At 67.9% G+C, this 55,395-nt stretch carries 57 protein-coding genes (2 of these 57 cut by a window edge); 18 read left to right on the top strand and 39 right to left on the bottom strand.

Features of this window, described 5'->3' with window-relative positions; genetic code table 11:
* Window positions 1-803, top strand: partial view of an iron-sulfur binding domain-containing protein gene (locus tag RMCB_RS08790; RefSeq protein ID WP_062828557.1) — the 3' portion only. The gene continues 73 nt to the left of window position 1, outside the view; the window shows 803 of its 876 coding nt (coding positions 74-876); its start codon lies off the left edge, out of view; its stop codon occupies window positions 801-803.
* 61 nt (window positions 804-864) lie between these two features.
* Entirely contained in the window at window positions 865-1,158 is a 294-nt protein-coding gene (locus tag RMCB_RS08785; RefSeq protein WP_062828461.1) for a hypothetical protein, read from the top strand.
* Here the strand turns inward: RMCB_RS08785 and RMCB_RS08780 are convergent.
* Window positions 1,155-2,147 (bottom strand): GlxA family transcriptional regulator, encoded by a 993-nt coding sequence (locus tag RMCB_RS08780; RefSeq protein WP_062828460.1) that lies wholly within the window; start codon window positions 2,145-2,147, stop codon window positions 1,155-1,157. The two genes, RMCB_RS08785 and RMCB_RS08780, sit on opposite strands and share 4 nt — an antisense overlap.
* Before the next feature lie 72 nt (window positions 2,148-2,219).
* Here RMCB_RS08780 and RMCB_RS08775 point away from each other — a divergent pair, with 72 nt between their 5' ends.
* Window positions 2,220-2,468: a hypothetical protein gene (locus RMCB_RS08775; protein ID WP_029369368.1), complete on the top strand. Its 249-nt coding sequence runs from the start codon at window positions 2,220-2,222 to the stop codon at window positions 2,466-2,468.
* Here the strand turns inward: RMCB_RS08775 and RMCB_RS08770 are convergent.
* On the bottom strand, window positions 2,451-3,212 hold the full coding sequence (locus RMCB_RS08770) for an alpha/beta fold hydrolase (protein WP_062828459.1): 762 nt from the start codon (window positions 3,210-3,212) through the stop codon (window positions 2,451-2,453). The genes RMCB_RS08775 and RMCB_RS08770 overlap by 18 nt on opposite strands.
* 39 nt (window positions 3,213-3,251) lie before the next feature.
* Here RMCB_RS08770 and mhuD point away from each other — a divergent pair, with 39 nt between their 5' ends.
* Both mhuD and RMCB_RS08760 read left to right on the top strand, forming a co-directional pair.
* Complete coding sequence (mhuD, locus tag RMCB_RS08765) at window positions 3,252-3,569, top strand: mycobilin-forming heme oxygenase MhuD (protein ID WP_029369366.1); 318 nt, start codon at window positions 3,252-3,254, stop codon at window positions 3,567-3,569.
* The gene (locus tag RMCB_RS08760; protein ID WP_029369365.1) at window positions 3,544-4,908 is read left to right on the top strand and encodes a serine hydrolase; all 1,365 of its coding nucleotides are present in this window, start codon (window positions 3,544-3,546) and stop codon (window positions 4,906-4,908) included. Before mhuD ends, RMCB_RS08760 begins: the two co-directional genes overlap by 26 nt.
* Window position 4,909: 1 nt before the next feature.
* On the opposite strand, the gene RMCB_RS08755 is transcribed toward RMCB_RS08760, so the two are convergent.
* The 4 genes from RMCB_RS08755 to RMCB_RS08740 all read right to left on the bottom strand — a co-directional run bounded on the left by RMCB_RS08755 (window position 4,910) and on the right by RMCB_RS08740 (window position 6,978).
* Window positions 4,910-5,458 carry a histidine phosphatase family protein gene (locus tag RMCB_RS08755; RefSeq protein WP_062828458.1) on the bottom strand — a complete coding sequence of 183 codons (549 nt, stop codon included), beginning with the start codon at window positions 5,456-5,458 and terminating at the stop codon, window positions 4,910-4,912.
* Entirely contained in the window at window positions 5,455-6,225 is a 771-nt protein-coding gene (locus tag RMCB_RS08750; protein WP_062828457.1) for a CbtA family protein, read from the bottom strand. The genes RMCB_RS08755 and RMCB_RS08750 overlap by 4 nt, the downstream gene beginning before the upstream one ends.
* 22 nt (window positions 6,226-6,247) lie before the next feature.
* Window positions 6,248-6,463, bottom strand: a complete 216-nt coding sequence (locus RMCB_RS08745) for a CbtB domain-containing protein (protein WP_029369362.1) — start codon at window positions 6,461-6,463, stop codon at window positions 6,248-6,250.
* Window positions 6,464-6,612: 149 nt separating this feature from the next.
* Complete coding sequence (locus RMCB_RS08740) at window positions 6,613-6,978, bottom strand: YbjQ family protein (RefSeq protein WP_029369361.1); 366 nt, start codon at window positions 6,976-6,978, stop codon at window positions 6,613-6,615.
* Window positions 6,979-7,161: 183 nt separating this feature from the next.
* Between RMCB_RS08740 and RMCB_RS08735 the strand changes: the two genes are divergently transcribed.
* A complete protein-coding gene (locus tag RMCB_RS08735) occupies window positions 7,162-8,076 on the top strand; it encodes an alpha/beta hydrolase (protein ID WP_063979595.1) in 915 nt (304 codons plus the stop codon).
* Between the two features lie 52 nt (window positions 8,077-8,128).
* Here the strand turns inward: RMCB_RS08735 and clpC1 are convergent, their stop codons facing one another.
* The 14 genes from clpC1 to ftsH form a co-directional block, all read right to left on the bottom strand.
* On the bottom strand, window positions 8,129-10,657 hold the full coding sequence (gene clpC1, locus RMCB_RS08730) for an ATP-dependent protease ATP-binding subunit ClpC (RefSeq protein WP_029369359.1): 2,529 nt from the start codon (window positions 10,655-10,657) through the stop codon (window positions 8,129-8,131).
* Window positions 10,658-10,910: 253 nt separating this feature from the next.
* The gene (gene lsr2 / locus RMCB_RS08725; RefSeq protein ID WP_029369358.1) at window positions 10,911-11,255 is read right to left on the bottom strand and encodes a histone-like nucleoid-structuring protein Lsr2; all 345 of its coding nucleotides are present in this window, start codon (window positions 11,253-11,255) and stop codon (window positions 10,911-10,913) included.
* Window positions 11,256-11,371: 116 nt separating this feature from the next.
* A complete protein-coding gene (lysS, locus tag RMCB_RS08720; RefSeq protein ID WP_062828455.1) occupies window positions 11,372-12,895 on the bottom strand; it encodes a lysine--tRNA ligase in 1,524 nt (507 codons plus the stop codon).
* Window positions 12,896-12,910: 15 nt separating this feature from the next.
* On the bottom strand, window positions 12,911-13,726 hold the full coding sequence (locus tag RMCB_RS08715; protein WP_029369356.1) for a type III pantothenate kinase: 816 nt from the start codon (window positions 13,724-13,726) through the stop codon (window positions 12,911-12,913).
* The gene (gene panD / locus RMCB_RS08710; RefSeq protein WP_062828454.1) at window positions 13,726-14,145 is read right to left on the bottom strand and encodes an aspartate 1-decarboxylase; all 420 of its coding nucleotides are present in this window, start codon (window positions 14,143-14,145) and stop codon (window positions 13,726-13,728) included. The genes RMCB_RS08715 and panD overlap by 1 nt, the downstream gene beginning before the upstream one ends.
* A complete protein-coding gene (gene panC / locus RMCB_RS08705; RefSeq protein ID WP_062828453.1) occupies window positions 14,145-15,083 on the bottom strand; it encodes a pantoate--beta-alanine ligase in 939 nt (312 codons plus the stop codon). Before panC ends, panD begins: the two co-directional genes overlap by 1 nt.
* Window positions 15,080-16,003, bottom strand: a complete 924-nt coding sequence (locus RMCB_RS08700; protein WP_062828452.1) for a Rossmann-like and DUF2520 domain-containing protein — start codon at window positions 16,001-16,003, stop codon at window positions 15,080-15,082. The genes panC and RMCB_RS08700 overlap by 4 nt, the downstream gene beginning before the upstream one ends.
* Before the next feature lie 81 nt (window positions 16,004-16,084).
* A complete protein-coding gene (locus RMCB_RS08695; protein ID WP_062828451.1) occupies window positions 16,085-17,425 on the bottom strand; it encodes a DUF6779 domain-containing protein in 1,341 nt (446 codons plus the stop codon).
* A gap of 77 nt (window positions 17,426-17,502) precedes the next feature.
* Window positions 17,503-17,979, bottom strand: a complete 477-nt coding sequence (locus RMCB_RS08690; RefSeq protein ID WP_062828450.1) for a DUF3180 domain-containing protein — start codon at window positions 17,977-17,979, stop codon at window positions 17,503-17,505.
* 3 nt (window positions 17,980-17,982) lie between these two features.
* Window positions 17,983-18,519: a 2-amino-4-hydroxy-6-hydroxymethyldihydropteridine diphosphokinase gene (gene folK, locus RMCB_RS08685; protein ID WP_029369350.1), complete on the bottom strand. Its 537-nt coding sequence runs from the start codon at window positions 18,517-18,519 to the stop codon at window positions 17,983-17,985.
* Window positions 18,516-18,881, bottom strand: a complete 366-nt coding sequence (gene folB, locus RMCB_RS08680) for a dihydroneopterin aldolase (protein WP_062828449.1) — start codon at window positions 18,879-18,881, stop codon at window positions 18,516-18,518. The genes folK and folB overlap by 4 nt, the downstream gene beginning before the upstream one ends.
* Window positions 18,874-19,707: a dihydropteroate synthase gene (folP, locus tag RMCB_RS08675; protein WP_201028253.1), complete on the bottom strand. Its 834-nt coding sequence runs from the start codon at window positions 19,705-19,707 to the stop codon at window positions 18,874-18,876. The genes folB and folP overlap by 8 nt, the downstream gene beginning before the upstream one ends.
* Complete coding sequence (folE, locus tag RMCB_RS08670) at window positions 19,704-20,318, bottom strand: GTP cyclohydrolase I FolE (protein ID WP_029369347.1); 615 nt, start codon at window positions 20,316-20,318, stop codon at window positions 19,704-19,706. Before folE ends, folP begins: the two co-directional genes overlap by 4 nt.
* A 21-nt stretch (window positions 20,319-20,339) precedes the next feature.
* Window positions 20,340-22,646 (bottom strand): ATP-dependent zinc metalloprotease FtsH, encoded by a 2,307-nt coding sequence (gene ftsH / locus RMCB_RS08665; protein WP_029369346.1) that lies wholly within the window; start codon window positions 22,644-22,646, stop codon window positions 20,340-20,342.
* Between the two features lie 132 nt (window positions 22,647-22,778).
* On the opposite strand from ftsH, the gene RMCB_RS08660 reads away from it, so the two are divergent.
* Window positions 22,779-23,705, top strand: coding sequence for an alpha/beta fold hydrolase (locus tag RMCB_RS08660; protein ID WP_062828448.1), 927 nt, complete (start codon window positions 22,779-22,781; stop codon window positions 23,703-23,705).
* Between the two features lie 8 nt (window positions 23,706-23,713).
* Here the strand turns inward: RMCB_RS08660 and RMCB_RS08655 are convergent, their stop codons facing one another.
* From RMCB_RS08655 to RMCB_RS08640, 4 genes are read right to left on the bottom strand one after another with little or no spacing between them, the layout of a single operon-like run.
* Complete coding sequence (locus RMCB_RS08655) at window positions 23,714-24,802, bottom strand: NADH:flavin oxidoreductase/NADH oxidase (RefSeq protein WP_062828447.1); 1,089 nt, start codon at window positions 24,800-24,802, stop codon at window positions 23,714-23,716.
* A gap of 1 nt (window position 24,803) precedes the next feature.
* The gene (locus RMCB_RS08650) at window positions 24,804-25,775 is read right to left on the bottom strand and encodes an amidohydrolase family protein (protein WP_062828446.1); all 972 of its coding nucleotides are present in this window, start codon (window positions 25,773-25,775) and stop codon (window positions 24,804-24,806) included.
* Window positions 25,772-27,115 carry an MFS transporter gene (locus tag RMCB_RS08645; RefSeq protein WP_062828445.1) on the bottom strand — a complete coding sequence of 448 codons (1,344 nt, stop codon included), beginning with the start codon at window positions 27,113-27,115 and terminating at the stop codon, window positions 25,772-25,774. Before RMCB_RS08645 ends, RMCB_RS08650 begins: the two co-directional genes overlap by 4 nt.
* A 28-nt stretch (window positions 27,116-27,143) precedes the next feature.
* Window positions 27,144-28,595: an aldehyde dehydrogenase gene (locus RMCB_RS08640; RefSeq protein ID WP_072278434.1), complete on the bottom strand. Its 1,452-nt coding sequence runs from the start codon at window positions 28,593-28,595 to the stop codon at window positions 27,144-27,146.
* 109 nt (window positions 28,596-28,704) lie between these two features.
* Between RMCB_RS08640 and RMCB_RS08635 the strand changes: the two genes are divergently transcribed.
* A complete protein-coding gene (locus RMCB_RS08635) occupies window positions 28,705-29,439 on the top strand; it encodes an SIMPL domain-containing protein (RefSeq protein ID WP_062828554.1) in 735 nt (244 codons plus the stop codon).
* A gap of 1 nt (window position 29,440) precedes the next feature.
* Here the strand turns inward: RMCB_RS08635 and RMCB_RS08630 are convergent, their stop codons facing one another.
* Genes RMCB_RS08630 through dacB form a run of 5 tightly spaced genes read right to left on the bottom strand, consistent with a single transcriptional unit; the run spans window position 29,441 to window position 35,648 of the window.
* Entirely contained in the window at window positions 29,441-31,630 is a 2,190-nt protein-coding gene (locus RMCB_RS08630; protein WP_062828444.1) for a molybdopterin-dependent oxidoreductase, read from the bottom strand.
* A 46-nt stretch (window positions 31,631-31,676) separates the two neighbouring features.
* Entirely contained in the window at window positions 31,677-32,255 is a 579-nt protein-coding gene (gene hpt / locus RMCB_RS08625; protein WP_062828443.1) for a hypoxanthine phosphoribosyltransferase, read from the bottom strand.
* A gap of 14 nt (window positions 32,256-32,269) precedes the next feature.
* Entirely contained in the window at window positions 32,270-33,229 is a 960-nt protein-coding gene (gene tilS / locus RMCB_RS08620; protein ID WP_062828442.1) for a tRNA lysidine(34) synthetase TilS, read from the bottom strand.
* Window positions 33,208-34,263: an Rv3626c family coenzyme F420 biosynthesis-associated protein gene (locus RMCB_RS08615; protein WP_062828553.1), complete on the bottom strand. Its 1,056-nt coding sequence runs from the start codon at window positions 34,261-34,263 to the stop codon at window positions 33,208-33,210. The genes tilS and RMCB_RS08615 overlap by 22 nt, the downstream gene beginning before the upstream one ends.
* Window positions 34,260-35,648: a D-alanyl-D-alanine carboxypeptidase/D-alanyl-D-alanine endopeptidase gene (gene dacB, locus RMCB_RS08610; RefSeq protein WP_062828441.1), complete on the bottom strand. Its 1,389-nt coding sequence runs from the start codon at window positions 35,646-35,648 to the stop codon at window positions 34,260-34,262. The genes RMCB_RS08615 and dacB overlap by 4 nt, the downstream gene beginning before the upstream one ends.
* Before the next feature lie 128 nt (window positions 35,649-35,776).
* Between dacB and RMCB_RS08605 the strand changes: the two genes are divergently transcribed.
* Window positions 35,777-36,265, top strand: a complete 489-nt coding sequence (locus RMCB_RS08605; RefSeq protein WP_029369332.1) for an inorganic diphosphatase — start codon at window positions 35,777-35,779, stop codon at window positions 36,263-36,265.
* 146 nt (window positions 36,266-36,411) lie between these two features.
* Window positions 36,412-36,888, top strand: a complete 477-nt coding sequence (locus RMCB_RS08600; protein WP_062828440.1) for a 2-oxo-4-hydroxy-4-carboxy-5-ureidoimidazoline decarboxylase — start codon at window positions 36,412-36,414, stop codon at window positions 36,886-36,888.
* Window positions 36,889-36,907: 19 nt separating this feature from the next.
* On the opposite strand, the gene RMCB_RS08595 is transcribed toward RMCB_RS08600, so the two are convergent.
* Together RMCB_RS08595 and RMCB_RS08590 are read right to left on the bottom strand one after the other, a co-directional pair.
* Window positions 36,908-37,558 carry an HD domain-containing protein gene (locus tag RMCB_RS08595; protein ID WP_062828439.1) on the bottom strand — a complete coding sequence of 217 codons (651 nt, stop codon included), beginning with the start codon at window positions 37,556-37,558 and terminating at the stop codon, window positions 36,908-36,910.
* A 54-nt stretch (window positions 37,559-37,612) separates the two neighbouring features.
* The gene (locus RMCB_RS08590) at window positions 37,613-38,485 is read right to left on the bottom strand and encodes an SDR family NAD(P)-dependent oxidoreductase (protein WP_062828438.1); all 873 of its coding nucleotides are present in this window, start codon (window positions 38,483-38,485) and stop codon (window positions 37,613-37,615) included.
* 58 nt (window positions 38,486-38,543) lie between these two features.
* On the opposite strand from RMCB_RS08590, the gene RMCB_RS08585 reads away from it, so the two are divergent.
* Complete coding sequence (locus RMCB_RS08585; protein ID WP_062828437.1) at window positions 38,544-39,203, top strand: TetR/AcrR family transcriptional regulator; 660 nt, start codon at window positions 38,544-38,546, stop codon at window positions 39,201-39,203.
* A 2-nt stretch (window positions 39,204-39,205) separates the two neighbouring features.
* Here the strand turns inward: RMCB_RS08585 and RMCB_RS08580 are convergent, their stop codons facing one another.
* Window positions 39,206-39,595, bottom strand: a complete 390-nt coding sequence (locus RMCB_RS08580; protein ID WP_234792050.1) for a hypothetical protein — start codon at window positions 39,593-39,595, stop codon at window positions 39,206-39,208.
* A gap of 180 nt (window positions 39,596-39,775) precedes the next feature.
* On the opposite strand from RMCB_RS08580, the gene RMCB_RS08575 reads away from it, so the two are divergent.
* Both RMCB_RS08575 and RMCB_RS08570 read left to right on the top strand, forming a co-directional pair.
* Window positions 39,776-40,168 carry an STAS domain-containing protein gene (locus RMCB_RS08575; protein ID WP_029369326.1) on the top strand — a complete coding sequence of 131 codons (393 nt, stop codon included), beginning with the start codon at window positions 39,776-39,778 and terminating at the stop codon, window positions 40,166-40,168.
* A gap of 17 nt (window positions 40,169-40,185) precedes the next feature.
* Window positions 40,186-40,617 (top strand): ATP-binding protein, encoded by a 432-nt coding sequence (locus RMCB_RS08570; RefSeq protein ID WP_029369325.1) that lies wholly within the window; start codon window positions 40,186-40,188, stop codon window positions 40,615-40,617.
* A 4-nt stretch (window positions 40,618-40,621) separates the two neighbouring features.
* On the opposite strand, the gene RMCB_RS08565 is transcribed toward RMCB_RS08570, so the two are convergent.
* The 4 genes from RMCB_RS08565 to RMCB_RS08550 form a co-directional block, all read right to left on the bottom strand.
* On the bottom strand, window positions 40,622-41,068 hold the full coding sequence (locus tag RMCB_RS08565; RefSeq protein ID WP_029369324.1) for a response regulator: 447 nt from the start codon (window positions 41,066-41,068) through the stop codon (window positions 40,622-40,624).
* Window positions 41,065-42,591: a sensor histidine kinase gene (locus RMCB_RS08560; protein ID WP_062828436.1), complete on the bottom strand. Its 1,527-nt coding sequence runs from the start codon at window positions 42,589-42,591 to the stop codon at window positions 41,065-41,067. Before RMCB_RS08560 ends, RMCB_RS08565 begins: the two co-directional genes overlap by 4 nt.
* Complete coding sequence (locus tag RMCB_RS08555) at window positions 42,588-43,772, bottom strand: PP2C family protein-serine/threonine phosphatase (RefSeq protein WP_062828435.1); 1,185 nt, start codon at window positions 43,770-43,772, stop codon at window positions 42,588-42,590. The genes RMCB_RS08560 and RMCB_RS08555 overlap by 4 nt, the downstream gene beginning before the upstream one ends.
* Window positions 43,773-43,847: 75 nt before the next feature.
* Window positions 43,848-44,816 (bottom strand): TerC family protein, encoded by a 969-nt coding sequence (locus RMCB_RS08550; RefSeq protein WP_029369321.1) that lies wholly within the window; start codon window positions 44,814-44,816, stop codon window positions 43,848-43,850.
* A 197-nt stretch (window positions 44,817-45,013) separates the two neighbouring features.
* Here RMCB_RS08550 and RMCB_RS08545 point away from each other — a divergent pair, with 197 nt between their 5' ends.
* Genes RMCB_RS08545 through RMCB_RS08525 form a run of 5 tightly spaced genes read left to right on the top strand, consistent with a single transcriptional unit; the run spans window position 45,014 to window position 52,640 of the window.
* Window positions 45,014-48,949: a Pls/PosA family non-ribosomal peptide synthetase gene (locus tag RMCB_RS08545; protein ID WP_062828434.1), complete on the top strand. Its 3,936-nt coding sequence runs from the start codon at window positions 45,014-45,016 to the stop codon at window positions 48,947-48,949.
* On the top strand, window positions 48,946-50,307 hold the full coding sequence (locus RMCB_RS08540; protein ID WP_062828433.1) for a M1 family metallopeptidase: 1,362 nt from the start codon (window positions 48,946-48,948) through the stop codon (window positions 50,305-50,307). The genes RMCB_RS08545 and RMCB_RS08540 overlap by 4 nt, the downstream gene beginning before the upstream one ends.
* On the top strand, window positions 50,304-51,596 hold the full coding sequence (locus RMCB_RS08535) for an MATE family efflux transporter (protein ID WP_036423755.1): 1,293 nt from the start codon (window positions 50,304-50,306) through the stop codon (window positions 51,594-51,596). Before RMCB_RS08540 ends, RMCB_RS08535 begins: the two co-directional genes overlap by 4 nt.
* 7 nt (window positions 51,597-51,603) lie before the next feature.
* Window positions 51,604-52,302, top strand: coding sequence for a polyprenyl-phospho-N-acetylgalactosaminyl synthase PpgS (locus RMCB_RS08530; RefSeq protein ID WP_029369317.1), 699 nt, complete (start codon window positions 51,604-51,606; stop codon window positions 52,300-52,302).
* Window positions 52,299-52,640: a DUF2304 domain-containing protein gene (locus RMCB_RS08525; protein ID WP_062828432.1), complete on the top strand. Its 342-nt coding sequence runs from the start codon at window positions 52,299-52,301 to the stop codon at window positions 52,638-52,640. The genes RMCB_RS08530 and RMCB_RS08525 overlap by 4 nt, the downstream gene beginning before the upstream one ends.
* Here RMCB_RS08525 and RMCB_RS08520 read toward each other — a convergent pair.
* The 3 genes in view from RMCB_RS08520 to RMCB_RS08510 are tightly spaced (at most 29 nt apart) and all read right to left on the bottom strand, a layout consistent with a single transcriptional unit that may run on beyond the window.
* Window positions 52,627-53,211 carry a TetR/AcrR family transcriptional regulator gene (locus RMCB_RS08520; RefSeq protein ID WP_029369314.1) on the bottom strand — a complete coding sequence of 195 codons (585 nt, stop codon included), beginning with the start codon at window positions 53,209-53,211 and terminating at the stop codon, window positions 52,627-52,629. The genes RMCB_RS08525 and RMCB_RS08520 overlap by 14 nt on opposite strands.
* Before the next feature lies 1 nt (window position 53,212).
* Window positions 53,213-54,997, bottom strand: coding sequence for an N-acyl-D-amino-acid deacylase family protein (locus RMCB_RS08515; RefSeq protein WP_062828431.1), 1,785 nt, complete (start codon window positions 54,995-54,997; stop codon window positions 53,213-53,215).
* Window positions 54,998-55,026: 29 nt separating this feature from the next.
* Window positions 55,027-55,395 carry the 3' end of an NAD-dependent epimerase/dehydratase family protein gene (locus tag RMCB_RS08510; RefSeq protein ID WP_062828430.1) on the bottom strand. 591 nt of this gene lie beyond the right edge of the window, so the window shows 369 of its 960 coding nt (coding positions 592-960); its start codon lies off the right edge, out of view; its stop codon occupies window positions 55,027-55,029.

The raw sequence follows: 55,395 nt of genomic DNA, 5'->3' as shown, positions 1-55,395 counted from the left end.
GCGTCACCGCCTGGCAGATCCTGGTCAGCGAGTTCATGCTGCAGCAGACGCCGGTGGCCCGCGTCGAGCCGATCTGGCTGGACTGGATCGCGCGGTGGCCCACGCCGTCGGCGACCGCGGCGGCCGGGGTCGGCGAGGTGCTCCGCGCGTGGGGCAAGCTCGGATACCCGCGCCGGGCCAAACGCCTGCACGAGTGCGCCGTCACGATCGCCGCCGAGCACGGTGACGTGGTACCCGCCGACGTCGAGACCCTGCTGACCCTGCCGGGTGTCGGGGCATACACCGCGCGGGCCGTCGCGTGTTTCGCGTATGCGGCCAGGGTGCCTGTGGTGGACACCAACGTGCGCCGGGTGGTGGCGCGCGCGGTGCACGGCCGGGCCGATTCGCCGGCCAGCGTGCGCGATCTGGCGGACGTATCCGCACTGCTACCGGATTCCGATGCGGCACCGGTCTTTTCGGCCGCGCTGATGGAACTCGGTGCGACGGTGTGTACCGCGCGCAACCCGCGGTGTGGCATCTGCCCGCTGAGTGCGTGCCTGTGGCGCACAGCGGGTTATCCGGCGCCCACCGGCCCGGCCCGCAAGGTGCAGCGCTACGCGGGAACCGACCGCCAGGCCCGCGGCAGGCTATTGGATGTCCTGCGCACCAACAGTTTTCCCGTTACCAGGGCGCAACTCGACGTTGCCTGGCTCAGCGACACCGCTCAGCGTGACCGGGCACTGGACTCGCTACTGGTCGACGGCCTGGTGGAACAGACCCCCGACGGCCGGTTCGCACTGGCCGGCGAGGGCGAAAATACATGAGGATGGCCTGAATACCCTTCGCACGGCCCCGTGACGCCACTTCGGCACATACAACGGAGTCATGACGAAACTGACGCTACTGCTCTGTACGACAACGGCTCTGGCGTTGGGACTCGCGGCCCCTGCGGCGGCCGCGCCCAGCGGCAGCGGATCGGCCGAGGACACCGTGCGCGAATTACAGGGTCGCGGCTACCACGTCCAGATCAATTCCAATGCCAAGACCAGCCTTTCGCTGTGCAAGGTCACGGGTGTGCACGGCCTGGCCGACTCCAACATCAACGACACCGGCCACCGCATCGACCCGTCGCAGCACACCACCGTGTACGTGAATGTCTCGTGCCAGCCCGACGGTTAGGCCGTGGCGACGGCTTGGCCGTCGTCGCATACGGATACCCCTGCGCCGCAAGCGAACCGACGGCGATAGTCCGACGGCGTCACCCCGATGACGCGGCGGAAGTGGTGCCGTAGCAAGGTCGCGGTGCCGAATCCGGCCTGCCCGGCGATCCAGTCGATGTCGAGGTCGGTCTCCTCGAGCAACCGGCGCGCATACAGCACGCGCTGATCGGTGATCCACTGCATCGGCGTCGTGCCGGTCTCCTCGACGAAGCGGCGCGCGAAGGTCCGGGTCGACATCGCCGCGCGCTTGGCGAGCGTGCCGACCGTATGCGGCTTGTCCAGGTTGCTGATGATCCAATCCAGGTGCGGGGCAAAGCCATCCGAACATCGCACCGGGATGGGCTGGTCGATGAACTGGCGCTGCCCGCCGTCGCGCTGCGGCGGCACGACCATCCGGCGGGCGATCTTGTTGGTCACCTCGCTGCCGAGTTCGCGCCGCACCAGATGCAGGCAGGCGTCGATACCGGCCGCGGTGCCTGCGCTGGTGATCAGGTTGCCGTCGTCGACGAACAGCACGTTGCGGTCGACGCGTGCGGTCGGGTACATGCGGGCGAGCTCGTCGGCGTGCATCCAGTGCGTGGTGCAGGGCCGTCCGTCGAGCAACCCGGCCGCGCCGGCCAGGAAGGCTCCGGAGCACACCGTCAGGATGATCGATCCGGCATCCGCGGCGGTGCGCACCGCGGCCAGCGCCTCCGGCAGGTAGTCGCTGCCTGCGATCGCCGGGATGGCCACCAGATCCGCACCGATGAGGGCATCGAGACCGTGGTCGGGTGTCAGCGTGGCACCGATCGAGGTCCGCACCGGCTTGCCCGGCTCGGGGCCACACACCTTGAAGTCGAAGTTGGGCACTCCGTCGGCCGAGCGGTCGATCCCGAAAACCTCGCAGATCACCCCGAACTCGAAAACCGCGAGGCCGTCGAGCACCAGCGCGGAAACGCTTCTGATCATGGCAGTATCTTACCGAAAGGTGTCAGTGCTGCCACTTGTTGGCCGGATATTGGCCTAACAAGAATTACTGCCATGACATATGCACTCGCCCTCCTGATCATGGCCTCGCCGTTCCTGGTTGCTGCAGCCCTGAGCTGGGCAGCGCACCGCAGCGGCATCCTGCGGATTCATCTGGACCAGTTCCGCACCTATGCACCGCTCGCGGGCTGGCTGGCCGACTACGACGCGAACCGGGCCGAGCACGATCTCGATGCCGTGCGCACCCGTTTCGAGCAGAATCCGGCCTGGCCGACCGCCGGCGCCCTAGGTGAGCGACGCTAGAAACTTCTCGACGGCGTCGCGGTACACCTGCGGCTGCTCGTCATGAATCAGGTGGCCCGCCTCAGGAACATGCAAATACGTTGTCCGGTAACCGATCTCGGCCATCCTCCGCATCTGCCCGGGCGGGGCCACCGAAGTCCCCGCCTCGATCAGCAGCGTCGGCACCCGCACCGCGCGCCACTGCTGCCAGTACTCCCGCGTCCCCCACTCGGCGGCGATGTCCAGCCACCACTGCGGCCGGCCATGCAGTCGCCACCCGGTCGCGGTGCGGTCGAAAGCCTCCAGGAAGTAGCGACCGGCCACCGGGCCGAACTCCTGGTAGACCTCCTGCGCCGAACCGAATTCCACCGGCAACGCGTGCACCCACGGCTCCCACGGTCCGGTGGTGCGCCCGAGAAAATCCGGCGCCATGTCCTCGACCACAACCGAGGTCACCAGCTCCGGTCTTGCCGCGGCCAGACACCACGAATGCAGCCCGCCCATCGAATGCCCGACCAGTCGCGCCGGCTCCCCCAGTTCCGCGACCGCGTCGGCCAGATCCGCGACGAACCGCTCGGTGCTGATCGGGTACGGGTCGGGCACATCGCGGCCGCGGTGCCATGGCGCGTCGTAGGTGTACACCGCGCCCAACTCGGTCAGCCACGGGAGTTGACGGGTCCACGTGCTGCCGCGGCCCATCAGCCCGTGCACCAGCACGATGGGCGCACCGTGACCACCGTGGCGGGCGAGGAGTTCTGTGACCATGCCGTTATCTTGCCGCGCGGTCGCGGTAGCCTGATTCCCATGCCCGTCGTGAAAATCAACGCCATCGAGGTCCCGCCCAACGCAGGCCCGGAACTGGAGAAGCGGTTCGCGCACCGTGCACATGCCGTCGACAACCAGCCGGGGTTCCTGGGGTTCCAGCTGCTGCGCCCGGTCAAGGGCGAGAACCGCTACTTCGTCGTGACGCAGTGGGAAACCGAAGAGGCGTTCCAGGCGTGGGCACAGGGCCCGGCCGTCGAGGCCCACAAGGGTGAACACAAGAACCCCGTGGCAACCGGGGCGTCGCTGCTGGAGTTCGAGGTTGTGTTGGACGTTGCGGGGCCCGGCGCTTCGGCATAGCCGGAGCGGGGTGGCACGGCGGACGATAAGCCTGACGGCTGTCGTCGCGCTCGCCGCTGCCCTGGCTTCCGGTTGTTCGCAGGGCGCCGCACCGGCGGCCGAAATCTCCTACGGCGCCCACATCGACACCAACACCCCGCCTGGTCTGCGGGCCAAGCAGACCATGGACATGCTGAACTCCGACTGGCCCATCGGCCCGGTCGGCGTTCGGACGCTGGCCAGCCCGGAGAAGGTCGACGACGTCGGCACCAAGATGGACCGGATCTGGTGGGACCGCCCGTTCCGGGTGTCCTCGGTGGACATCGGCGCAGGCCAGGCCACGCTGCACGTGTTGACGTCCTACAACGTCGCGCAGGACATCGAGCTGCGCACCAATGACGCCGGGCTGGTCGACCGGTTCGACGTCAACCTCGTGCCGCCCGTGATCAACTCCTGGGCGGACATCGACACCGAGCTGACCAAGTCGGGCGCGCGCTACTCCTACCAGGTCGCCAAGGTGACCGACGGCAAGTGCGTCAAGGTGGCCGGGACCAACACCGACCTCTCCTTGCCGCTCGCCTCGATCTTCAAACTCTATGTGCTGCTTGCCGTTTCCGATGCGATCAAGGCCGGGACGGTGCACTGGGACGATCTGCTGACCATTACCAAAGAGGGCAAGAAACTCGGATCGGCGGGGCTGGACAAGATGCCGCCCGGCGCCCAGATCACCGTGCGGACCGCTGCCCAGCAGATGATCTCGGCGAGCGACAACATGGCCACCGACCTGTTGATCGGGCGGGTGGGGACCGGCGCGGTGGAACGCGCCCTGGTCACCGGCGGCCATCATGACCCGGCCAGCATGACGCCGTTCCCGACCATGCACGAGGTGTTCTCGGTCGGCTGGGGTGAGCCGAACCTGCGCGAGCAGTGGAAGCAGGCCTCACCCAAAGACCGCGTCCAGCTGCTGCAGCAGACCAATTCCCGCCCCTACGAACCGGATCCGATGCGTACCCACACGCCGGCGTCCAACGACGGCCTGGAGTGGTTCGCCAGCGCCGAGGACATCTGCCGCGTGCACGCGGCGTTGCAGGCCTCGGCCGTCGGCGAGGCGGCCCCCGTCAAACAGATCCTGTCCGCACTGCCCGGCATCGACCTCGACCCCGCGAAGTGGACCTACATCGGCGCCAAGGGCGGCAACCTGCCCGGGGACCTGACCTACAGCTGGTACGCCGTGGACCACACCGGGCAACCCTGGGTGGTGAGCTTCCAGTTGAACTGGCAGCAGTTCCGCAGCCAAACGGCCGCGGGCTGGCTGTGGTCGATTGCCAAGCGGGCCTTCGCGATGGCGCCCATCGGTTGACTCAGTTGCTGCGCAGCGTCCAGGCATGGCCGCGGAAGTGCAGCACCGTGCGGCTTACCGGCGCAATGTCGATGCGCCAGAACGACTTCGGCGGAGCATCCAACGCGATCAGAACGGCGGCGCGGACCACCGCCGGGTGCGTGACCGCCACGAGCCTGCCCCGCTTGTCGGTCACGGCGTCCATCCACCGCCGCACCCGCGCGATCAGCTCGACGACGCTTTCACCGCCGTGCGGCGCCTTGGTCGGATCGGTCAGCCAGATGGCCAGGTCGGCGGGGCGCACTCCGGAGAGCACGTCACCTCGCCACAGCCCGCAATCGAGATCGGCCAGCAGGGGCTCGACCTCGGCGCGCAGGCCGAGCAACTCAGCGGTCTGCCGCGCCCGCTTCTCCGGACCGCAGTAGGCCCGGTCCACCGGGCCGAGCTCGATCGCCGCATCGACCTGACGGTGGCCCACGGAGTTCAGTGGCTCGTCGATGGGGAAACGCCCGGCTGCCACCGCATCGGTCATGGCATGCGACACCAGCGACAGCCGGACGACCTCACTCACGCGGTCAGACGGTCCTGCTGCACGCGCCTTCCCTCAAGCAGCCGGGTGGCCAGCACTCCGAACACCAACCCGATCGTCGCCCAGATGACCACCTGCGTGCCCAGCGAATACAGCCGGAACTCGTAGAGGTCCTCGGGCGGGAAGCCCGACGGCGTCTCGTGGATGGCCGGCAGCACCAGCATCACCACGCCGACCGCGACGATGTAGGCCGCAGCCGCGGCCAGCGCCGCATTCCAGGCACCGAGCCGGGGTGCCAGCTGAGTACCGAGATACCCCGCGGCGACCATCAGCAGCGCCGACAATCCGACCATGAGCAGGTAAAGCAGGCCGCGCTGAGTGATGGTTTCCTCAAGGCTGGTCGCAGGCGGATTCGGCGCGTACTTCAGCGCCGGCACCACCCACAGCGCGATCAGCATCGCGCCGGCGATCAGCGCCGACAACGCGCGTACGGACAGGCCGTTGACCCGGTTGTAGGCCACGCAGAACACCACGGCGAACAGCGCGCCCATGGCGACCGCGAAGGCCAGCACCCCGAAGCCCATACCGATATTGGACTGCACGCCACGCGTGAACAGTTCGACGCTGTCACCGTGGCCGTGGCTGTGGCCCGCCGCGGCTTCCATCGCCTCATGTGCCGCCGACTGGCGTTCCTCGAACTGGATGGCCCGGCCGATGATCGGCTCAAGGAAGATCTTGGCCCAGACGAACGCGAGCACTCCAGCGAGGGCGCCGGCCAGGATGCCGCGCCCGATGATGTGTTTTTCCATGTTGGCTTGTGCCGCCGGAGAATCAGTGGCAGGGGAAGCCGAGCAGGTGCCTGGCGTCGTGGACGAACTCGTGGATGTACATGTTGTCGCCGAACACCGAGGTCGCCCCCTGGTCGACGCCGACGAAGTAGAGCACGACGAGCGCCAGGAAAGCCGTGAGGCTGAGCCACAGCACCGCTTTGGTCGCCGAGAGGTCGAGCGCGGGCGCGTGGCTCTTACGTGCCTCGGGAGAAGTCATCAGGGGGTCCTTTCTGGGAGTTCGCGTCCCAGTGGCAGTTGTGACGGGCTCAGGGTCTGACTGTGTACAGTGGCGCGACCGTTCTGGATTCTCACCAGATTCCTTTGTCCGTCTTTACAGGTGCATCGTAAACCTGTGAATCTCCCCTGTCAGCCGCCGTACCCGAGTTGCTGCGCGGTGTACTTGGCCGCGTCGGTGACGGGCACGGCCTGCACGGCGGTGCCGTAGGCGCAGATCTCGGTCCAGGTATCGCCGAGTTCGGTGGTGTCGAAGCGCATCGCGACGATCGCGTTGCCGCCCCGCGCGCGAGCCTCGTTCATCAGCCGGCCCATCGCCTCGTTGCGGCTTTCCGCCAGGTTCTTGGTCATGCCCTGCAGCTCGCCGCCGAACATGCTCTTGAACCCTGCGCCCATCTGCGAGAAGGCGTTTCGAGACCGCACTGTCAGCCCGAAGACCTCGCCGCAGACGCGTTGAATTTCCCAGCCCGGAATGTCGTTGGTGGTGACGATCAGCATGGTAGAGCCCTTCCTTCGTGGATGCCGATGTGTGATAACGCAAATACTGACCAGTGAAACCCATTGCTATGCACTGCCTGTGACTTACCTGCATCACATAATCACGCCGTGACTCAACCCTTTCGCCGTGCTCGCCTGTTTGCAGCAGCGCTGACTGTAGTGATGCCGTTCCTGTCGATTCCGATGGCAGCAGCCGACCCGCCCCAGGGCGGCGCGCACATCACCGGCATCGAGCATGTCAACGATCGCTGGGACAAGGTCTCGGTGTACTCGCCCGCCATGAACCAGGTGATCGTCAACGACGTGTACAAAGCTCCGCGGTCGGGCGCGCCGACGTTCTACCTGCTGCCCGGCATCGACGGCGGCGACAACCTCGACCCCGGTGGCAACTTCGCGCCCGGCGCCAAGAGCTGGTTCGGGATGACCGACATCCAAGGTTTCTTCGCCAACAAGAACGTCAACGTCGTGTCACCGCTCGGCGGGCAGTTCAGCTGGTGGACGGACTGGGTCAACGACGGCAGCAAGCAGTACCAGACCTACATGACCCGGGAACTGCCGCCGGTGATCAACGCGCAGTACAACACGAACGGACGCAACGCCGTCGGCGGCCTGTCGAGCACCGGCGGCACCGCCGTCGACTACGCCGTGCAGGCACCCGGCCTGTTCCGGGCCGTCGGCTCCTACAGCGGTCTGCTGAACCCCTCCGACAATGCCCAGCAGGTCTCGCTGACCTTGATGGGCGGTGGGCTCAGCGCCGACAACATGTGGGGCCCGGCCGGTGGCCCGCTGTGGGTCGCGCACGATCCCACCAAGAACGTGGCGAAGCTGAAGGGCACGGCCGTGTACGCGGCCGCCTCGACCAGCGGTGGCGAAGGCGCCGTCGACCGGCTGCCCGAAGGCTTCGGACCGAACATCACCGGAGGGTTGATCGAGCGCATCGTCTCCGACAGCACCAGGGCGTTCGCCGATGCCGCTGCGGCTGCCGGGGTCCCGGTGCACTACGTCGCCCGGCCGGAGGGCTCGCACACGTGGGGCCTTTTCGAATCGGAGATGCAGGAGTCCTGGAACACCACCATCGGACCGGCACTGGGCAGTTAGCCGACGACAAAAATGCCCCCGCCGAATGGCGGGGGCATTTTTGTTCGACCGGTTATTCCGCGGTGGCCGCGGCCTTGGCCAGATCGGGGCCATCGGGGCTGGCGCTCTTCGGCTTGCCCACGAAGGTGAACTTCGCGTCCTCGCCCGCACCTTCGCCGTCCCAGCCCTCGACGTCGACCGTGACGAGCTGCCCCGGACCGACCTCCTCGAACAGGATCTTCTCCGACAGCTGATCCTCGATCTCGCGCTGGATGGTGCGGCGCAGCGGCCGAGCACCCAACACCGGATCGAAGCCACGCTTGGCCAGCAGGGCCTTGGCCTTCGGCGTCAGCTCCATGGCCATGTCCTTGGTCTTGAGCTGGTTGCCGACCCGGCTGATCATCAGGTCGACCATCTTGATGATCTCGTCCTGCGTCAGCTGGTGGAACACGATGATGTCGTCGATACGGTTGAGGAACTCGGGCCGGAAGTGCTTCTTGAGCTCGTCGTTGACCTTCTGCTTCATCCGCTCGTAGTTGTTCTCGCCACCACCCTGGGTGAAGCCGAGGCCAACCGCCTTGCTGATGTCGGACGTACCGAGGTTCGACGTGAAGATCAGCACGGTGTTCTTGAAGTCGACCGTGCGGCCCTGACCGTCGGTGAGACGGCCGTCCTCCAGGACCTGCAGGAGGCTGTTGTAGATCTCCTGGTGGGCCTTCTCGATCTCGTCGAACAGCACGACGCTGAACGGCTTGCGGCGCACCTTCTCGGTGAGCTGACCGCCCTCTTCGTAACCGACGTATCCGGGGGGAGCACCGAACAGCCGCGACGCGGTGAAGCGGTCGTGGAACTCGCCCATGTCGATCTGGATGAGCGCGTCGTCCTCGCCGAACAGGAAGTTGGCCAGCGCCTTGGACAGCTCGGTCTTACCGACACCGGACGGGCCGGCGAAGATGAACGAGCCGGACGGCCGCTTGGGGTCCTTCAGGCCGGCACGGGTGCGGCGGATGGCCTTGGAGACGGCCTTGACGGCGTCCTCCTGGCCGATGATCCGCTTGTGCAGCTCGTCCTCCATGCGCAGCAGCCGAGTGGTCTCCTCCTCGGTCAGCTTGAACACGGGGATACCGGTCCAGTTGCCGAGCACCTCGGCGATCTGCTCGTCGTCGACCTCGGCCACGACGTCCAGATCACCCGAGCGCCACTGCTTTTCCCGCTCGGCACGCTGAGCCACCAGCTGCTTCTCGGAATCACGCAGCCGCGCGGCCTTCTCGAAGTCCTGCGCGTCGATCGCCGATTCCTTTTCCCGGCGGGCGTCGGCGATCTTCTCGTCGAACTCGCGCAGGTCTGGCGGAGCGGTCATCCGGCGGATACGCATCCGGGCACCGGCCTCGTCGATCAGGTCGATGGCCTTGTCCGGCAGGAACCGGTCGTTGATGTACCGGTCGGCCAGGGTGGCAGCGGCCACCATCGCGCTGTCGGTGATGGAGACGCGGTGGTGCGCTTCGTAGCGGTCGCGCAGACCCTTGAGGATCTCGATGGTGTGCTCGACCGTCGGCTCACCGACCTGGACGGGCTGGAAGCGACGCTCCAGGGCGGCGTCCTTCTCGATGTACTTGCGGTACTCGTCGAGGGTGGTCGCGCCGATGGTCTGCAGCTCGCCGCGGGCCAGCTTCGGCTTCAGGATCGAAGCGGCGTCGATGGCGCCCTCGGCGGCACCCGCACCGACCAGCGTGTGCAGCTCGTCGATGAACAGGATGATGTCGCCGCGGGTGTTGATTTCCTTGAGCACCTTCTTGAGGCGCTCTTCGAAGTCACCGCGATACCGCGAGCCGGCCACCAGGGAGCCGAGGTCCAGGGTGTAGAGCTGCTTGTCCTTGAGTGTCTCGGGCACCTCGCCGTGCACGATGGCCTGCGCCAGGCCCTCGACGACGGCGGTCTTGCCGACGCCGGGCTCGCCGATCAGCACCGGGTTGTTCTTGGTGCGGCGGCTCAGCACCTGCATGACCCGCTCGATTTCTTTCTCGCGGCCGATGACCGGGTCGAGCTTGCCTTCCATGGCGGCGGCGGTCAGGTTACGGCCGAACTGGTCGAGAACCAGTGAGGTGGACGGGTTGCCCGACTCGCCTCCGCGACCACCGGTGCCTGCCTCGGCGGCCTCCTTGCCCTGGTAGCCGCTCAGCAACTGGATCACCTGCTGGCGCACCCGGGTCAGTTCCGCACCGAGCTTCACCAGCACCTGGGCCGCGACGCCCTCGCCCTCACGGATCAGGCCGAGCAGGATGTGCTCGGTGCCGATGTAGTTGTGGCCGAGCTGCAGCGCCTCGCGCAGGCTCAGCTCCAGCACCTTCTTGGCACGCGGGGTGAACGGGATGTGACCGGACGGGGCCTGCTGTCCCTGGCCGATGATCTCCTCGACCTGGCTGCGGACGCCTTCCAGCGAGATACCCAGGGATTCCAGCGACTTGGCGGCGACGCCTTCGCCTTCGTGAATGAGGCCCAAGAGGATGTGCTCGGTGCCGATGTAGTTGTGGTTGAGCATCCGGGCTTCTTCTTGCGCCAGGACGACGACCCTGCGGGCACGGTCGGTGAATCTCTCAAACATCGGTGGTTACCTGCTCTCCGTCGCATAGCGGTACTGACGCGCAGCACTCCGCACGTAGTACATACCGTCCACTCTAGTGGGCGGCAGCTTCGGGTGCGGAGCTTGGTTGCGCGTTTACCCCGTGTACCCGATGCTGCAGACGATCAACGCCGCTGGTGTGGGAAACGTTTCCGCAAATGGGCGCCGAAAGGTTCGCCGCTAGCGAAAACACGGACCGGCGGTAACCGCCGATCCGTGTGCTGGCAATTCTCTTTTACGTTGCCGCGTGGAATGCGTCGATCACGTCGGCGGGAATCCGGCCGCGGGTCGACACATTGTGCCCGTTGCGGCGGGCCCATTCGCGGATGGCCGCGCTCTGTTCACGGTCGATGGCCCCGCGGCCCCGGCCTGCCGGGCTCGCGGCGCGCCCGCGCCTGCGGCCGCCGACACGGCGGCCGGCCTCGACCCATTGTTTGAGATCGTTACGAAGCTTGGTCGCATTCTTGGAGGAAAGATCGATCTCATAGGTGACGCCGTCGAGACCGAATTCGACCGTCTCGTCGGCGGTGGCTGCACCATCGAAATCGTCAACCAACGTGACGGTCACTTTCTTTGCCATTACCCCGCACCGAACCCTTCTGCCTACGCATTGGTGAGTAGTTGCCAGTATCCCGCCTCGTTGACCAATGTGCCACACCGACGCGCGCGAATACAACAGATCAGGTTCGAAGTCACTCAGTTGCCGAGACGCCGGACAATCGGGAACAAAACCGTCTCCCGAATTGAAAGCCCCGTCAATGCCATCAACAGCCGGTCGATACCCATTCCGGTACCAGTCGTCGGCGGCATCGCGTACTCCAATGCGGCAAGAAAATCTTCGTCGAGAACCATTGCCTCGTCATCTCCGGCAGCTGCCGCGCGAGCCTGGGCGGCGAAACGTTCGCGTTGGATTACCGGATCGATCAACTCGGAGTAACCGGTCGCGAGTTCGAAGTTACGGACGTACAGATCCCATTTTTCTGTGACTCCGACAATACTTCGGTGCGCCCGCACCAGCGGCGTGGTCTCGACCGGGAAGTCCCGCACGAACGTGGGCGCCCACAACTTGTCGCCCACGGTGTGTTCCCAGAGTTCTTCCACCAATTTCCCGTGCCCAAAGCCACGGTCGCGGGGAATCTCGGCGCCGAGATCATCAGCGATCTGCCACAACCGCTCCACCGATGTCTGGGGCGTGATCTCTTCACCGAGCGCTTCAGACAACGATGGGTACATTTCGACGGAGTCCCATTCGCCGTCGAGATCGTAGACCGTGCCGTCGGGCAATGGCACTTCTCTGGTGCCCAGCGCTTCGTCGGCGACCTCCTGAATAACTTCCCGCGTGACCGTCGCCGAGTCGTTGTAGTCGCCGTAGGCCTGATATGTCTCCAGCATCGCGAATTCCGGCGAGTGCGTGGAATCTACACCTTCGTTACGAAAGTTCCGATTTAACTCGAAGACCTTCTCAAAACCACCGACCGCACACCGTTTCAGGAAAAGTTCCGGTGCGATGCGCAGGTAGAGATCGACGTCGAGCGCATTGGAGTGGGTAATGAACGGACGCGCAGCCGCACCGCCCGCCTGGGTCTGCAGCATCGGCGTCTCGACTTCGAGGAATCCGCGCCGTTCCAGAGCGTTTCGCACCGCACGCACGACCGCGACGCGCTGGCGCGCGATGGTGCGCGCCTCCGGACGCACAATCAGATCGACATAGCGCTGCCGCACCCGCATTTCTTCGCTCATTTCTTTATGAGCAACAGGAAGCGGTCGCAGCGCCTTGGCAGCCATCTGCCAGGAATCGGCCAGCACCGACAATTCGCCACGTTTGGAGCTGATCACCTCGCCGTGGACGAAGACGATGTCACCGAGGTCGACGTCGCTCTTCCAGCTGTCCAGCGATTCCTGGCCCACCTGGGCCAGGCTGATCATCACCTGCAGCTGGGTCCCGTCCCCTTCCTGCAGGGTCGCGAAGCAGAGCTTCCCGGAGTTGCGGGCGAACACCACCCGGCCGGCGACACCGACCACCTGACCGGTCTGGGTGTCGGCTTCCAGGTCGGGGTAGGCGCTGCGCAGCTCGGCCAGCGTGTGGGTGCGCGGCACGACGACGGGATACGGTTCACGCCCCTCGGCCAGCAACCGTTCCCGCTTGGCCTGACGGATCCGGAACTGCTCGGGGATGTCGGCCTGGGACTCGGATGCAACGTGGCTATCGGCTTGGGTCACGAAATGCCAGCTTAGTCAGCGCGCAGGCTTGAGCCGTCCGCGCTGTGAGTCCCGGTTGCGTTCGAAGATCAGCCGCAGCCCGTCGAGGGTCAGATGCCGGTCGTAGTGCTCGACGGTACGCAGATCCGGCAGCACCAGCGGAGCGGTGTATCCGGTGGCCACCACGGCGACATTGCTGCCCGAGAATCCGTCGACGTCCTCACGGATGCGGCTGACCAGGCCGTCGACCAGACCGGCGAATCCGAAGACCGCACCGGACTGCATGCACTCGACGGTGTTCTTGCCGATCACCGAGCGGGGGCGGGTGAGCTCGACCCGGCGCAGCGCGGCCGAGCGGGCCGCCGCGGCGTCGGACGACACCTGCACACCTGGCGCGATCGCCCCGCCGAGGAACTCGCCCTTGGCCGACACCACGTCGACGCAGATGGACGAGCCGAAATCCACCACGATCGCGGCCGTTCCGTATTTGTGGTACGCGGCAAGGCAATTCACGATGCGGTCGGCGCCGACCTCTTTGGGGTTGTCCACCAGAAGCGGGATGCCGGTGCGCACGCCGGGCTCGATCAGCACGTGCGGCACGGCAGGCCAGTACTGCTCGAGCATCAGCCGCACCTCGTGCAGCACCGACGGCACGGTCGACAGCCCCGCCGCCCCGGTCAACTGGTCGGAGTCGTCGCCGATCAGCCCGTCGATGGTCAGGGCCAGCTCGTCGGCCGTCACCTCGGACTCGGTACGAATCCGCCACTGCTGCACCACTTTCGCGTGATCTCCCGAACCGGAGATCAACCCGACGATGGTGTGGGTGTTGCGGACGTCTATCGCGAGCAGCATCAGCGTGGCGACATCAGTTCGGACGCGTATTCGGCCGGTACATAGGCCGGGTCGCCGCTGTGCAGCCCCAGGTCGATCTGCTTGTTGTCGGAGTCGACGAACACGATCCGCGGGCGGTACGCACGTGCCTCGGCGTCCTCCATCACGCCGTACGCGATCAGGATCACCAGATCGCCTGGATGGACGAGATGCGCTGCGGCACCGTTGATCCCGATGACGCCGGTGCCCCGCTCACCGGTGATCGCATAGGTCACCAGCCGCGCGCCGTTGTCGATGTCGACGATGGTCACCTGCTCGCCTTCGAGCAGGTCGGCAGCGTCCATCAGGTCGGCGTCGATGGTGACCGAACCGACGTAGTGCAGGTCGGCCTGGGTCACCGTGGCCCGGTGGATCTTCGATTTGAGCATGGTGCGTTGCATCAGTTCCTCCAGGGCAGTTCGTGGCTGTCGTCGACGCGGGGGTGTCCGTCGATACCCGCGGACGCGCCGATGTCGACGGCGATGTTGTCGAGCAGCCGGGTTCGGCCCAGCCGCGCGGCGACCAGCAACCGGGCCTGCCCCTCCTCGGGTGCGGGGCCCAACCGCGGGTCGCGGACCTGCAGGTAGTCCACGTCGATGGCGGGCACCTCGTCGAGCACGGCCCTGGCCGCATCGATGGCCGCACCTGCGCCTCCCGCCGCGGCGTACTTGCCCGCCAGCAGCGCCGCCGACAGCGCGGTGGCCTGCTCCCGCTCGTCGGCGTCGAGGTAGCGGTTGCGCGAGGACAGGGCCAGCCCGTCGGACTCGCGCACGGTGGGCACGCCGACGATCTGCGCATCGACGTTGAGATCGGTGACCATCTGGCGGATCAGCGCCAGCTGCTGGTAGTCCTTCTCACCGAAGTAGGCCTTGTCGGGGTGGACGATGTTCAGCAGTTTCAGCACGACTGTCAGCACGCCGGCGAAATGCCCTGGGCGCGAAGCCCCTTCGAGCTCCTCACCGAGCGGTCCGGGATGCACCTCGGTGCGCGGCCCGTCGGGGTAGATCTCGGCGACGGTCGGGGTGAACGCGATGTCCACCCCTTCTGCGCGCAGCGCGGCCAGATCGTCATCGAGGGTGCGGGGGTAGGCGTCGAGGTCCTCCCCCGCCCCGAACTGCAGCGGGTTGACGAAGATCGACACCACCACCACCGACCCCGGCACGCGCTTGGCGGCCTTGACCAAGGTCAGATGCCCTTCGTGCAGCGCACCCATGGTGGGCACCAGCGCCACCCGCCGCCCGGTGCCCCGCAGCGCGCGCGTGACGGCGGAGACGTCGGCAGGGTCCCGGTAGACGTTGAGTTCCCCTGCGGTGAATTTCGGTGGGGTGTCCAGGCTCATCGTTGGCTCGTTTCCGCCAGCACCTCGAAGACGTCTCCGGGTGCGTGGGCACGCTGGGCAGTACGCAGTGAGTTGGCCCGATATGCCTGGGCTAGTTGAGGATCCAGTTCTTCCAGAGCGTTCAGATGGGCGGCGACCGCGGCGGCGTCGCCGCGTGCCACCGGCCCGGTCAGCGCGGCCTGACCACGCTGCAGTGCGTTTTCGAGCGCTGCTCGCGCCAGCGGGGCCACCACCCGTTCGGCCAGGCCGCCGGGTTCGTCGCCGACAAGTTCCTGGCCGAGCAGCTCTTGCCCGCGCAGCGATGCCCGCAGCACGTCCACGGCGTCGAGCACCAGGGTCACCAGATGGTTGCTGACGTGCGCCAGGGCGGCGTGGTACTGCGTCCTGGCATCTTCGCGGACCCGGAACGGCTCACCGCCGATCTCCAGCACCAGCGACTGGCCGATCGCGTAGCCCACCTCGTCGGCGGCGGTGACCCCGAAGCACGTGTCGGGCAGCCGGGCGATGTCCTCGTCGGAGCCGGTGAAGGTCATCGCAGGGTGGATGGCCAGCGGGATGCAGCCTTGTGCGGTCAGCGGGGCCAGGATGCCGACACCGTTGGCACCGGAGGTGTGCGCCACGATGGTGCCCGGCCGCACCGCACCCGTCGCGGCCAACCCGGCCACCAGCGCAGCCAGTTCCGCGTCAGGAACCGTCAGCAACAACAGTTCGGCGCGCCCCGCGACCTCGTGGACGGGCAGTATCGCCGTATCCGGCAGCCTGCGCTGGGCGCGCAGCCGGGAAGGCTCCGAGATGGCGCTGCACGCCACCACGACATGCTCGGCCCGCTCCAGGGCGTAGCCGAGCGCAGTCCCGACGCGACCGGCCGAGATGATCCCGACCGAGAGGCGCGCCGGACGCAGCCCGTCGAACTGCTCCATCGCAGACGACCTCACAAGTTGAAGTAGTTGTCATCGTTCCAGTCCCGCGTTGCGGGTACCGGACGGTTGCCACAGATTAGCTCACTCGTCGCGGCGTCTGCGACCGCCACCTTGGGCTGGGGTCGCCTGGAAGCGGGCCAGCAGCTCGGTCACCGACTGCCCGCCGGCGTGCTGACCATTGGCTTCGTCAGGTTCCGGCTCCGGTGGCGGCGGGGGCTGCGAGGGTTCCGCAGCCAGGACCGGACGGCCGGGATCGCCCACGTCGGACGCGGCGGAGTGGCGGCCGCGGGGCGGTTCGGGCGGCTGGGTGGACATCACCGGCTCGGCGGGGGCCTGCTCGGGAGCCCGGCGGCGGCCGACATACTCGTTGGACACCCCGTTCTCCGGCACAGGCGGGGCGACCCAGTTGCTGCCCGGCGCCCCGGCGGGGATGAACTGCCCTTCGGCGGGTGCGGGCTGCCACTCGGTCGAGGGCTGCTCGGGCAGCCGGTGCGGCGGGGCACCCGGCGGGGACCACGGGCTGCTCGGTGGCGCGGGGCGCTGCGCGGCAGGCACGTCGAGGGTCGGAGACGGTTCCATCGGCGGCATGGTCGGCGGCGGGGGTGGCGGCGCCCAGGTCGACGGCGGCTGTTGCTGCGGGGGAACAGGCTGCGGCGGCGTCTGCTGCGGCGGTGTCGGGCGGCGCGGTTCCTGCTGCTGGGGCGGCCGAACTTGCTGGTCCTCGGCCATGCGGCGCCTGCGGCGCGGCTGCTCGGGGCCCTGCGTGGACAGCCGGTGGGCGCCGCCGGCTGCTGCGGCCGCTGCCGCCGCGGCGTCCCAGTCGTTCTCCGACGGGTGCGGCTCGGCCGGGACGTCGATGATGGGGCTTTCCTCGGTCCGGACGCTGCGGATGTCGGTGTCCTCGACCGGGGACACGTCAAGCCTGCTGGCGGTGACCCGGCCGGCGGCCCGCACCGTGCTCTTGTCGTTCTCGATGGCCGGCCGGTGCGACAGGTCGGCGTCGAACAGGATCTCGAGGTTTGCCCGCAACGCTGCCAACTCGGCGCGCAGCGCAGCGACCTCGTCGGCGGCCTGGGCCCGCAGCTCGGAAGCCAGTTCGCGGCGCAGCTGGCTTTCCACGGTCAGTTCGTATTCGCGCCGCGCCGAGATCTCACGATCGAGCTGGAGGTCGTACACCAGTTTCAGATCGCGGGCCTTGGCCTGGTCGAGATCGCTCTGGCGGCGGTAGATGACGGAGACGAACGCCGCCACCACGGCGGCCCACAATGCCAGGATGACGGCTAACTTCAGCAACTCAACGCGGTCGGTGAACACCAGCGCCGAACTCGCCAAAATAGCGAGCACCAGCAACACTGTTAAGAGCAGCCAGCCTGGCCTTCGGCCGCCGCGCCGTGGCCGAGCACCGCGGGGCAGAACGGTCATGGGCCGACTGTACCTGTCACAGGTCACCTAGCGTGTCGACCGCGACGGCGATTCGGCCACCAAGCTTCGCCGGCCGTTCACTCGGGCGCTGTGTCACCACCGTCGGGCGGCTCTTCCGGAGACTTGCAGCAATGCTGTAGCCACAGTGCGGCAACCACCAATGCCAGCGCGCTGACGACGGCAACCACCACGCCCTTGGTGTCCTCGGCCGCCACCCGCAACTCGCCCCGGCGCGGCAGCAGGTAGACCAGGACCCCGATCCACCAGCCCGCCACGATGGCCCCGACCCATGCCGAGGCCTTGGCGATGATCACACCGCGCGCGACCGACAGCGGATGCAGCCGCCCACCGCCGACGCCGATCTGCCCTGCGCTGATCTTGGATCGCACGTAGAACGCCCAACCGGCCTCGGCTATCGCCACCGCCAGCAGTGAAATCCCGGTCCAGACGGTGATCGGCGGAAACCAGCGATAGAGCACGACGACCAGCAGATAGCTGGCGACGGCCACGGCGGCGACGGTGCCTGCGAGGTCACGCTTGCGGGTAGGCCCCATCGCTCAGTCCTGCGTGGGTTCGGTCCGCAGGGTCAGCGTCAGGTCCGTCGGCCGTACGCCGTCGCGTTCGGCCTGCTCGACATCGGACAGCAAGCGCTGCACAGGACGCTTTTGGCCCGCGACGGTCAGTGTGGCATCGGGGTCCACCGCCAGCCACGGGATCAGCACGAACGCCCTCAGGTGCGCCAAGGGGTGCGGCAGCGTGAGGCCGTCGGTACGCGAGCTCAGTTCGACGTCGCCGTCGTAGCAGGCGATCAGGTCGACGTCGAGGGTGCGCGGGCCCCACCGCTGACCGCGAACCCGGCCCGCGGCTTGTTCCAGCTCCTGACCACGCCGCAGCCATCCCTGCCCGTCGAGCGCCGGATCGTCGGCGATGAGCACCGCGTTGAGGAACGGGCCCTGTTCCACGCCGCCCCACGCATCGGTTTCGTACACCGGGGACACGGCCCGCACGGCGGGGCCCAGCCCGTCGAGGACCGATTGCAGCCGGGCCATCCGGTCACCGAGATTGGACCCGATCGACAACACAACGGACGTCATCGGCGCCTCGACCTCCTCGCCACCACTGCGACATCGTCGAACGTCAACGGGATCGGCGCGCTCGGCTTGTGCACCACGACCTCGACGGCGTGTAGCCGCTCGTCGGCCATGATGGCGTCGGCGATCTCCGCCGAAACCGTCTCGATCAGATTTCGGGGCGGCCCGGCCACGATGTCCGCCGCGCGCTGGGCCAGCGCGCCGTAATCCAGCGTGTCACCGAGGTCGTCGCTGACCGCCGCGGCCTGCAGGTCGAGCCAGGCCGTGATGTCGACCACGAAGTCCTGGCCGTCGCGCCGCTCATGCTCGAACACGCCGTGATTGCCGCGAACCTTCAAGCCGCGCAACTCAATTCGATCAGTCATTGAGCCCTCCCGCTTCCCACGCATCGAGTACGCGCAATGCGTCGACCGACGCGGTCACGTCATGCACCCGCACGCCCCACGCCCCGTACGCGCCGGCCAGCGCGGAGATCACCGCGGTCGCGGTCTCCCTGCCGTCCGGTGGGCGCGGTTCACCGTCCGGCCCTGCCAGCAACGTCCCGAGGAAACGCTTGCGCGACGCCCCGACAAGTACCGGAATCCCGGTGCCCACCAGTTCGGGAAGCGCCCGCAAAAGCGCCCAATTGTGTTGGCCCGTCTTGGCGAATCCCAACCCGGGATCGATGATCAGCCGATCGGCGTCCACCCCGGCGGCCACCGCGGCATCGACGCGGGCGAGCAGTTCGGCGCGCACGTCGGCGACCACGTCACGGTATTCGGGAACGTGGTGCGGGCGGTCGGCCTGCACAGAACGCCAGTGCATGAGCACCCAGATACACTTCGCGTCCGCCACCACACCGGCCATGTTGGGGTCGGCCAGGCCCCCGGACACGTCGTTGACGATCGTCGCTCCACAGGCCAGCGCCGCACTCGCGACATCGGCGTGCATCGTGTCGATGCTGACGGTGATGCCGTGCGCGGCAAGCTTTTCGATGACCGGGGCGACCCGTGCGGCCTCGACGCGCGGATCCACCCGCGTCGCACCGGGGCGGGTGGATTCACCGCCCACATCCACGATGGCCGCGCCTGCGGCGGCCAACGACAAGCCGTGCGCCACGGCCCGGTCGCGATCGATGAATTTTCCGCCGTCGGAGAAGGAATCGTCGGTGACGTTGACGACCCCCATCACCTGCACACGGGTGGACTTCACTTACGGAGGATAAGTTCCAGCGCCTCGGCCCGAGATGCCTTGTCGGTCTTGAACTGTCCACGCACCGCAGAAGTCGTGGTGATGGCACCCGGTTTGCGGACCCCGCGCATCGCCATGCACAGGTGCTCGGCCTCGATCACCACGATCGTCCCGCGGGGCGAGAGCTTGCGCATCAGCGCGTCGGCGATCTGCGCGGTCAGCCGTTCCTGCACCTGTGGGCGTTTCGAGTACAGGTCGACCAACCGGGCGATCTTCGACAGACCTGTCACCCGCCCGTCCTCGCCGGGGATGTAGCCGACGTGAGCCACGCCATGGAACGACACCAGGTGGTGCTCGCACGTCGAGTACATCGGAATCTCTTTGACCAGCACCAGCTCATCGTGTTGCTCGTCGAAGGTCGTGTTGAGCACCGCATCCGGATCCGTGTACAGCCCGGCCATCAGTTCCTTGTAGGCCCGCGCCACCCGGGCCGGGGTGTCGACCAGCCCCTGGCGGTCCGGATCCTCGCCGATGGCGATGAGCAACTCGCGCACGGCAGCTTCGGCACGCGGTTGGTCGAACACCCGATGGTTGTTGTTGGTGCTCGGCGACCGCGTCGCGGGCTTCGTCATTCGAAGTCCTCCGTTCTCGGATCAGCGATCCTTGTCCTGGCCTGAATCCTCATTCGAGTTCGGCGGCGCGGGCCGGTCCGGCGCGGCCGCCGACTGACCAGGATGCGGGTAGGGCTGATACGGGTACGGCTGGGGCTGTTGCCATCCCGACGGATGTGGCGGCGGATACCAGTAACCCTGCTGCGGGTGGTACCCGGCGGGTTGCTGCTGGTTCTGCTGCTGTGGCGGCGGCGGCCAGCCCGGCGCGTGCCAGCCGGCGGGGGCGCCGTAATCGGGCTGCGTGGGCCCGCTGGGGGCGCCGTTGCCTGCGACTCCGGCGCCGTTGGCACGGTTCTGCCGCTCGGCCTCGCGGCTGGCGGCGGCGATGGCGGCCTTGAAGGCGGGCTCGGGAACCGGCGGCGGCCACGGCTCGCCGCGCTCGATGGCGATCTCACCAGGGGTCTTGATCGGCGGCTTGTCCGACGGCACCCGGCCGCCGAAGTCGTCGAACATGGTCAGCCGGGGACGCTTCTTGACCTCGCCGAAGATCGCTTCGAGTTCGGCGCGGTGCAGGGTTTCCTTCTCCAGCAGCTCGCCGGCCAGTGTGTCGAGCACGTCGCGGTATTCGGTGAGGATCTCCCACGCCTCGGTGTGCGCGGCCTCGATGAGCTTGCGTACCTCGTCGTCGATGTCGCGAGCGACCTCGTGCCCGAAGTCGGCCTGCGTACCCATGGTGCGGCCGAGGAACGGATCGCCGTGCTCGGTGCCGTAGCGGACGGCGCCCAGCTTGCTGCTCATGCCGTACTCGGTGACCATGGCCCTGGCGATCTTGGTGGCCTGCTCGATGTCGGACACCGCGCCGGTGGTGGGCTCGCGGAACACGAGCTCTTCTGCGGCGCGTCCGCCCATGGCGAACACCAGCCGGGCGATCATCTCCGAGCGGGTCATCAAGCCCTTGTCGTCCTCGGGGACGGCGACGGCGTGGCCGCCGGTGCGGCCCCGGGCCAGGATGGTGACCTTGTAGATCGGCTCGATGTCGGGCATCGCCCACGCGGCCAGGGTGTGCCCGCCCTCGTGGTAGGCGGTGATCTTCTTTTCCTGCTCGCTGATGATGCGGCCCTTGCGGCGCGGACCACCGACGACGCGGTCGACGGCCTCCTCGAGAGCGGGACCGGTGATGACGGTGCCGTTCTCACGCGCGGTGAGCAGCGCGGCCTCGTTGATGACGTTGGCCAGGTCGGCGCCGGACATGCCGACCGTGCGCTTGGCCAAGCCGTCGAGGTCCGCGTCAGGCGAGATGGGCTTGCCCGCCGAGTGCACCTTGAGCACGGCGCGACGGCCCGCGAGGTCCGGGTTGGACACCGGGATCTGGCGGTCGAAGCGGCCGGGCCGCAGTAGCGCCGGGTCGAGGATGTCGGGTCGGTTGGTGGCGGCGATGAGGATGACGCCCTGGCGGTCGCCGAAGCCGTCCATCTCGACCAGCAGCTGGTTGAGGGTCTGCTCGCGCTCGTCGTGGCCTCCGCCGAGGCCGGCGCCACGCTGGCGGCCGACGGCGTCGATCTCGTCGACGAAGATGATGCACGGGCTGTTCTGCTTGGCCTGCTCGAACAGGTCGCGCACGCGCGATGCGCCGACGCCGACGAACATCTCGACGAAGTCCGAACCTGAAATCGTGAAGAACGGAACTCCGGCTTCCCCGGCCACGGCGCGGGCCAGCAGGGTCTTGCCGGTACCGGGCGGCCCGTAGAGCAGCACGCCGCGCGGGATCTTGGCGCCGAGCGCCTGATACCGCGACGGGTTCTGCAGGAAGTCCTTGATCTCGTAGAGCTCCTCGACCGCCTCGTCGACGCCTGCGACGTCGGCGAACGTGGTCTTGGGCATGTCCTTGCTCAACTGCTTGGCGCGCGATTTGCCGAAGCCGAAGCCCATGCGCCCGCCGCCCTGCATGCGGGAGAACATCACGAACAGGCCGACCAGCAGCAGCACCGGCAACATGTAGATGAGCAGCGACCCGAGGAAGCTGCCCTGGTTGACGACGGTGTTGTACTTGACGTTCTTGCCGACCAGCGCGTCGACCACGTGCACCGCGTATCCCGTCGGGAACTTGGTGATGATCTTCGTGCTGTTGTCGGTGTCGCCGTTGCTGTTCTTCAGGTCCAGCCGCAACTGTTGCTCGCGGTCGTCGATCTGCGCGCTGTTGACGTTGTCAGCGTTGATCTGAGCCATCGCCACCGAGGTGTCGATGGGTTTGTAACCGCGGGTGTCGTCGCTGAAATAGAGAAACGACCAGCCCAGCAGCAGCACGACCGCGATCGCGGTCAGCGTGCGGATCACATTTTTCCGGTTCATCAAAATCGGCCGAGTTCGGCCCGGTCCTTCCAACGTGCACAGTTGAGAGCTTTCAGGCTACCGCTAGACCAACGTCGGGCAGTTCCCGACGGTGGTGTAGCCGTCGGCAGCCGGCCATGCTTGAGTGAGGTCGTGCTCATCCCAACCGAACGGTTAGTCGACACCAACGGCGTGACACTGCGGGTGACCGAGGCCGGCGAGCCCGGCAACCCGGTGGTCGTGCTCGCCCACGGTTTCCCCGAACTCGCCTACTCGTGGCGCCATCAGATCCCCGTACTGGCCGAGGCCGGCTATCACGTACTCGCACCCGATCAACGCGGTTACGGCGGGTCTTCGCGGCCGCCGGCGATCGAGGACTACGACATCGTCGCGCTCACCTCGGACATCGCCGGGCTGCTCGACGCCGTCGGCGCCGAGACTGCCGTCGTCATCGGTCACGACTGGGGTTCGCCGGTGATGACGAACTTCCCGCTGTTCCATCCCGACCGGGTGCGCGCCGTGGTCGCGATGAGTGTGCCGCCCGTGCCCCGGGCACCGGCACCGCCGACGCAGATCTGGCGCAAGATGGTCGGCGACAACTTCTTCTACATCCTGTACTTCCAGGAGCCCGGCGTCGCCGATGCCGAACTGGCCGTCGACCTCCGGGAGTCGATGCGCCGGCTGATCACGCTCGAGGGCATCAGCGCTCCCCCGGACGTGCTGCGGAGCCGGCCCCTGCCGCCGCTGCCGGACTGGGTGACCGCCGACGAATTCGAGCACTACATCGAGGCGTTCACCGAGACGGGGTTCACCGGTCCGCTGAACTGGTACCGCAACTTCGACCGCAACTGGGAGCTGACGGAACACACGCCGGCCCCGACCATCACGGCGCCGACGCTCTTCGTGGCGGGCACCGCCGACCCGGTGCTCGGGTTCACCCCGCGTGACAGGGTCCGTGACGTGGTCGCCGGCGATTACCGCGAAGTGCTGATCGAAGGCGCCGGGCACTGGTTACAGCAGGAGCGCCCCGAGGAGATCAACGCGGTGCTGCTGGAGTTCCTGGACGGCCTGACGCAGTAGACCTCGGCTCAGCGGTACGCCCGCGCGTATTGCGGTGGGTATGCCAGCGTCGCACCCAGTTGGTCGGCGGCCCGGCGCACCCAGGCCGGGTTGCGCAGCAGCTCGCGCGCCAGGAAGACCGCGTCGGCCTGCTCGCCGTTGACGATGCTGTCGGCTTGTTCGGCGTCCGTGATCATCCCGACCGCAGCCGTGGCGATCTCGGCCTCCTTGCGCACCCGCGCCGCGAACGGGACCTGGTATCCGGGACCGACCGGGATGACGGCGTCCGGCACCGAGCCGCCGGAGGACACGTCCATCAGGTCCACACCGAGCGGCTTGAGGGCCGTCGCGAGGTCGATGGTGTCCTGCACCGTCCAGCCCGGCCGGGGATCGTCGGTGTCCCCGGCGAGCCAGTCGGTCGCCGACACCCGGAAGAACAGTGGCAGCTCCTCGGGCCAGCGGGCGCGAACCGCACGCACAACCTCGAGCGCGAACCGCATCCGGTTGGCGCTCGAACCTCCGTACGCGTCGGTGCGGTGGTTGGATTGCGGCGAGAGGAACTGGTGGATCAGATAACCGTGCGCGCCGTGCAGTTCCAGCACCCGGAATCCGGCGTCGGCCGCGCGCTGGGCGGCATCGCCGAATGCGCGCACTATCGCACCGATTTCGTCGACGCTCAGCTCGGCCGGGGCGGGCAGGCGGCCGAACGGCACAGCACTCGCACCGACGGTGTCCCACTGTGTCTCGGTGCGGTCGGGGTCGGGCCAGGGTCGGCCCGTCGACGCCTTGCGTCCGGCATGCACCAGCTGGATCCCGGGCACCGAGCCCTGGGCGGTGACGAAGCCGGTGATCCGCCGCATGGCCTCGGCCTGGGTGTCGTTCCACAGTCCGGTGTCGTAATCGCTGCTGCGTCCCTGCGGGTGCACGGCGGTGGCCTCCATCATGACCAGCGCGGCGCCTGCCGTCGCGCGGGAGCCGAGGTGGGCCAGGTGCCAATCGGTCGGCGAACCGGTGGCAGGGCCGTCAGGGACGGCGGCGAACTGCATCATCGGTGACATCCACGCCCGGTGGGCGAAAGTGACATCGCGAATGGTCAAGGGGGTGAACAGGTTTGGCATGTCATTCTCCTGTGAGACCGAGGAAGCCCGCGGCCGCCCGGTGCAGCGCCGCCGCATCCGATCGGCCACTGAGGGCGAATCGGGCCGGATCGGGTTCGGCCATGTCGAAGGGATAGTCGCTGCCACAGGCGATCCGGTCGGGGCCGGCCACGCCGTGCAGCAGCTCGAGCTGGCGCTGGTCGTAGACGACGGTGTCGAAGTAGAGCGTGCGGTACGCGGCATCGGGAGGGCCTGACGAAGCCCGCCGCACGTCGGGGCGGGCCTTCCAGGCGTGTGTCCAGCGGCTGAGCAACCACGGCGAGCAGCCGCCGCCGTGCACGAAGCAGATCCGCAGGCCAGGCAGGGCGTCCGTCACCCCGCCGAGCACCAATGACGCGACGGCCGTTGCGGTTTCGACCGGGTTGCCGATCAGGTTGGCCAGGTAGTAGTCGGGCCACTCGGGCCGCGGCAGTTGCATCGGATGCACCAGCACGGCCAGGCCCAGCCGGTGTGCCTCGGTCAGGACGTGACGCAGGATGCCGGTATCCAGCGATCGACTGTCCACCAGCGGCGGGATCGCCACGCCGTGCACACCATCGGTGCGGGCCAGTTCCTCCAGCTGCCGCGTCGCCGCACCGGTATCCCCGAGCGTGACCATGCCCAGTCCGACCAATCGGCCGTCGGAACGCGACACCTCTTCGGCGAGTGCGGAATTGAACGCCGCGGCATAGGCCTCGTTGCGCTCGCCCGCACTGAGCGGGAAGGCGAACGGCGGCGCCGACAGGGCGCGTATCCCGATGCCCTTGACCCGCATGTCGTCGAGGATCGCCCCGACATCGCTCATGGCGCCGGTGGCGATGGACAGTGGAATCTCGCCCAGGTACAGCTCGCCGTCCCGGTCGTGCATCGCACCGTACGGTGCGCCCTCGGGCAGACCGAACAGGTCTCGTGGCAGCCAGTGGGCGTGCACGTCGATCATGCTGTCGTGGTTCATGATGCGCTCCGTTCGGTGGGCAGGGGCTTACCGCGGGTCTCGGGTGCGAAGGCCAGGCCGACCACTCCGATCAGGCCCAGTGCGGCCACCGCTGCGGTGGCCATTCCCAGATCCCCGCCGAACCATGAGGTCGCGATGACACCGGCGACGAGCGGGCCCGCGGCGGTGAGATACCGCCCGACGCAGTTGGCGACCGCCAGGGCCGTGGCCCGCACGCTGGTCGGAAACAGCTCGGGCCCGTAGACGAACAAGCCTGAGAGCGAACCGAACAGGCCGAACCCGAGTATCGGCATGGCAACCAGGAATTCTGTGTAGGTGCGGTCGAAGACGAACGTGTAGACGATACCGACGGCCGATACCGCGAACGTGACCGCGAAGGCACGACGGCGCCCGATCGCGTCGGCCAGGAAGCCCCAGGCCCCGTATCCGACTATGCCGCCCGCGTTGAACAGCATCGACGCCATGGCCACCCGGTGATCGGCCAGTTCGCGCCCGAGTCCGCCTGCCGCCGTCAACTGCCGGATCATCTGCGGATACCAGGTCGACACACTCCAGAACGCGATGAGCGAGCCCGACGCCAGCGCCGTGATCACCAGCGTCGGCCGCAGCAGCGGTGGGGTGAACAGCCGCGCGAGCACGAAGCGGTCCCGAGAAAGGCTGGAGCCCTGCTGTTTACGCGCCTTCCTGGCCTGGATGCCGGCGTCGACCTCTTCGGGCTCGGGAACATAGCGGCGCACGAACCACACCACCACCGCGGGCACCACCGCCAGCGCCAGCATCGGCCGCCAGCCGTGGCTGCCGAACAAGGCGTAGACGGCAGCGGCCACGAAAAACCCTGCGGCATAACCGGACATCATGATTCCGCTGGCACGGGCCCGGAACCGGTTGCGCCAGGTCTCGGCGATCAGCGCGGCACCGACCGGGGCTTCCACACCCGATCCCAGACCGGCGATGAATCGCAGGATGGCCAGCTGCCACCAGGTGTCGGTGAACGCCGCCAGCGCGGTGAACGCCGCGTACGTGAGGATTCCCAGCGACAGCACCCGGGTGCGGCCGAAGTAGTCGGCGAGCATGCCGAACAGCACGCCGCCGGTGGCCCAGCCCAACAAGAACAATGCGATGGTGAGCCCGCCGTAGAACCCGATTGCCGAAGCGCCGGCCTCGATTCCGCTGTTCGGCAACAGTTCTCCCATCGCCGGGCCGAGCACCAGCACGTACAGGCTGCCTGCGAAGCCGTCCAGCCCCCAGCCCAATGTGGTGCCGACCAGAACCAGCCATTGCACGCGACCGATCTCGGTGCGCCAACTCCCGCGCGTGGCGGTTTCGGAATGCGATGACACCTCTACTCCTTTCGGTTCCGCCGGGCGCTCAATTGAGCCGGGCATTGTCGTGCTCGCCGTACCAGTCGACGGGTTCGGCGGCGGTGCGTACCACGACCGTCTTGATCCACGAGAAGTCGTCGAATGATTCAGTGCCGGCGTCTTTTCCGACACCGGACTCCTTGACCCCGCCCCACGGCAGTGACGGTTCGAGCCGGTGGTGGTCGTTGATCCACACCATGCCCGCCACGACGCGGCCGGCCACGCGGTGTGCCCGGGCCAGGTCGGTGGTCCACAGGCCGGCCCCCAGGCCGTAGCGGTTGTCGTTGGCCATGGCGACGGCCTCGTCCTCGTCATCGAACGGGATGACCACCGCGACGGGACCGAAGATCTCGTCGGTGGCCACCGTCATGGCCATCGTGGCGTCGGCCAGCACGGTGGGCTGCAGGAAGAACCCGTCGTTCAGCGGCGCGGGCAGCTCGGGGGTCGCACCACCGGCGGCGACCCGGGCGCCCTCGTCGCGGCCGGTATCGATCAGCGCGCGGACCTTGTCCCGCTGGCGTTCGCTGATCAGCGGGCCGAGCTGGGTGTCGGCGTCGCCTGGGTCGCCGATGCGGATCGCACCCGCTCGCTTGGCCAGCGCGGTGACGAAGTCGTCATACACATTGCGGTGCACCAGGAATCGCGATCCGGCCACGCAGGACTGACCGGCCGCGACGAATGAGGCGAAGGCGGCGCCTTCGGCCGCGACGACGGGATCGACGTCGTCGAACACGATGATCGGGGTCTTGCCGCCCAGTTCGGCGGTGACCCGGGCGAAACGTGCCGCGGTCGCAATCGCGGCCGACCGGCCGGCCTCGGTACCGCCGGTGAGCGTGACCTTGGCGATGTCGGGATGTTCGGTGAGCCGGACACCGGCATCACGTCCGCCGGTCACCACGGTGACCACGCCGTCGGGCAGGCCGGCATCGGTCATGATCCGCACCAGCTCGAGGGTGGTCAGGGGGGTGAGCTCCGAAGGTTTGACCACCGCGGTGTTGCCGTTGGCCAGCGCAGCGGACAGGCTGCGGGCCAGGATCAGCATCGGATGGTTGAACGGCGTGATGATGCCGCACACGCCGAGCGGCAACCGCTGCTGATACGTCAGGTAGGGCCCGTCACCCGGGAGCACGGCATATCGCTGCGCGGCGAGCAGTCCGGCGTTGTACCGGAACCACTCCGGGACCCGGGACAGCTGGGCCCTGGTCTCGGTGATGGGTCTGCCGTTGTTGCGGGTCTCCAGTCGGTAGAGCGCTTCGGAGTGCTGCTCGATGGCATCGGCGATGCGCAACAGCAGCCGGGCCCGTTCGCTGCGGGTCATGGCCGGCCACGGTCCGGTTTCGAACGCGGCCTTGGCGCGGGCCACGGCGGCGTCGACGTCGGCGGGTCCGTGCTCGGGCAGAGTGCTGATCACCGCGCCGGTGGCGGGATCGATGATGTCGCGGGTGAGCGGTGAGGTCATGCATCGAGTGTCAGCACAGCTGTGACCACGCCCTATGTTGCCGGCAACATCGTTTTAACCCAACTATGTGGATATCAACATCGCACGCGTGCCGGTAGGGTCCCGTGGCATGGCGATCGCCGCGAATGCGAAGTTGCGAACCCGTGCTCTCGTCGCCGTGCTGGCGGCTCTGCTCATCACCGGGGTGTCGGCATGCGACGCCAAGTCCGGACCCGACGCCCGCAGCGGCTCACCCGACACCCGCCAGGTCACCGTGATCGGCTCCGGCAAGGTGCAAGGCACGCCCGACACCCTGACTGCCAACGTGGCGATGGAGTTCGTCTCGGGGGACGTCACCGCCGCGCTCAGCCAGTCGAGCCAGCGCCAGCAGGCCGTGATCGACGCGCTCGTAGGCAACAAGGTGGACCGCAAGGACATCACCACAACCCACGTCAGCGTGCAACCGCAGACCAATGCCGACGGCACGACCATCGCGTACCGGGCCAGCAATGCCATCGACGTCAAGATCCGCGACATCACCGCGGCGTCACAGCTGCTGGCGCTCATCGCCAACACGGGCGGGGACGCGACGCGCATCAACTCGGTGAGCTACTCGATCGAGGACGACTCCCAGCTCGTGAAAGACGCTCGGGCCCAGGCGTTCAACGACGCCAAGAACCGCGCCGAGCAGTACGCGCAACTGTCCGGGCTCAACTTGGGCAAGGTCATCTCGATCTCCGAGCAGTCCGGTTCCACGCCCCCGACGCCCGCCCCGATGCCACGCATGTCGGTGGACTCGGTGCCGTTGGAGCCGGGCCAGCAGACCGTCAATTTCACCGTGACGGTGATCTGGGAACTGACCTGACCTAGCCTGCCGGTGCGATGTCGACGGGAATCCCGTTGAGCACCGCGGTTCCCGAGAGCGGGTCCAGATGCGTGCCGTCGTTGAGCTGGTTGACGTTCACGCCGCGGTCCGCGCTCCAGCCGTGCGGCAGCGAGACCACACCGCGGCGCATGCCGTCGGTCACCTCGATGGGGGCCAGCAGCTCACCGCCGGGGCCCTTGACGACGGCGATGTCGGTGAGCCCCAGATCGGCCGCGTCGTCGGGGTGGATCTGCAGCGTGCAGCGGTTGGAACCGCCCGACAGCGCGGGCAGGTTGTGCATCCAGCTGTTGTTGGACCGCAGATGCCGCCGCCCGATCAGCAGGAACCCGCCGGCCGTGCGGTGCAGCGCGTCGCGTAGCCGCGCCACGTCGGCGACGATCGGTTCCGGCGCGAGTTCGATACGGCCACTTGGGGTTCGCAGCACCTCGGGGATCCGCGGGCGCAGCGGGCCGAGGTCGATGCCGTGCGGATGAGCCTTGAGCCGCTCCAGTGTGAGCCCGTCGGGCTTGGCGCCGAACGCGTCGCCATACGGCCCGAGCCGCAGCATCATGTCCAGGCGGCGTTCGTAGCCCGGGCCCGGATACAGCATCGCGGTGAACTCGTCGACGTCGCGTCCCGCCACCGGCGAATCGGGGTCGGCGGTCTCCTTCGCAAGCGTCGTCGCGATCACCTGCGCGTCGACGAGTCCTGGATCTGCTTGTGCACCAAGGCCATACAAGATGAGCGCGAGCCGGGACAGGATCTCGGGCTCGGAGGGCCTGCCGTCGAGCGGCAGAGCGGGCGACGAGTAGCGCACGTTGTTGCGCACGGCGAGGTTGTTCAGCGCGACGTCGAAGTGGGCGCTCTGCGCCGGGGGCGGCGGCGGCAGGACGACGTCGGCGTGCCGCGTGGTCTCGTTGAGATAGGGGTCGACGGAAAGCATGAATTCAACGCTGTCCAAAGCCTTTTCGAGTCGCTCGCCGTCGGGCGCGGAGAGCACGGGGTTCCCGGCGACGGTGATCATGGCTTTGATCTGCCCCTCGCCCGCGGTGTCGATCTCCTCGGCGAGCGCGGCGGCGGGCAGCTCGGAGAGCGCCTCTGGATAGCCGGATACGCGGCTGGCCCACCTCCCGGTCTTGAACCCGCGGCCCGGTTTCGGCGGCCGCGGCGCCGGGGCCGTCGCGCCGAGCGGGAACATCACGCCGCCCGGACGGTCGAGATTGCCGGTGAGGACGTTGACGACGTCGACGAGCCAGCTGCCGATCGTGCCGAACTCGACGGTCGACGTGCCGATCCGGCCGTACACGGCGGCGGTCGGGGCGGCTGCGAGCTCGCGGGCCAGGGTGCGGATCTCCGCCGCGGGCACACCGCATGCCTGCTCGACGGCCTCCGGTGAGAATTCCCCGGCCAGCGCACGGACCTGCTCGACGCCGTTGACGTGCTCGGCAAGGTCGCCGAGACCGACGAGGTCCTCGTCGAACAGCACATGCACGATCGCGAACAGCAGCGCGGCGTCCGTGCCGGGTCGCGGGGCCAGATGTCGGTCGGCGAGCTTGGCCGTCTGCGTGCGCGCGGGGTCGATGACGACGAGCCTGCCTCCGCGTTTGCGCAGTGCCCGCAACTTGCCGGGGAAGTCGGCGGCGGTGGCCAGGCTGCCGTTGGACACCAGGGGGTTGGCGCCGATGATGACCAGATAGTCGGTGCGGTCGAGATCGGGCACCGTGAACGCGACCGGGCTGCCGAACATCAGGCCCAGCGAGACGTGTTTGGGCATCTGGTCCAGCGTGCTGGCGCTGAACACCTGGCGGGTGCCCAGACCCCGGATGATCAGTGGCGCGTAGAGACTGCCCGCGATGGTGTGGGCGTTCGGGTTGCCCAGATACACCCCGACAGCCGATCCGCCGTGCTGGCCGATCACCGCGCCGAGCCGGTCGGCGACGACGGCGTACGCCTCGTCCCACGTGGTCTCGGTCAGGACGCCATCGCGGCGCACCAGCGGGCGCGTCAGCCGGTCGGGATCGTTGTCCAGCTGCCCGAAGCTCGCACCCTTGGGGCAGATGAACCCGGCACTGAACACGTCGTCGCGGTCACCGCGGGCACCGGTCACCCGGCCGTCGGAAATGGTGAGGGTGAGGCCACACGTGGCCTCACAGAAGGGGCAGATCCGCAGGGCAGTGCTCGTGTCGGCCATGCGTGCGATTCTGCGCCGCGCCGTGCCTTTTCGTAAGCCTCCGGCCTTAGTGCTGCTCGTAGACCTTCGGTTCGAGGGTGCCGATGTAGGGCAGGTCCCGGTAGCGCTCGGCGAAGTCCAGGCCGTACCCGACGACGAACTCGTTGGGGATGTCGAAGCCCACATAGGCGACGTCGAGCTCGGTCTTGACGGCCTCGGGTTTGCGCAGCAGCGTGCACACCCGCAACGAGCGCGGATGGCGGGTGGCCAGGTTGCGCAGCAGCCACGACAGCGTGAGCCCGGAGTCGATGATGTCCTCGACGATCAGCACGTCACGGTCGTTGATGTCGCGGTCGAGGTCCTTGAGGATGCGCACCACACCCGACGACGAGGTGGATGAGCCGTAGGAGCTGACCGCCATGAACTCCAGCTGGGTGGGCAGCGGGATGGAGCGGGCCAGATCGGTGACGAACATGACCGCGCCCTTGAGCACGGTCACCAGCAGCAGGTCGTCGCTGCCGAGGTTGTCGCGATACTCCTCGGCGATCATCTCGGCCAGTTCGGCAGTGCGGGTCCGGATCTGCTCCTCGGACAACAGCACCGATTTGATGTCTCCTGCATACAGTTCGGCAGAGTCGACGGCCACGGGGAACAGCCTAGCTACACGGGTTCGATGTGTAGCCTCAGCACCCCGCCGTGGCGGCCGGCGATCAACCTTTGACGGCGCAGCGCCGAGCCCACAGCCACTCCCCCCTGCCCGCGCCACGCGGTGACCAACCGGTTCGCCGCGCGGATCTGGGTGTCGGTGAGCCCGCTGGCCCCGCCCGCCATCAGCCACCCGCGGATGACGCGGCGGCGCAGCGCGTCGGGCAGCGCGGCCAGGCGCGCGGTGTCCAGGCCGCCATCGCCGGTGGCGGCGTCGTCGAGCGCACGCTTGGACAGTTCGTCGAGCGCATCGGAGTCCTCGCGCAGCGCCCGGGCCGTGCGGCCGAGCGCCTCGGCCACCCCGCCGCCGAGCACATCCTCGAGCACCGGCATGACCTCGTGGCGCAACCGCGACCGGGTGAACCGCGCATCGCTGTTGTGCGGGTCGTGCCATGGCGTGAGCCCGAGTTCGTCGCATGCCGCGTGGGTCAGCGCGCGGCGAACCTCCAGCAGGGGCCGATGCCACGGCGGATCGTGTGGCCGCATCCCGGCGATCGACCGTGGTCCCGAACCTCGGCCCAGACCGAGCAGCACCGTCTCGGCTTGATCGTCGAGAGTGTGGCCGAGCAGCACCGGCGCGCCGGCGCGGGCGGTGTCCAGCGCGGCGTAGCGCGCGGTCCGCGCTGCCGCCTCAGGCCCACCCTCAGTACCCACCTGGACTGAAATCACCTGTGCCGCACGGCAACCAAGCCGCAGTGCCTGTTCCCGCGCCGCCTCGGCCACCGCTGCCGATCCGGCCTGCAGGCCGTGGTCGACGATCAGCGCCGTCGTGGGCCGCTGCGCCGCCGCAATCGCGGTGAGCGCCAACGAGTCCGGGCCACCGGAGAGGGCCACACACCAGTGGTCGCCGTCGATGTGCGCGCCAGCCGTGGCCACCGCACGCCGCAGCGCAGCTACAGCACTCGATCGATCCATCGCTGCGGTTCGTCGATCTCTGTTGGCAGCGGCAGGGTTTCGGCGCTCGACCAGACGGTGTTGAACCGGGCCATACCGACAGCGGACACCACGTGATCGACGAACGCCTTGCCGCGGGTGTACTGGCTGAGTTTGGCGTCGAAGCCGAGCAACGCCCGCACCAGCCGCTGCACGGGTGGCTGCTTGCGTTGCCTGCGCTCATCGAAGCGGCGCCGGATGATGTTGACCGACGGCACCACGGCCGGGCCCACAGCGTCCATGACGTGATCGGCGTGACCCTCCAGCAGCGTGCCGAGCACCAGCAGCTGATCGAGCGCCTTACGCTGTGGTTCGGCCTGCACGGCCCGCACCAGCCCGAGCACGCCCGTCGAACCCGGTTCGGGCGCAACGCCGTTGCGTTGGTTGCGCACGTAGGTGGCCAGCCGCCCCGCCACCGCGGCCACATCGTCGCCGGCATCCTGGGTCAGCACTGCCAGCGCATCGGACATGTGCGTGGTCAGCCACGGGTTGGCCCGGAACTGCACGCGGTGCGTGACCTCGTGCAGGCACACCCACAGCCGGAAATCCGCTGGAGTGACCCGCAATTCGCGTTCCACGGCGATCACGTTGGGGTACACCAGCAGTAGTTCGCCACCATCGGGCGCGAACGGGTCGTACTGGCCGAGAATGCCCGACGAGATGAACGCCAGCACCGCGCCGGTCTGCGCGCCCGTGACGCGGCCGGTGATGAAGCCCGGCTTGTGATCCTTGTCGTCGGCACCGCCGGTCATCACCCGCATCGAACGCGTCGCCGCGCGGATCCAGTCGGGGCGGTCGACGACGCGGGCTTCGGGCACCTCCGCACCCTCGTTGAGCTGGGTGACCTCGCGCACCGGCATCTCGGCGGAGCGTGCGCTCTCGTAGAGCTGGTCGATCGCGACGCTGCGCGTGTAATCGGTGAACGCCGGGGCCGGGCGGGCCAGCTTGGCGCCGACCGTCGCGGCGAACTCCCAGTCGACAGCGCGGCCCGCGGTCAGCGCCGAGGGGCGGCTCATGCGCCGCACCCGCAGGAGCGCAGCACGGCCGCCACCGCGTCGATGGCGGTGCGGCCGGTGGCTCCGGCGTTGTTGGACAGCAATGCGAACGTCAGCACCCGGCCGCTGGCGTCGGTGACGATCCCGGCCAGCGCGTTGGTGCCGGTGAGTGAGCCGGTTTTGGCGCGCAGCCAACCGGCTGCCGCCCGCCCGGAATCGGTGTCGAGGTAGCGGTTGGACAGTGTGCCGCTGCCACCGGCCACGGGCAGCAGGTCGACCAGTGGCCGCAGCTTGGGTTCGGTGGTGCCCGAGGCAGCGGTGACCACGCCGTCGAGTGTTCTCGCCGTCAGCCGGTCGAACACCGACAAACCGCTCGAGTCGACGAGCTTGGCGCCGCTGGTGTCGATACCGACGCTCTGCAGCTGCCCGAGCACGGACTGCACGCCGCCGTCGAAGCTCTGCGAGTGGTTCAGCTGATCGGCGACCTCGCGCGCGATGGATTCGGCCATCACGTTGTCCGACTCGTTCATCATCTGGCGCAGCCGCTCGATCAGCGGGGCCGACTGCACCTGGGCGATCTGCCTGCCGCCGAACTGCGCCAGCCGGGTGGCCGACACCGTCACGGTCGAGGGATCGACCTTGAGCGCGACGGCCAGCGCCTTGCCGGCCTCCAGAGCCGGGGTGGTGGTGCGCCGGGAGTCGACCGTGGCCGGCTGGATGCGGCCGCAGTCGAGCATCACGGGTTCCATCGGCGCGATGTCACCGCCGCCGATGTCGGCGGGATCCCAGCCCGGAGCCATGGTGGGCCCCGTGTAGGCGCTGGTGTCGACCGCCACGGCGGTGACCCGCACACCGCTCTGCCGGATCTGATCGGCCAGGTCGCTGATGCGGGCGGCGCCCTTGTACCAGGTGTCGGTACCGGCCGGGGCGTCCGAAAGCGTGGTGTCACCGCCGCCTTTGAGCACCACCAGACCGGGCTGTTGATCGGAGGCCACGACGGTGGTGGTCAGCCGGGCACCACGGTCCAGCGTGAGCAGCGCCGCCGCCGTGGTGAGCACCTTGTTGACCGACGCCGGTTGCATCGGGGTGTCGGCGTCCTGCTCCCACAGCTGGGCGCCCGTGGCGGCGTCCGTCACGCGGCCGGTGATCTCGCCGAGGTCGGGGTTGGCAAGAGCAGGTGCCAGCGCGGCGGCCAGACCACCGACCGTGGGGGTCGGCGCCGACATGTCGACGGGGGTGACCTCGGGACTGGCCGTCGCCGCGGGGGGCGCAGGTTTGGTCGCGGCGGCGTCGCTGGACTGCCGGCCCGTCAGAACGGCGGCGACAGCAACCACGGCGGCAACCAGCGCCAGAACCACGACGCCCACAACCACGTGGGTGGAACGCCGCCACCGAGTGGGCCGCATAGTTCTCCTGCTCATTCATCGACGGGGACCAGGCACCCCGCTGCGCCAGCCTATCGCTGGATTAGGGTTGACCCGCGTCGTCGCCCGACGACCCATGCCTTATCCGCAGATGCGAAGGAGCCACGACGGTGGAGTTCGACGTCGTCATCGAGATCCCGAAGGGTTCACGCAACAAGTACGAGGTTGACCACGAGACGGGCCGGGTCAAGCTCGACCGCTACCTGTTCACGCCGATGGGTTACCCCGCCGACTACGGCTTCTTCGAGAACACCCTCGGTGAAGACGGCGACCCGCTGGACGCGCTGGTGCTGCTGACCGAATCGGTGTTCCCCGGCTGCATCGTCGAAGCTCGACCGGTCGCGATGTTCAAGATGACCGACGAGGCCGGCGGCGACGACAAGCTGCTGTGTGTCCCGGCCGGCGACCCGCGCTGGGACCATATCCAGGACGTCGGCGACGTGTCGCAGTTCGAACTCGACGCCATCAAGCACTTCTTCGTGCACTACAAGGACCTGGAGCCGGGCAAGTTCGTCAAGGCCGCCGACTGGGCCGGCCGCGAGGAGGCCGAGGCCGAGCTGCAGCGTTCGATTGAGCGGTTCAAGGCCGAGGGCCACTGAGGACGACGATCAAGCGGCGAGGCACGAGCCGCGTTGAGGAGTCCGAACCACCAGCACTAACTACCGACGATCCGGGCTGATTTAGCGTCGCTGTAACACGGGGTAATACCGCCGTACTCTGCGCCTTCGATGATGGTCGTGTGTTGATGCATCAGGGCATGGGGCTTGACGCGTACAACGCATTGCCGATGCGGCGCGCGGTGCACGCGGTCTACGAATGTTGCTACAGCGTGCTGATGTCCGCCGACCTGGCCCGGTCGCGGCCGTACGCCGACCACGAGAGCCTGTTCCGGCAGGCCGACGCACTGTTGTTCAGCCTGGGCGAGGATTCCATCGACGCCGTGCTGCAGGCCTATCCGTTGATCGGGTGCCGCTGGCCCGATCTGCCCGATGTGACGGCGCGGTTCGACGACGCCTTGGTCCGCTATCGGGAGCGGTTCGGTTTCGGTTTCGTCATGTGCACACCGACATGCGATCCGACCGAGGTGCTCGACTGCATCGATGGTCGGCTCCACAACGACACCGAAACCGAACGCAAAGTGGTCCGCAACGAACTGGCCCGTATCAACCGGGTCCGGCTGGAACGGATGCTGGGCCCCGAGGGCGGGTTCTACAACTGGTAGCCGGGCTTTCGGTGGGCGGCTATTCGGGCCAGCCGTTGTCGAGGATGATCTGGACGAAGTCGTCGCGGACGAACGAATCGTCGTAGTGCGCAAGCACATCGGCGTTGACGTTGCCGAACGTGCTGCGCGGCCGGTGCTTGTTGCCGTCGGTGAAGGCCTGCAGGATCCGGCGTTTGAAATCGGGCCGCGGGTGCGCGGCGGTGACGGCGGCCAGCGCCTCGGGTGACAGGTCGTCGCGGCCGATCCCCAGCACGTCGGTCTCGACACCTGCTGTCACCAGGGCGATTTCGGGTTCGAGGAACTCGGGCACCCCCGGCGTGGTGTGCAATGCGATGCCCAGCCACACCTTGCGCGCGTCGGCCTCGTCGACACCGCGCGCCAGCAGGAACTCCTGGGCCGCGTTGGCGCCGTCGACCTCGAACCGCAACTGCGAGTCGCGATAGCGCTCGGTGAGCCCGATGTCGTGGAACATCGCGCCGACATAGAGCAATTCGAGGTCGGGCTGCAACCCGCGGCGGCGGCCCTGCAGTGCACCGAACAGGAACACCCGGCGCGAATGATCGAACAGCAGATCGCTCTCCGCGTCGCGGATGTATTCGGTGACGTCCCGCACCAGCTCGGTGTCGGGAATGACGATGTCGGCGATGGATTCGATGGATGTATTGGTCATGCAGCAAGTCTGCGGACGAAGCAGGCGATCGACCCGTGTCCTTTCGGCCACGAATCACACAGTTTGCGACATGGGCGGGAACGGCACCGGGTAGGGCTCGCTGAAGTCGGCGGACCGGCTGACCGCACGCCACTTGTCGTCGTCGGCGAGCAGTTGCCGATCGAGGGCGATCGAGCCTTCCGCGGCATTGACCCCGAGCGGCAGGTGGTACGGAATATCGTCGCGCCGAGTCATTTTCACCAGAATCTCGGCGGCGCGCACCGGATCACCCGCCGCAATGGCCCCGGACTGGCCTGCCGCGAATCGCATGGCACCGACAGTCTCGGCATACGCGTCGGGAAACTCGTGGACCGTCATCGAAGCCCCGGCCCAGTCGGTGCGGAACCCACTCGGCTCGACGACCAGCACCCGTACGCCGAACGGAGCGGTCTCGCCCTGCAACACCCGGGAAAATCCGTCGATCGCGAACTTGGCGGCCTGATACGACGCCAGGCCGGGTGATCCGCCGACCCGACCGCCCATCGACGAGAACTGGATGACAAGGCCTCCCTGCTGGTCCCGCAGGATCGGGATGGCCGCCTTGGACACGTTGTAGACGCCCCAGAAGTTGGTTTCGAACTGCTCGCGGAAGTCGGCGTCGTCGGTGGTCTCGATGGGTGACACGTTCGCGTATCCGGCGTTGTTGACGATCACGTCGAGGCGGCCGAACCGGTCGCGGGCCGCGGCCAGCGCCGCAGCAGCGGCAGCGGGGTCGGTGACGTCGAGCGCGAGCGGATAGACCCGCTCGCCGAACTCCTCGACAAGGTCGGCGAGTTGCTCGGGCCTGCGGGCGGTGGCTGCCACGCGATCACCCTCCTGCAGTGCCGCACGAACCAGGGCGCGGCCAAGGCCGCGGGACGAACCGGTGACGAACCAGACTTTGCTCATGTAGTTAGTACAACACCGTTTCGTTAATAATGCAACAGTGTTGCGCTAAACTCACTACGTGCCGACCCCCGACTTCCAGCGCGCCCGCAGTTCCGCGGCCAAACAGGCCCGTGAAGAGGCGATCCTCGAGTCCGCCCGGCGGTTGGGCTCCGACCTGGGCATCCGGCAGATCACCCTCACCGACATCGCCACAGCGGTCGGCATGCACAAGTCCGCGATGCTGCGGTATTTCGAGACGCGCGAGGAGATCTTCTTGCGACTCACCGCCGACGGCTGGCGGGAATGGTCGGCCGCGCTGCGTGCACGCCTGGACGCGGCCGACGAGATGTCGCCCGCCGCAGTCGGTTCCACGTTCGCCGCGACGCTCGCCGAGCGCGGGATGTTCTGCGATCTGCTCGCCCAGGCGCCGATGAATCTCGAGCGCAATGTCTCCGTCGACGCGGTGCGGACATTCAAGCTCGCGACGCTCACGGAGGTCGACGCGATCGTCGCCGCGACACGCAGGCTGCTGCCGGCGTTGACCGAGGAAGACGGCGTCGACCTGGTGGCCGCAGCCACATCGCTGTCGGGCGCGTTCTGGCAGATGGCCACACCCGGCCCGGAGATCGCCGAGCTCTACCGCAGCGAACCCGGCCTTGCGCACGCGGTCGTCGACGTCGAATCACGCGTCGCGCGAATACTATCGGCGATGCTCACCGGAATCGTCGCCCAGCGCTGAGGCTATGAGGCCCTGGCCTGAGACCGGGAGGCCAGCAGGCGCTGCACATCGACGCCGACGGCCCGCAGATCCTGGCCCGGCGCGGCCGCGACCAGCGTCACCCCGTCGGCAACACCCGCGGCTTCGATGTCGGCGATCAGCCCCGCCAGCCCCAGTACCGTACCGACGTAACGCACGTTGGAGTCGTCCGTCGCCACCTGCAGCGCGCGCCGGGCCGACCGGAAATCAGCGCCGACCGCCACCGTGACGTCCAGGATCACCGCCACGTCCCCGTCGACGCCTGCCCGGATCCGGCGGGCCCGCGCCAGGTCAGGCGCCGAGATCCGCACCACCGGCTCGTCGCCGTCGGTCAATTCGGTCCAGTCATCGGTATCCGCCACGAAGATCCGCACGGACTCGACGCTACGGACGCCGGACACGCAGCCGAAGGGTTGTACTCAGGGCGAATACAAGGAAATGACCACCATCAGGTGTGAGTTCGCCCCGTTGTGGGTATGCGGGGCGCGGCGGCGGCGATGCCGCTTGTCCTTGTACTGTCGCCATAGGCGCACGAACACGTCGGAGGTGACCCTATGACCAGCCAGCCAATCCCCACCGAGGGCCCGAACGCGACCGCAGCGGCGGTCAACTGCGCAGTCGAAGAACGCCGCGACGGTGAGGTCAGCGTCGTGGTGGTATCGGGCACGGTGGACATGCTGACTGCACCCCGGCTCGAGGAGGCCATTCGCTCTGCCACGAAGAGCTCACCGTCGGCATTGGTGGTCGACATGAGCGGCGTCGATTTCCTCGCGTCCGCGGGTATGGGTGTGCTCGTCGCCTCACACAACGCACTGCAGCCCGCGGTGCGGTTCGCAGTGGTGGCCGACGGTCCGGCCACCAGCCGGCCTCTCAAGCTCGTCGGCATCGACGACGTCGTCGAGTTGTTCGCAACCCTCGACGACGCATTGGCCGCGGTGAGGAATTAAACGAGACTCACGTTGCCATGTCAGACCAACAACAGCCAGCGTGCTTCACGAAGGTTGATGTCGCTGCCGTCCCAGAAGCGGCTGCCCAGGTTCGGCATGAGTTCTCGGACTGGCTGCACAGCCATCTCATGCTCGACTCGGTCAAGGCCAGCGACGTGCTCTTGGCAGTCAACGAAGCACTCGCCAATGTCGCCGAATTCGCCTACGTGAGCTCGCCGCAGCCGGGCGTCATGCATCTGCGCGCGGACTACGATCCGACCGCGGCGGTTCTCACCGTCACCGTCGCCGACCAAGGCAGCTGGCGGTCGGCCCGGCCACCGGCGAACAACCCCGCGCGCGGCCGCGGCATACCTCTCATGCGCGCGCTCAGCGATCACACGATCATCGACTCGTCACCGGTGGGCACGGAGGTGCGGCTGCAGTGGGACCACATCTCCGGCCCGTTGTGACCGGTCAGGACTGCGGCAGTCGCACGACCTGAACGAAGAACTCGTCGATCTGCCGAACTGCATTCATGAACTGGTCCAGGTCAACGGGTTTGGTGACGTAGGCGTTGGCGTGCAGCTTGTAGCTGCGCAGAATGTCTTCTTCGGCCGACGAGGTGGTGAGGACGACGACGGGGATGTGGCAGAGGTCTGCGTCGGACTTGACCTTCTCCAAGAGCTGGCGGCCATCGTATTTGGGCAGGTTGAGGTCGAGCAGGATGAGGTCGGGTGTCGGGGCGTGCTCGAACGCCCCCCGGCGGTACAGAAAGTCCAGCCCTTCCTCACCGTCGCGGGCGACGTAGAGATTGTTCTCGATTTTGTTGTGCTCGAACGCTTCCCGGGTGATGAGCTCGTCACCGGGATCATCCTCGACCAGCAGGATGTCGATCGCACGGGCCTCCGCGCCTGATGTCATTCAGAACTTCCTTCCATTCGGGGCAGGGTGAAATTGATCCGGGTCCCGCCCGAATACGACGTGTCTATCCAGATGTTGCCGCCGTGGTATTCGACGATCTTCTTGCACAGCGCAAGCCCGATACCCGTTCCGCCGTAAGCGTCTCGGCCGTGCAACCGCTGGAAGATCACGAAGACCTTGTCGGCGAATTCTTCACCGATTCCGATGCCGTTGTCCGACACGGTGAACAGCCAGGCCTCGCCGTCGGGCCGATACTCGATCGCGACGTGTGGCGCGAAGCCATCCCGCCTGAACTTCACCGCGTTTCCGATCAGGTTCTGCCACACCATCGTAAGCAGGGTCGGGTCACCGTCGACTTGCGGCAGCGGTTCGGACGGGAGCACGATGTCGGCGCCCGACTCCTCCACGGAAGTCGACAGATTGGTCAGCGCGGACGCCAGCGTCGCGCCGAGATCCACCTCTGCGCGGGTCGCGCCCAGCCGCCCGACCCGGGAAAAGGTCAACAGATCGTTGATCAGCACCTGCATGCGCTTGGCCCCGTCGACCGCGAAACCGATGTACTCGACTCCGCGCTCGTCGAGCTTGTCGCCGTACCGCCTCTCCAACAACTGGCAGAACGAGGCCACCTTTCTCAGCGGCTCCTGCAGATCGTGCGACGCCACATAGGCGAACTGTTCGAGTTCGGCATTCGACCGCCTCAGCTCGTCGGCCTGCTCATCGAGGGACGCCTGCGCGGAGCGTGACGCGTCGAGCTCATCGACGATGCGCTGGCGCATGTCCTCGACGTCGACCGAGATGGCCCGAATGTCCTTGGGCCCCTTGGGGACGATGCGGTCGCCGAAGTTGCCCTGGGTGATCCTGCGGCACGCCGCCGCAAGCGCATCCAGCGGGCGTATCACCGCGCCACGCACCCAGACCGCGAGCAGCAGCGCGGTGACGATGAATGCGGCGATCACGGCGATCAGCATTCCGTCGCGCCAGGTTCGGCTGCGGTCCAGCTCATCGCGCGCAGCGTTCCTGAGCTGCTCGAGGTGCGCGTTCTGGGCGTCGAAAAGCACCCGCATACCGTCGAATTCGGCTTTCCCGCGGGCGGCGGTCTGCTCATCGACGACGGCGGGCCGGCCCGGCGTGACACTGACGATGAGCGGGGCGGCATAGGTGCTGCGCCACCTGTCCGCCGCCCGCGCAATCGCGTCGAGATCGGCCAGTTGTTGCTCGCGGTCGCCCACCAGCGACCGGATGTCGGCGGCGGCCGCGGTGGCGACGCTCTGTCCCTCGTCATAGGGCTGCAGGAACTGCCGGTCAGCCGCGATGGCGTAACCGCGGACCGCCGTTTCCTGATCGCGCAGAGCCGCCTGCAGCCGGTAGGCAGCCACGCGCGCGGGCTGAAGATGGTTGATCAGATCATCGGAGACCTGGTCGGTCCATCGGATCATCAGACCCCCGGCCACAGCGCCCGCGAGCACGATGCCGCCCATGGTCGCCAGCACGACGTTGAGCCAGCCCTGGACGGTGAGCTTCATCGGGGAGACCGCTCCACCCGGATCACCGCGATGTCATCGGTGAGGCCGCCATGCGGTTGAGCGTAGGTCTCGGCCTGGCCGATCAGGGCGTCGACGAACTCCCGCCCGGGCAACCCGGCCAGCGTTCGAGCCACCCTGAGCAGGCCGGCTTCGCCGAGGCGTTCGTCGCCGGGGCCCGCATGCCCCTCGAACAAGCCGTCGGTGAGCAGCAGCAGGCCCTGCCCTTCTGACAGCTGCAGTTGGTTGACGGGCCACTCCTCGGCACCGAGGCCCAGGGCGGGGCCGGCCGGCGGCTCGATCCATTCCACGGAGTTTCTGTTGTGGCCGAGCATTCCCGGATGCCCTGCCCGCACCGCCGCGTAGCGACCGCTGTCAGGATCGATCGCCAAGCTCAGCAGCGTTGCGAACACCCCGGTCCCGGGGCGTTCGGTGGTCAGAATCCGGTCCAGCTGGCGCATCCGCTCGTTGCCCCGCAACCCCGCGAACGTCAGCGCGCGCCAGCCGATGCGCAGCGCCACTCCCAGTGCCGCGGCATCCGGGCCGTGGCCGGCGACATCCCCGATCATCACGTGAACCGTGCGGTCGTTGGTCTGGACCACATCGTAGAAATCCCCGCCGATCAGGGCGTCCTGGCGGCTGGGCAGGGACTGCGTGATGATCTCGACGCCCGGGTCACCGAGCAGCAACGGGGACGGGAGCAGCCCGCGCTCGAGCCGTGCGTTCTCCTGCGCGCGTAGATGGCTGGCGTGCAGGGCGACGGCGGTGAGTTCGGCACGCTTGCGCTCGATGGCGTACCGCACCGCGCGCACCAGCACCTCCGGCTCCACCCGGCCCTTGACCAGGTAGTCCTGCGCGCCGGACGCCACCGCCGACACCCCGAAATGCTCGTCGTGCAAACCCGTCAGCACCACGATCGGGATGGCGGCATCCACCTTGGCCAACCGGTGCAAGGCATCGATCCCGATGGCGTCGGGCAGATTCAGGTCGAGGAGCACACAGTGCGGGCGATCGGCGGACAGTGCCTGCTCGGCGTCGGAAAGCGATTGCGCCCAACGGAACTCGATGTCAGCGTCGGCGTCGGCGATCAGCTCCTCGACCAGCAGAGCATCAGCTCGGTCGTCCTCGACGAGGAGCAGCGACAACCGCCGCTCATTACCTGCAGGCACCGTCGGTGCGCGCATGGGCCATCACATCCTTAATGTAATGAGGTCACCCAGGTCGCGCCGACCATTTGCTTTAGTGACAACTCCTCGACACTACCGGGCGTCACGCACCCGGGTCTTGTAGAGGCTGGCTGCCGTGGTGATGGCCAGGGTCACTACGATCACGCCGAGACTGACCAGCGTGGGAATGTCCGGCACCGGCACGGGCTCGCCACCGTTGATGAACGGCAACTCGTTCTCGTGCAGGGCGTGCAGCACGAGCTTCACGCCGATGAAGAACAGGATGATGGCCAAGCCCTGGGACAGGTACACCAGGCGCTTGAGCAGATCGCCCAGCAGGAAGTACAGCTGGCGCAAGCCCATCAAGGCGAACACGTTCGCGGTGAACACCAGGTAGGGCTGTTGGGTGAGACCGTAGATCGCGGGAATCGAATCCAGCGCGAACAGCAGGTCGGTGGTGCCCAGCGCGACGATCACCAGGAACATCGGCGTCATCAACCTCGCGCCGTCGTCTTTGACCCACAGCCGCAAGCCGTCCCAGCGATCCGTGGTCCGCAGGTGCCGCTGTGCGAACCGCACCACGAAGTTGTCGGCGTCGTCGTCGTGCTCGGTGTCGCGCACCAGGTTGATCGCGGTGTACAGCAGGAACGCCCCGAAGATGTAGAAAACCCAGGAGAACTGCTCGATGGCCACCGCACCGAGCGCGATGAAGACGCCGCGGAAGATCAGCGCCAAGATGATCCCGACGAGCAATGCCTGTTGCTGATAGATCCTGGGCACTTTGAAGCTGGCCATGATGATCAGGAAGATGAACAGGTTGTCCACCGACAGGCTGTACTCCGTGAGCCACCCGGCGAAGAACTCCAGCCCGAACTGGCTGCCGTGGAAGAACCACACCCACACGCCGAACGCCACTGCCAGACCGATGTAGATCGACAGATACGTCGCCGTTTCGCGGGTCGTCGGCTCGTGGGGCCTGCGGCCGATCACCACGACGTCGAACAAGAGCACAGCGATCGTCACGGTCAGCGTGACAATCCACTCGAGCTGGGTTACATGCATCAGGAATCCTCCGGCTGTCACAAAACGCCGGAGGTCTCTTCCACCCGCCTTACGGCCGGGCCCGCAGCACCGATCGGCTTCATGTCAGCCGATGTGATGACGACACTGCAGCGAAGGAATACTCCCCTCCGCCGACAAGTGTGCCACGCCGTGCGCTTCATCCGCCCACCGGGACCGCGGCTTAGTAGTTTGTACTCGTGACAGCTGCGGATGAAGCACACGCCGAGCACGCGATCCCTGCGCAATACGTGCTTTCCTCTGCGGCGCCCGAGCCCCGGACGCTGGTGGACATCCTGCGCGACACCGCGAGCCGGTTCCCTGACGCCCCTGCGCTCGACGACGGGTCGGTGCAGCTCACCTACGCCGAACTGATCACCGACGTCGAAGACAGCGTGGCCTGGCTCGCGGCGCGCGGCATCGGCCGCGGTGACCGGATCGGGATCCGGATGCCGTCGGGCACCTATGCGCTCTACGTCGCGATCCTGGCCACGCTGGCGGCCGGCGCGGCCTACGTTCCGGTGGACGCCGACGACCCCGACGAACGGGCCCAGCTGGTATTCGGCGAGGCCAACGTGGTGGGCGTGATCACCGAGGCCGGCCTGGTGCGGGGCCCCGGATCATCGCGGGGCTGGCGTGCGGCGGCGCCGCTGGTTCGTGACGACGCCTGGATCATCTTCACCTCCGGATCGACGGGGACGCCAAAGGGTGTGGCGGTGACGCACCGCAGCGCGGCCGCATTCGTCGACGCTGAAGCACGGATGTTCCTGCAGGACAACCCGATCGGACCCGGGGACCGAGTGCTGGCCGGTTTGTCGGTGGCGTTCGACGCGTCGTGCGAGGAGATGTGGCTGGCCTGGCGGCACGGGGCCTGCCTGGTCCCGGCACCCCGGTCGTTGGTGCGCAGCGGCATGGATCTGGGCCCGTGGCTGGTGAGCCGCGACATCACCGTGGTGTCGACGGTGCCGACACTCGCGGCGCTGTGGCCCGCCGAGGCGCTCGAAGCCGTGCGCCTGCTCATCTTCGGCGGTGAGGCGTGCCCGCCCGAGCTCGCGCAGCGTCTGGCGGTCGACGGGCGCGAGCTGTGGAACACCTACGGGCCCACCGAGGCCACCGTCGTCGCGTGCGGGGCCAAGCTGGACGGGCAGGGCCCCGTCAGCATCGGTCTGCCGTTGCCCGGCTGGGACCTGGCGGTCGTCGACGCGAAGGGCCACCAGGTTGCCTTCGGCGAGGTCGGCGAACTGGTGATCGGCGGCGTGGGACTGGCCCGGTACCTGGACCCCGAGAAAGACGCCGAGAAGTACGCGGCCATGCCGACGCTGGGCTGGAGCCGGGCTTACCGCAGCGGTGACCTGGTGCGTCTGGAACCGGACGGCCTGTACTTCCAGGGCCGGGCCGACGATCAGGTCAAGGTCGGCGGCAGGCGCATCGAGCTGGGCGAGGTGGACAACGCGCTGGTCCACCTGCCCGGTGTCAGCGGCGGTGCGGCCGCGGTCCGCAAGACCGCCAGCGGCACCCCGTTACTGGTCGGCTACATCGCCAGCGCCGATCCGGACTTCGACCTCGCCGCCGCCAGGGCCTCGCTGTCGGAAGCCCTACCTGCCGCGCTGGTGCCCCGGCTGGTGCTGCTCGACGAGTTGCCGACCCGCACGTCGGGCAAGGTGGACCGCAACGCACTGCCCTGGCCGCCGCCCGGCGAGACCGAGCAGGACGCCCCCGACCTCGGCGGCACCCTGGGTTGGCTCGCCGGGCTGTGGCGCGATGTCCTCGGCACCGCCGTCGACGGCCCGGAGGCCGATTTCATCGCGCTCGGCGGCGGCTCGTTGTCGGCCGCCCAGCTCGTGGCCGCACTGCGGCAGCGGTATCCACAGGTGACCGTCGCCGACCTGTACGACCATCCGCGGCTGGGTTCACTAGCCGGATACCTCGACGAACTCAAACCTCCGCCGCAGGTGGAAACGCGCGTGGTGAAACCGACGCCGTGGCTCACCCAAGCCGCCCAGGTGGCGTTGTCCCTGCCGCTGGCGACGCTGACCGGCGTGCAGTGGGTGGTGTGGCTGGCGCTGCTGAACAACATCGCCGCAGCCGCGAAAATCGTGCCGTGGGCCACGCCCGTGAACTGGTGGTGGCTGCTGGCCGGCTTCCTTATCTTCATCACGCCCGTGGGCCGCATGGGCATCGCCGTGCTCTTCGCGCGGATGCTGCTCAGCGGGCTGGAGCCGGGCACCTACCGTCGCGGCGGCGCCGTGCACCTGCGGGTCTGGATCGCCGAGCGGCTCGCTGACGCCAGCGGCGCGGAGAACCTGGCAGGCGCGCCGTGGATGGTCTATTACGCCCGGGCGCTGGGCAACAGCGTCGGCAAGGGCGTCGACCTGCACTCTGCCCCGCCGGTGACCGGCATGCTCAAGATCGGCCATCGCGCCTCCGTCGAACCCGAGGTGGATCTCACCGGGCACTGGATCGACGGTGACCTGTTCCACGTGGGACCGGTGTCGATCGGCAACGACGCCACCATCGGCGCGCGCACCACGCTGCTGCCCGGGGCGACGGTCGGGAAGAACGCCGATGTGGCCCCCGGTTCCGCGGTGGTCGGCAAGGTGAAGAACGGCCAGTTCTGGAAGGGCTCGCCTGCGGTGAAGTCCGGCAAGGCCCGTCATCCATGGCCCGACCACCGGCCGGGCCGCGCCCCGGTGTGGGTGGCCGTCTACGGCGTCACCTCGATACTGCTCGGCAGCCTGCCGTTGGCCGCACTCGCCGCCGGCCTCGCCGTGGTCGGCTGGGGTGTGCGCGGCACCGCATCCCCCAAGGAGGCGATCCTGCCTGCCCTGGCGTGGACGCCGGTCGCGGCGCTGGTCGCGATGGTCGTCTATGCCGCGCTGACCGTGGTCGGGGTGCGCCTGCTGTCGCTGCGCCTGTCCGAGGGTTACCACCCGGTGCGCAGCCGCGTGGGCTGGCAGCTGTGGGCCACCGAACGGCTGATGGACGCGGCCCGTAACTACCTGTTCCCCATCTACGCCAGCCTGCTGACACCGTGGTGGCTGCGGCTCCTGGGCGCGAAAGTCGGCAAGGGCACCGAGATCTCCACGGCGCTGTTCACACCGAAGTTCACCGAGGTGCAGGACGGTGCGTTCCTGGCCGACGACACCATGGTGGCCTCCTATGAACTGGGCGGCGGCTGGATCCACGTCGCGAAGGCCACCATCGGCAAGCGCGCATTCCTCGGCAACTCGGGCATCACCCAGCCCGGCCGCAAAGTGCCCGACGACGGCCTGGTCGCGGTGCTCTCGGCCGCCCCGCACAAAGCCAAGGCCGGATCGTCGTGGCTCGGCAGCCCTCCGGTCCGGTTGCGCCGCAACCCGACTGCGGCCGACGCGCTGCGCACGTTCCACCCGTCGAACCGACTCAAGATCATGCGCGGCACGGTCGAGACCTGCCGCATCATCCCGGTGATCGTGACGTTCGCGATCGGTGTCGCGGTGCTCGGCGCCCTGCAGGCCGCGGCCATCCGCATCGGCTACCTGTGGACCGCGCTGGCCAGCGGCGTGGTGCTGCTGGCCGCGGGCGCTGTCGCGGGTGCCATCGCGGTGATCGCGAAGTGGTTGGTGATCGGGCGGATTCGCGCCGTCGAACACCCGCTGTGGTCGTCGTTCGTGTGGCGCAACGAGGTCTCGGACACCTTCGTCGAAACCGTTGCGGCACCGTGGTTCGCGCGCGCCGCCAGCGGCACTCCGGTGATGAACCTGTGGCTGCGCGGGCTCGGCGCCTCGATCGGACGCGGCGTGTGGTGCGAAACCTATTGGCTGCCGGAGGCCGATCTGGTCACGCTGGGCACCGCGGCCACGGTCAACCGCGGCTGCGTGGTGCAGACGCACCTGTTCCACGACCGCATCATGCGGTTGGACAGCGTGGTGCTTGAGGACGGTGCGACGCTCGGGCCGCACTGCGTGGCGCTGCCCGCGGCCCGCCTGGGCGCCGGGGCCACGGTGGGCCCTGGCTCGCTGGTGATGCGCGGCGACGAGGTTCCGGCCTCGACGCGCTGGCAGGGCAATCCGATCGCGCCGTGGAACCTGTTCGGCAAGAAGCGCGGCGGCTCGGCTGACAAGGCGTCCAAGAGCCCCGAGGACAGCGCCGCGTGACGCGATCCGACAAGGCGGTCAGCAAGGCGGCCAAGAAAGCCACCAAGAAGGCATCCGCAGCTCCCGTCATCGACCCCTACCTGCCGGGCAACGGCAACTTCGGTTACCGGGTGTCGCGCTACGAACTCGAACTCGAGTACAAGGTGTCGGCCAATCGACTGGCCGGGTCGGCCACCATCACCGCCGTCACGCTGGCCCAATTGCGCACGTTCACCCTCGATCTCGCGAACACCATGAACGTGTCGAGGGTTTCGGTGAACGGCCGCAGGCCCGCCCAGTTCCGATGTTCCAACGGAAAACTGCTCATCACGTTGGCCTCACCGCTGCCGGCGGGTGCCGCCATGACCGTGCTGGTCCGCTACAGCGGCAACCCGCGGCCCATCGACACCTTTTGGGGCGAAGTCGGATTCGAGGAGCTCTCGAACGGCGCCCTGGTCGCCGGGCAGCCCAACGGCGCGGCCACCTGGTTCCCGTGCGACGACCACCCCAGCGCCAAGGCCAGCTACCGCGTCGAAATCAGCACCGACAGCCCGTACTACGCGATCGCCAACGGCGAGTTGGTTTCCCGAAGGGTCCGGGCCGGGCACACCGTGTGGACCTACGAGCAGGCCGAGCCGACATCGAGCTACCTGATGACGCTGCAGATCGGCATGTACGAGCGCCACCGACTGGCCAAATCCCCCGTGCCGATGCACGCCGTGCTGCCGTCGCGGCTCAAACGCGACTTCGACCATGATTTCGACCGGCAGCCGCAGATGATGAAGTTGTTCGTCAAACTGTTCGGGCCGTACCCGCTTGCCACCGGCTACACCGTGGTGGTCACCGACGACGACCTGGAAATCCCCCTTGAGGCCCAAGGCATTTCGATCTTCGGCGCCAACCACTGCGACGGGCACCGCGGCGCCGAACGGCTCATCGCCCACGAGCTGGCCCACCAGTGGTTCGGCAATTCGGTGACCGCGCGGCACTGGCGCGACATCTGGCTGCACGAAGGCTTCGCCTGTTACGCCGAATGGCTGTGGTCGGAGAACAGCGGTGGGCCGAGCGCAGCCGAGTGGGCCGGTCGCTACCACCACAAGCTGGCGGACCTGCCCCAGAACCTGCTGCTGTCCGACCCCGGTCCCGAGGACATGTTCGACGACCGCGTGTACAAGCGAGGTGCGTTGACGCTGCACGTGCTGCGCAACCGCATCGGCGACAAGAATTTCTTTGCGCTGCTGCAGGATTGGACAACCAAGTACCGGCACAGCACCGCGTTCACCGACGACTTCACCGGGCTGGCCGCGCGCTACACCGACGAATCGCTGCAGCCACTGTGGCAGGCCTGGCTGTATTCGAAAGCCCTGCCACCGCTGTGACCGACGGCGGCGGCCCGTCCGCAGCATCTGATCCTCTTCGCGCAAGCGGCTCATCGCCGGGCCCCGTGACGCGCAGCAGCGTCGCCACGGTCGGGGCCGCGACCGCGATCACGGCGCTGTGCGGCTACGCCGTGCTCTACCTGGCCGCCCGGGCTCTCGAACCGGCGGGGTTCTCGGTGTTCAGCGTGTTCTGGGGCGCGTTCGGCCTGGTCACCGGCGCCGCCAACGGCTTGCTGCAAGAGGCCACCCGCGAGGTGCGTGCCGTATCGGTCAACCCCTACGTCGGACCGGGGCCGCGGACCCACCCGCTGCGGGTGGCCGCGCTGGTCGGTCTCGTCGCGGCAGCGGTGATCGCAGGCACCTCGCCGCTGTGGGCGCCGCACGTGTTCGTCGAATCGCCCGTGCTCAGTGTCGTGCTGCTCAGCGCGGGCCTCGCCGGGTTCTGTATGCACGCGACGCTGCTGGGCATGCTCGCCGGGGTGAACCGCTGGTCGCAGTACGGCGCGCTGATGGTGACCGACGCCGTCATCCGCGTCGCCGTCGCGGCGGGCACCGTGGTGCTGGGCTGGGAACTGGTCGGTTTCCTGTGGGCCACCGTGGCCGGCGCGGTGGCGTGGCTGATCCTGCTGATCGCCTCGCCCGCCACCCGGCTCGCGGCCGAACTGGTCACCGCGGGCGGCCCGGGGACGTTCCTGCGGGGCGCCGCGCATTCCATCGCCGCCGCAGGTGCCAGCGCGATCCTGGTGATGGGCTTCCCGGTGCTGCTCAAGGCCACCTCGGCGGACCTCGGTGCGGCCGGTGGCGTGGTGATCCTGGCCGTGACGCTGACGCGGGCTCCGCTGCTGGTGCCGCTGACGGCGATGCAGGGCAACCTGATCGCGCACTTCGTGGACCAGCGCAGCGCGCGACTGCGGGCCCTGCTGGCGCCTGCTGCCGTGGTCGCGGGGCTGGGTGGGGTCGGGGTGCTGGCCGCCGGACTACTGGGGCCCTGGCTGCTGCAGGTGGCGTTCGGGCCCGAGTACCGGGCCAGTGGTGCGCTGCTGGCCTGGTTGACCGCAGGCGCTGTGGCGATCGCGATGCTGACGCTGACCGGAGCTGCGGCCGTCGCGGCCGCACTGCACCGGGCGTACGCGGCCGGCTGGATCAGCGCGACTGTGGCAGCAGTAGCCCTGCTGCTGCTGCCGGTCGGGCTGGAAACCCGCACCGTGATCGCCCTGCTCTGTGCACCGCTGGTCGGAATCGCCGTGCATCTGGTGGCGCTGGGCCGGGCATCGGCCGGGCAGGAGTAGTAGTTTGGTGCCCATCGACACGCGCTACCACGACGTCTGGATCGTCATTCCCGCCTTCAACGAGGCGACCATCATCGGCGACGTCATCTCCGACGTTCGCTCCGTTTTCCCTCACGTGGTCTGTGTGGATGACGGCAGCCGCGACAACACCGCCGAGCAGGCCTTCGCCGCAGGCGCACACGTCGTGCCGCACCCGGTCAACCTCGGCCAGGGTGCGGCCATCCAGACCGGCGTCGAGTACGCCCGCCGCCAGCCCGGCGCCGAGGTGTTCGTGACGTTCGACGCCGACGGCCAGCACCAGGTCAAGGACGTGGTCCGGATGATCGACCGGCTCAGCGCCGACGACGTCGACCTCGTCATCGGGACCCGCTTCGCCGGTGCGGTCACCCATACCCCGCCGCTCAAGCGGATCATCCTGCGCGCAGCGGCATTTCTGAGCCCCCAGAGCCGGGCGCTGGGCCTGACCGACGCGCACAACGGGCTGCGGGTGTTCGATCGCAAAGTGGCCGATTCGCTCAACCTGACCATGAGCGGCATGAGCCACGCGGGCGAATTCATCGCATTGGCCTACGAAAACCAGTGGCGGGTGGCCGAGGAGCCGGTCGAGATTCTCTACACCGACTACTCGAAGTCGAAGGGCCAGCCGTTGCTCAACGGGGTCAACATCGTCTTCGACGGGTTGTTACGCAGGAGGTTGTCCCGGTGAACTGGATTCAGGCACTGCTGATCGTCTCGGTGCTCGCGCTGCTGGTGTACCTGCTGAACTCGCGCCGCAGTGCCCGGTCCAAGGCCTGGGTCAAGGTGGGTTTCGTGCTGTTCGTGGTGGCGGGCATCTACGCGATCCTGCGACCCGACGACACCACGGTCGTCGCGAATTGGCTTGGCGTCAAACGCGGTACAGACCTGATGGAGTACGTGCTGATCATCGCGTTCGTCTTCGTCACGCTCTCGGCGTACCTGCGCTTCAAAGACCTCGAACTCAAATACGCCAGGCTGGCCCGCTCGGTGGCCTTGCAGAACGCGCGCGTGCCTAGCGACGACTGAAAAGCTCCGCCAGCAGGTCGATCCGGGCGTCCTCGAGCTCGGGCTGCGGCAGCACCCGCCGCACGATGGCCGCGCCGTCGAAGGTGTTGAGCACGACCGCGAGCACCACGGCCAGCGCATCCTCGGGAATCTGCTCGGCGCCCGGCGCGCTCTTGGCGGTCTCGTAGATGTTCTCGACGTACTCGGCGAGCACCGTTTGCAGTGTCGCCCGCAGCTTTTCGTCGGTGCGGGCGGCCACCATCAGCTCGTGCCACACGGTGTTGGTGTCGCTGCCCGCGATGTCGCGCAGAATCGTCAGCACCGCGTGCAGCGGCGGCTGCTCGGCCGGGATCTGTGCGACGAGCTTGCTGCCCAACTCCAATTGCCTGCGCGCCACCTCATGGGCTGTGGCCGCCATGAAGTCGCTCATGGTCGGAAAGTGCCGGAACAGCGCGCCGTCGGAGACCTTGGCCCGCCGCGCGATCACCGAAGCCGATGCACGTGCGTAACCCACCTCGACGATGGTGTCGATGCCGGCGTCGAGCAGCCGGGCAACGGTCTCCTCACGACGTTGCTGCTGGGTTCTCGCCATCTCAAACCGTTTGTGCCACAGGCTGTTCGGCGCCGCGGGCGCGCAGGTAGCGACCGGACTTCACCGTGGCGCCGTAGCCGTCACGGAACTGACCGTTGCGGTACACCACCACACCGTTGACGGCTGTCGCGACGACCGCGTCGTCGTTGCGGTTCACCATCCGGCTCAGGCCGCCATAGAACGGCACCGACTCCTCGTGGTACGCGTCGACCTGATCGTCGAGCCCGGCCGGGTCGATCACCACGAAGTCGGCACGCTCACCTTGCCGCAGGGTGCCTGCAGCCACACCGAACCAGTCGGCGACCTCGGCGGTCAGCCGGTGCACGGCATGCGTCGTGGTCAGGAACGGCCGGCCGGCCAGCTGGGCGTCGCGAACCCGCTTGAGCAGGCGCAGCGGGTAGTTGTAGAACGCCATGTTGCGCAGGTGCGCACCGGCATCCGAGAAGCCCATGTGCACCGAGGGCTCCTTGGCCAGCTTGTCGAGCTGCTTGGGCCGGGCGTTGGCCACGATGGTGGTCCACCGGACATTGCGCTCGCCATTCTCGACGAGCACGTCGAGGAACGCGTCGAGCGGATGGATGCCCCGCTCATCGGCGATCTGTCCGAAGGACTTGCCGATCAGCGTCTTGTCGGGGCATTCGACGATGGTCGCGTCGTGGAAATCGCGGTGCCACAACGTCGGGCCGAGCTTGCGGCGATCGAACGACCGCCGGAACCGGCGGCGGTACTCCGGGTCCGCCAGCAGCTTGTTGCGCTCCAGCTGATCACGCAGGTGCAGTGCCGCCGTGCCTGCGCCGAACTCCTCGAAAACCGGCAGATCGATTCCGTCCGAATACAATTCGAACGGCACCGGCAGGTGCTGGAACCGTACCTTGGCATCCAGGATCCGGTTGAGCAGTCGCGTTCCCGGCCCCAGCACATGCACTGCGCCCGGCGAAGACTTGGCGTCGGCCGAGACCAGCAGGCTCACCCGCACGCCGCGGCGCCGGCCGAACCAGCTGCTGCTCTCCAGGAAGAAGTTCAGGGCCTCCTGCGCCTTGGCGACGTTGGGTGCGCTCTGCAGCACCCGGCCGCGCTTGCGCAGCACCTTGATGAGCCTGCGGCGTTCCCGCCAGGTCGCGAATGTCGAGGGCAGCGCGCGGGACCGGAACCGGTCGCCGTCGAGCTTGTCGATCGCGGCGTCCATCCCCGACATGCCGAGCATGCCCGCGGCGAGCGCCTCGTCGAGCTTGGCCGCCATGGCCTCGAGTTCGGCGTCGGTCGGGGTGACGTCGCGGGTGGTGGCGCGGTCAAGGCCGAGCACCGAGGCCCGCAGATCGGAGTGGCCCAGCATCGAGGCGATGTTGGGACCCAGCGGCAGATGATCGAGGACCTCGATGTACTCGCTCGGATTCGTCCACGTGCGGTGCTGTTCGAGCGCGCCGAGGACGAACTTGCGCGGCACCGCCTCCACACGGCTGAACAGATCGGCGGCGTCCTCGGTGTCCGCGTAGACGGTCGAGAGCGAGCACATCCCCAGCAGCACTGTCGTGACCCCGTGGCGCACGGATTCGCGCAGGCCCGGGTCGAGCAGGACCTCGGCGTCGTAGTGCGTGTGCACGTCGATGAAGCCGGGCACGACCCACTTACCGGCCGCGTCGATCACGTCGGGGCAACCCGTCTCGTCGAGCGGTTTGACCGACACGGTCGCGACGATGCCGTCGCGAATGCCCAGCGTGCGGACCTGCGGAGGCGCGCCTGTGCCGTCGAACCACAGGCCGTTGCGAACGATGACGTCGTAGGACATGACGTCACGCTAGCTTAGAAAGTGAGCGCTCACAATCTTTTTGTGGACTCGTTCTGCCGAACCCGGAAATAGTCCACGGTCCGCTCCACGCCGGTCGCGAGCTCGACCTGCGGCTCCCAGCCGAGAAGGTTCTTCGCCCGGCTGATGTCGAGCTTGGAGCGACGCAGATCGCCCAACCGTGGCGGATGCATCTCGGGCTCGTCGGGCACCCCGACGGCATTCGCGATCACCGTGTGCAGCTGCCGCGTCGAGGTCTCGATGCCCGTGCCGACGTTGAACCGCAACCCGCCGCCGTCGACGCCGGACGCCCTGACGAAGGCGTCGACAACATCGTCGACGTACACGTAGTCACGCGTGTCGGTGCCGTCACCGAAGATCTTGGTGGGCCGGCCGGCCAG

Origin of the sequence: Mycolicibacterium brisbanense (assembly GCF_001570425.1) — a bacterium.
GTDB classification, from domain to species: Bacteria; Actinomycetota; Actinomycetes; order Mycobacteriales; family Mycobacteriaceae; genus Mycobacterium; species Mycobacterium brisbanense.
The sequence above is the reverse complement of the archived record's forward strand: the minus strand, read 5'-3'. Positions and strand labels throughout refer to the sequence as shown.

What these genes read in the sequence shown, in the direction of transcription:
- RMCB_RS08785 (WP_062828461.1), top strand. Translation starts at nt 865, where the DNA reads ATGACGAAACTGACGCTACTGCTCTGTACGACAACGGCTCTGGCGTTG.
- RMCB_RS08780 (WP_062828460.1), bottom strand. Translation starts at nt 2,147, where the DNA reads ATGATCAGAAGCGTTTCCGCGCTGGTGCTCGACGGCCTCGCGGTTTTC.
- RMCB_RS08775 (WP_029369368.1), top strand. Translation starts at nt 2,220, where the DNA reads ATGACATATGCACTCGCCCTCCTGATCATGGCCTCGCCGTTCCTGGTT.
- RMCB_RS08770 (WP_062828459.1), bottom strand. Translation starts at nt 3,212, where the DNA reads ATGGTCACAGAACTCCTCGCCCGCCACGGTGGTCACGGTGCGCCCATC.
- mhuD (WP_029369366.1), top strand. Translation starts at nt 3,252, where the DNA reads ATGCCCGTCGTGAAAATCAACGCCATCGAGGTCCCGCCCAACGCAGGC.
- RMCB_RS08750 (WP_062828457.1), bottom strand. Translation starts at nt 6,225, where the DNA reads ATGGAAAAACACATCATCGGGCGCGGCATCCTGGCCGGCGCCCTCGCT.
- RMCB_RS08745 (WP_029369362.1), bottom strand. Translation starts at nt 6,463, where the DNA reads ATGACTTCTCCCGAGGCACGTAAGAGCCACGCGCCCGCGCTCGACCTC.
- RMCB_RS08740 (WP_029369361.1), bottom strand. Translation starts at nt 6,978, where the DNA reads ATGCTGATCGTCACCACCAACGACATTCCGGGCTGGGAAATTCAACGC.
- RMCB_RS08735 (WP_063979595.1), top strand. Translation starts at nt 7,162, where the DNA reads ATGGCAGCAGCCGACCCGCCCCAGGGCGGCGCGCACATCACCGGCATC.
- clpC1 (WP_029369359.1), bottom strand. Translation starts at nt 10,657, where the DNA reads ATGTTTGAGAGATTCACCGACCGTGCCCGCAGGGTCGTCGTCCTGGCG.
- lsr2 (WP_029369358.1), bottom strand. Translation starts at nt 11,255, where the DNA reads ATGGCAAAGAAAGTGACCGTCACGTTGGTTGACGATTTCGATGGTGCA.
- RMCB_RS08715 (WP_029369356.1), bottom strand. Translation starts at nt 13,726, where the DNA reads ATGCTGCTCGCGATAGACGTCCGCAACACCCACACCATCGTCGGGTTG.
- panD (WP_062828454.1), bottom strand. Translation starts at nt 14,145, where the DNA reads ATGCAACGCACCATGCTCAAATCGAAGATCCACCGGGCCACGGTGACC.
- panC (WP_062828453.1), bottom strand. Translation starts at nt 15,083, where the DNA reads ATGAGCCTGGACACCCCACCGAAATTCACCGCAGGGGAACTCAACGTC.
- RMCB_RS08700 (WP_062828452.1), bottom strand. Translation starts at nt 16,003, where the DNA reads ATGGAGCAGTTCGACGGGCTGCGTCCGGCGCGCCTCTCGGTCGGGATC.
- RMCB_RS08695 (WP_062828451.1), bottom strand. Translation starts at nt 17,425, where the DNA reads ATGACCGTTCTGCCCCGCGGTGCTCGGCCACGGCGCGGCGGCCGAAGG.
- RMCB_RS08690 (WP_062828450.1), bottom strand. Translation starts at nt 17,979, where the DNA reads ATGGGGCCTACCCGCAAGCGTGACCTCGCAGGCACCGTCGCCGCCGTG.
- folK (WP_029369350.1), bottom strand. Translation starts at nt 18,519, where the DNA reads ATGACGTCCGTTGTGTTGTCGATCGGGTCCAATCTCGGTGACCGGATG.
- folB (WP_062828449.1), bottom strand. Translation starts at nt 18,881, where the DNA reads ATGACTGATCGAATTGAGTTGCGCGGCTTGAAGGTTCGCGGCAATCAC.
- folE (WP_029369347.1), bottom strand. Translation starts at nt 20,318, where the DNA reads ATGACGAAGCCCGCGACGCGGTCGCCGAGCACCAACAACAACCATCGG.
- ftsH (WP_029369346.1), bottom strand. Translation starts at nt 22,646, where the DNA reads ATGAACCGGAAAAATGTGATCCGCACGCTGACCGCGATCGCGGTCGTG.
- RMCB_RS08655 (WP_062828447.1), bottom strand. Translation starts at nt 24,802, where the DNA reads ATGCCAAACCTGTTCACCCCCTTGACCATTCGCGATGTCACTTTCGCC.
- RMCB_RS08650 (WP_062828446.1), bottom strand. Translation starts at nt 25,775, where the DNA reads ATGAACCACGACAGCATGATCGACGTGCACGCCCACTGGCTGCCACGA.
- RMCB_RS08640 (WP_072278434.1), bottom strand. Translation starts at nt 28,595, where the DNA reads ATGACCTCACCGCTCACCCGCGACATCATCGATCCCGCCACCGGCGCG.
- RMCB_RS08635 (WP_062828554.1), top strand. Translation starts at nt 28,705, where the DNA reads ATGGCGATCGCCGCGAATGCGAAGTTGCGAACCCGTGCTCTCGTCGCC.
- RMCB_RS08630 (WP_062828444.1), bottom strand. Translation starts at nt 31,630, where the DNA reads ATGGCCGACACGAGCACTGCCCTGCGGATCTGCCCCTTCTGTGAGGCC.
- tilS (WP_062828442.1), bottom strand. Translation starts at nt 33,229, where the DNA reads ATGGATCGATCGAGTGCTGTAGCTGCGCTGCGGCGTGCGGTGGCCACG.
- RMCB_RS08615 (WP_062828553.1), bottom strand. Translation starts at nt 34,263, where the DNA reads ATGAGCCGCCCCTCGGCGCTGACCGCGGGCCGCGCTGTCGACTGGGAG.
- dacB (WP_062828441.1), bottom strand. Translation starts at nt 35,648, where the DNA reads ATGCGGCCCACTCGGTGGCGGCGTTCCACCCACGTGGTTGTGGGCGTC.
- RMCB_RS08600 (WP_062828440.1), top strand. Translation starts at nt 36,412, where the DNA reads ATGCATCAGGGCATGGGGCTTGACGCGTACAACGCATTGCCGATGCGG.
- RMCB_RS08595 (WP_062828439.1), bottom strand. Translation starts at nt 37,558, where the DNA reads ATGACCAATACATCCATCGAATCCATCGCCGACATCGTCATTCCCGAC.
- RMCB_RS08590 (WP_062828438.1), bottom strand. Translation starts at nt 38,485, where the DNA reads ATGAGCAAAGTCTGGTTCGTCACCGGTTCGTCCCGCGGCCTTGGCCGC.
- RMCB_RS08575 (WP_029369326.1), top strand. Translation starts at nt 39,776, where the DNA reads ATGACCAGCCAGCCAATCCCCACCGAGGGCCCGAACGCGACCGCAGCG.
- RMCB_RS08570 (WP_029369325.1), top strand. Translation starts at nt 40,186, where the DNA reads ATGTCAGACCAACAACAGCCAGCGTGCTTCACGAAGGTTGATGTCGCT.
- RMCB_RS08565 (WP_029369324.1), bottom strand. Translation starts at nt 41,068, where the DNA reads ATGACATCAGGCGCGGAGGCCCGTGCGATCGACATCCTGCTGGTCGAG.
- RMCB_RS08560 (WP_062828436.1), bottom strand. Translation starts at nt 42,591, where the DNA reads ATGAAGCTCACCGTCCAGGGCTGGCTCAACGTCGTGCTGGCGACCATG.
- RMCB_RS08555 (WP_062828435.1), bottom strand. Translation starts at nt 43,772, where the DNA reads ATGCGCGCACCGACGGTGCCTGCAGGTAATGAGCGGCGGTTGTCGCTG.
- RMCB_RS08550 (WP_029369321.1), bottom strand. Translation starts at nt 44,816, where the DNA reads ATGCATGTAACCCAGCTCGAGTGGATTGTCACGCTGACCGTGACGATC.
- RMCB_RS08520 (WP_029369314.1), bottom strand. Translation starts at nt 53,211, where the DNA reads ATGGCGAGAACCCAGCAGCAACGTCGTGAGGAGACCGTTGCCCGGCTG.
- RMCB_RS08515 (WP_062828431.1), bottom strand. Translation starts at nt 54,997, where the DNA reads ATGTCCTACGACGTCATCGTTCGCAACGGCCTGTGGTTCGACGGCACA.